We start from the raw sequence: 57,496 nt of genomic DNA, 5'->3' as shown, positions 1-57,496 counted from the left end.
CATCACCTGCAAAACCTTCTGCGTCAGCGGCCTTCAGCAACACGGCTGCGGCCTGGCTGTCGGCCAGATATTTACGGTATTGGGGGTTTGCCAGAAAGCTCAACTGAGCTGGGCCAGCCTCCTGCAAGGTGGCTAGCCCAGTGATTTCTTTCTCCGCGGAGCCACGAAGAGTGGCGCCGAGGAACTCGGCCAATTGGCCGAGCTTTATAGTCGCTGTCATGGATTACTTCAGCTGATTCATGCGCTCGATAACCTGGCGAGTGATGTCGTACTGAGGCTTGACATCAATCACTGCGCCACGCTCGAAGACCAGGTCAAAAGCACCTTTCTTGATGACTTCTTCCACAGCGCTGTCCAGTTTCGGCTTGAGCTGCTTCAGCATTTCACGGTCAGCAACGGCTTTGGCTTCGTTCAGTTCCTTGGACTGGAACTGGAAGTCACGGGCCTTTTGCTTGAATTCAAGCTCAAGACGCTCACGCTCGCCCTGGGCCATTTTGTCACCGCCGCTTACCAGACGATCCTGAATACCTTTGGCACTGCTTTCCAGGGCCTTGAGCTTGGTCAGCTGCGGCCCGAACTTCTTCTCGGCATCCACGGCGTACTTCTTCGCCGCATCAGACTCCAGCAGAGCCATCTGATAGTTCAGTACCGCGATTTTCATTTCGGCAAATGCCGGGGTTGCTACCAGGACAGTTGCCAGGAGAACCAATTGAGTCAACTTACGCACGATGCACTCCTACAAAATCCATTGTCATTATCTTGGATCAGGCTATTAGAAAGTCTGACCGAGGGAGAATTGGAACACCTGAGTCTCCGCATTGCTGTCCGGCTTCTTGACCGGCATTGCCAAGGCAAAGCTCAACGGACCAAGGGCGGTAACCCATGTCACACCCACACCCACCGAACTGGCCATATTGCTGAAGCTGATGTCGTTGCACTGTGTATTGGAAAGGGTGCCATTGGTATTCCTGACCTGCTCGCACTTGGAGTCGAACACGTTACCGACGTCCCAGAACACAGAGGTACGCAGGGATCGCTGATCTTTGACGAAAGGCAGCGGGAACAGAATTTCTGCGCCACCTTGAATCAGGACGTTACCACCAAATGGCAGAGCTTTATCATCCGGGTCAGCGAGGGTGCCCTGGTTCCCGGTCACATCAACACCACGGCTCGGGGTACCACGAGGGCCAAGCGTACTGTCCTTGAAACCACGAACCGAGTTGAAACCACCTGCATAATAGTTCTCGTAGAACGGCAACCCGCTGGTAGAACCATAACCATCGCCATAACCCAGCTCGGTGTGCAGGCGCATGGTGTAATTTTCAGACAATGGCTGGAACAGCTGGCCACGGTAGTCGAGCTTGAAGAACGACAGATCGCTGCCCGGGGTAGTGGCTTCCAGTGTCAGGCTTTGCGAGTGACCACGGGTCGCCAGCACGCCTTTGTTCAGTGTCGACTCGGACCAACCGGCCGAAGCCTTGAAGTTCAGGTACTGGTCGCCTTGCGTGTTAACGAAGTTGAAAATTTCGTCAACGGTGTACTGACCAGTCTTGATCTTGTCTTGTTGTGCGGTCAGACCAAAGGTCAGACGCGAAGTTTCACTGATCGGATAACCGACGTTGATGCCCGCGCCCAAGCTGTCTACCGCGTAGCTGGCTACGTTGACATCAAGGTTTTTGTAGTCGGTGGTGCGATAGAAAGCGTTGTAACCCAGGCTCACGCCATCGGCTGTCCAGTACGGGTCGACATAACCGAAGTTATAACGGCTCTGGTATTGGCTACGGGTCAAGCCAATGCTGACCTTGTTACCGGTACCCAGGAAGTTGTTCTGGGTAATCGAACCACCCAGGATCAAACCGGCGCTCTGAGCAAAACCAACGCTGGCGGTGATCGAGCCGGAAGCTTGCTCTTCAACGGCGTAGTTCACGTCAACCTGGTCATCGACACCCGGTACAGCCGGAGTCTCGACGTTGACTTCCTTGAAGAAGCCCAGGCGTTCCAGACGGGTCTTGGACTGGTCGATCAGGTAGGTCGAAGCCCAGCCACCTTCCATCTGGCGCATTTCACGACGAAGCACTTCGTCTTCCGTCTTGGTGTTGCCGCGGAAGTTGATACGGTTTACGTAAGCACGCTTGCCCGGATCGACCACAAAGGTGATATCAACGGTGTGATCGTCGTCATGCGGAGTCGGTACGCCGTTGACGTTGGCGAAGGTGTAACCCTCGTTACCCAGGCGACGGGTGATCAACTCAGAAGTCGTAGTCATCAGCTTGCGCGAGAACACCTGACCTTTTTGCACCAGCAGCAGCGCCTTGATCTGGTCTTCAGGGACCTTCAGGTCACCGCTGAGCTTCACGTCACGAACGTTGTACTTCTGACCTTCGTTGATGTTGACGGTGATATAGACGTGTTTTTTGTCCGGGGTGATCGACACCTGGGTCGAAGCGATATCCATGTTGATATAGCCGCGGTCCAGGTAGTAGGAACGCAGGCGTTCCAGGTCACCGGAAAGTTTTTCACGAGCGTACTTGTCATCGTTCTTGAAGAACGACAGCCAGTTGGTGGTCTTGAGTTCGAACAGGTCGATCAGGTCTTCATCAGGGAAAACCGTGTTACCCACCACGTTGATGTGCTGGATAGCCGCGACAGTGCCTTCGTTGATATTGACCTTCAAGCCAACGCGGTTGCGCGGCTGAGGAACAACTTCAGTGTCAACGGTGGCCGAGTAGCGACCTTGAGCGACGTACTGGCGCTGCAGCTCGTTACGCACGCCTTCAAGCGTCGCACGCTGGAAGATCTCGCCTTCAGCCAGACCGGATTGTTTAAGGCCTTTCATCAGGTCGTCAGTGGAGATCGCCTTGTTGCCTTCGATCTCGATACTGGCGACCGACGGGCGTTCGACTACCGTGATGACCAGGACATTGCCATCGCGGCCCAGCTGGATATCTTGAAAGAAACCGGTTTTGAACAGCGCACGAGTGGATTCCACCAGGCGACGGTCATCCGCCTGTTCACCGACGTTCAACGGCAAGGCACCAAAGACGCTACCCGCGGATACCCGCTGGAGGCCATTGATGCGAATATCGGAGATAGTGAAGGACTCGGCGTGAACTTCGGCGATCATCAATACGGTGAAAACCGCAGTTAGCAGCAGACGTTTCATGAAGTCCTTTCTTATTCCAACTGGCAATAAACAAACTGCCGCAAAATGCGGCAGATTCGCAATTCAGCGAAGCGTTACAGTCGACCCAGATCGTTGACCAGAGCAAGCAACATCACCCCGATCACCAAACTGATACCGATCTGTATCCCCCAACTCTGCACCCGATCCGACAAGGGACGACCACGCGCCCACTCGATCAGATAAAACAACAAATGCCCCCCATCCAGTACAGGAATGGGCAACAAATTCAGAACGCCCAGGCTAATACTCAGATAAGCCAGGAAATTCAGGAAATCAGCGACACCCGACTGGGCAGAAGCGCCCGCCACTTTAGCAATGGTTATCGGTCCACTCAAGTTTTTTACCGAGAGCTCGCCGAACAACATTTTCTTTAGTGAATCAAGGGTCAGCACACTCATGGTCCAAGTGCGTCGAGCACCTTCACCAATCGCCGCCACAGGACCGAAGCTGACCTCGCGAATCATGGCTGGCGGCCAATCGACAGCCTTCACCCCGGCACCCAGATAACCACTGGCCACTTTCGCCTTGTCGCGAGTTGCCAAGGTAACCGGGACGTCGATTTGAGCACCGTCACGCTCGATATGCAGCACAATTTTGGTATCAGGATGCACACGCACCCAATCGACCACTTGCTGCCAATCAGTCAGCGCCAGGCCATCGAGCGCCAGCAGACGGTCACCGGTCTTCAGGCCAGCGGCCTGCGCCGGGCCTTTAGGGTCCAGCTCAGCCAACACCGGTGGCAACGCCGGACGCCAAGGGCGAATACCCAGCGAACGAATCGGGTCCGGCTCATCAGCCCCCTTGAGCCAATGATCCAGGACCAGCTCGCGCGGCGAATCGACGGTAGAGCCCTGTTCGCGCACCAGCAATTGCATCGAACCGCTTTCACCAAGACGCCGGACCAGCTGCAGATTCACCGCCGCCCAACCCGAAGTCGGTTCGCCATCGATGGCGACGATTTCCTGCCCCGGATTCAAACCGGCCTTGGCGGCCATGCTGCCGATTTCAACGGCACCGATGACGGGGCGCACCTGTTCAGTGCCGAGCATCGCCAGCACCCAGAAAAACACCAACGCCAACAAGAAGTTGGCGACAGGCCCGGCAGCAACGATGGCAATGCGCTGACGAACGGATTTGCGATTAAAGGCCTGATCAAGCTGATCGGACGGCACTTCGCCTTCACGCTCGTCAAGCATCTTCACGTAACCACCCAGAGGGATGGCGGCGATCACGAACTCGGTGCCGCGCCGGTCATGCCAGCGCAGCAATGGCAGGCCGAAGCCCACGGAGAAACGCAGAACCTTGACGCCACAGCGACGCGCGACCCAGAAATGGCCAAATTCATGGAAGGTGACCAGCACGCCCAAAGCCACCAGGGTGCCGACAATCATATAGAGCGCGCTCATCTACTTTCTCCGCAATCCTATTCAGTGCTGCCGCGGGCAAACCCGCCGCAACACCTATCGCCCGTGACGACTCAACCAACGCTCGGCCAGGACACGCGCTTTCGCGTCCGCAGTGAAAACCGCATCGAGATCATCGACCGAAACCACAGGTTCGAGATTTAACACCTCTTCGATGATACTCGCGATCTCCAGGTAACGGACACGTCCATCGAGAAAGGCTGCAACAGCCACCTCATTCGCGGCGTTCAGCATGGCCGGAGCACTGTTCCCGGCCTCGGCCGCCTGGCGCGCCAGACGCAAGCACGGGAAACGCTCTTCGTCGGGCGCCTGGAAGTCCAGACGCGCGATTGCAAACAGATCCAGCGGCGCAACCCCGGAGTCGATTCGCTCAGGCCATGCCAGCGCATTGGCGATCGGCGTCCGCATATCCGGATTGCCCAACTGCGCCAATACCGAACCATCGACGTAGTCGACCAGCGAATGAATCACGCTTTGCGGATGAATCACCACCTCAACCTGAGACGGCTTTGCATCAAACAGCCAACAGGCCTCGATCAGTTCCAGACCTTTGTTCATCATGCTGGCCGAATCGACCGAAATCTTGCGCCCCATCGACCAGTTGGGATGGGCACACGCCTGCTCTGGCGTAACATGCGCCAACTCAGCCATCGATGTCTGCCGGAACGGACCGCCAGAGGCTGTCAGCAGAATCCGACGAACGCCTACAGCGCCAAGCCCACGGGAAAAGTCTGCGGGCATGCACTGAAAGATCGCATTGTGCTCGCTGTCGATCGGCAGCAGCACCGACCCGCTCTTGTGCACGGCCTGCATGAACAGCGCGCCGGACATCACCAGCGCTTCCTTGTTGGCCAGCAGAATCTTCTTGCCCGCCTCGACCGCCGCCAGCGTCGGACGCAAACCCGCCGCACCGACAATCGCCGCCATCACCGCATCGACTTCAGCGTCGGAAGCGACCTGACACAGGCCCTCCTCCCCCACCAGCACCCGCGTTGAAAGGCCCGCAGCGCGCAGATCGTCTTGCAAACGCCGGGCAGCCAAGGGCTCCGGCACAACAGCAAAACGCGGCACATGGCGGATGCACAAGGCCAGTAGTTCACTCAGGCGAGAGAAACCGCTCAAGGCAAAGACTTGATAGCGCTCGGGATGACGCGCAATGACATCAAGGGTGCTCAAGCCAATGGAACCGGTCGCCCCCAGGACTGTGATCTGTTGTGGGCGGCTCACGATGCAGCCATCCACAGCAATACCGCAAACACCGGGATCGCCGCGGTGAGACTGTCGATACGATCCAGAATGCCGCCATGGCCCGGCAGCAGATTACTACTGTCCTTGATGCCCGACTGGCGCTTGAACATACTTTCGGTCAAATCGCCGACCACCGAGATAAACACGATAATCGCCGCGCCGATCAATCCTTTCAGCATCTCGCCAATCGTCCAGTCACGCACCAGACCAACGATGGCGGTGATCACCAGACTCAGCAGCAAGCCGCCGTACACGCCTTCCCAGCTCTTGCCAGGACTGACCTGCGGAGCAAGCTTGCGCTTGCCGAATGCCCGACCGGAAAAGTAAGCGCCAATGTCTGCACCCCAGACCAGCACCATCACTGCCATGATCAGCCAGTTACCCAGCGGCTCTTGCTTGATCAGGATCAAACCTTGCCAGGCCGGCAACAGGATCAGCAGGCCGATGACCAGCTTGCAGGCCGCACTGGCCCAATGCTCACTGGTCTTGGGATAGGTCAGCACCAGGAAGGTCGCCACCGCCCACCAGAGCACGGCAGCACCCAACACCCAAGGCGAAAGCCCCGGCAGCACGTGCATGACAAACAGCATCGCCGCGACTACCGCCGCATAAGCGACACGGATCGGTTGTGCAGTGAAACCTGCCAGACGCGCCCATTCCCAGGCACCAAGAGTCACGACCAGGCCGATAAACAGCGCAAAACCGGAGCCCTCGAGCAGAAAAAATCCGCACAGGGCGATCGGCAGCAGGATCAGCGCAGTGATGATTCGTTGTTTAAGCATTAAATCCGGGCTCCAGCCTCGACCTGCTCACTCGTTTTACCGAATCGACGCTGGCGAGAAGCGAAATCGGCCAATGCATTACGCATGGCTTCGTGTTTGAAGTCCGGCCAGAACAGGTCGGAGAAATACAGCTCGGAGTACGCCAATTGCCACAGCAGGAAATTGCTGATGCGATGCTCGCCACCGGTACGAATGCACAAGTCCGGCAACGGCAGATCACCGGTAGCCAGACAGGTCTGCAGCAACTCGGGAGTGATGTCGTCCGGACGCAAATGCCCGGCCTGAACCTCTCGCGCCAGACGCTGTGCAGCCTGGGCAATATCCCATTGGCCGCCATAGTTGGCCGCGATCTGCAGGACAAAACGATTGGCGCCGACTGTCATTGCCTCCGCCTCACGCATGGCTGCCTGAAGCTCGGGATGAAAACGCGAACGATCGCCGATAATACGCAACGTGATGTTGTTGTCGTTGAGACGCTTGGCCTCGCGACGCAACGCCTTGAAAAACAAATCCATCAAGGCGCTGACTTCATCGGCCGGACGCTGCCAGTTTTCACTGGAGAAGGCGAACAGGGTCAGTACTTCAACCCCGGCCTCAGCGCACACCTCGATGACCGCGCGCACAGCATCGACGCCAGCCTTGTGCCCGGCAACACCGGGCAAGAAACGTTTTTTTGCCCAGCGATTATTACCGTCCATGATGATCGCGACGTGGCGCGGCACCGAGGACAGCACTGGCTGCTTGGTCTTTTCCATGAAGGCGTCCTGACCCCTTATACGGCCATCAGGTCCTTTTCTTTGTCTTCAGTGAGCTTATTGATCTGAGCCTCGAAGTCCTTGATCAACTTGTCGATATCGGCACTTGCGCGACGCTCTTCGTCTTCGCTGATTTCCTTGTCCTTGACCAGCTTCTTCAGATCGCCCAGCGCATCACGGCGAATATTACGCACCGCGACACGAGCGTCTTCGGCTGCGCTGCGCGCTTGCTTGGTGAAGCCCTTGCGGGTCTCCTCGGTCAAGGCCGGCATGGATATCAGCAGCAACTCACCCAGGTTAGTCGGGTTGAGGTTCAGGCCAGCACTCTGGATCGCCTTGTCGACCGCTGCGAGCATGTTGCGCTCGAAAGCCACGACTTGCAGGGTCCGAGAGTCCTTCACGGTGACGTTGGCCACGCTGCTCAAAGGAGTATCCGAACCGTAGTAAGGCACCATCACACTGCCCAGGATACTTGGGTGCGCCTTGCCTGTACGAATCTGACCAAAAGCGTGCACCAGCGAGTCCAGGGACTTGGTCATGCGCTCTTGAGCGTCTTTCTTGATTTCGTTGATCATTGTTCGCCTTCCTCGATCAGGGTTCCTTCAGCGCCGCCATGCACGATGTTCAGCAGGGCGCCGGGCTTGTTCATGTTAAATACGCGCAGCGGCATTTTGTGGTCGCGGCACAGGCAAATTGCCGTCAGATCCATCACGCCCAGCTTGCGATCCAGTACTTCATCGTAGGTCAGATGATCGAACTTCTCGGCATGCGGGTCTTTGAATGGGTCAGCGGTGTACACGCCATCAACCTTGGTCGCTTTCAACACGACGTCGGCATCGATCTCGATCGCGCGCAAGCAGGCTGCCGAGTCCGTAGTGAAGAACGGATTGCCGGTACCGGCAGCAAAGATGACCACTTCCTTGGAGTTCAGGTGACGCATGGCTTTGCGGCGATCGTAGTGATCGGTCACACCTACCATGGAAATAGCCGACATCACGATAGCCGAGATATTCGCACGTTCCAGCGCGTCACGCATGGCCAGGGCGTTCATCACAGTGGCCAGCATGCCCATGTGGTCACCCGTTACCCGATCCATGCCGGCCGCACTCAGTGCCGCACCACGGAACAGATTACCACCACCAATCACCAGACCAACCTGAACGCCGATACCGACCAGTTGGCCGACTTCCAGCGCCATGCGATCCAGAACCTTGGGGTCGATTCCGAACTCTTCGGAGCCCATCAAGGCCTCGCCGCTAAGCTTGAGTAGAATGCGTTTATAGCGAGCCTGATAACCACTGCCCTGCTGAGCCATTGCGAATCTCTCCTGCGGCGTATTTTAAAAAATTCTTTGCGGGCTGTTTGCAGCCTGCGTTCACTCTAACGTGACGCTGTCACAGCGCCATCGGAACACGGCTTTGTAAGCCAGTTCCGACGGAAAACCAAATAAATTGGCTTCCCCATCTGAAAAGAGGCTGCGCGCGTGAGCGGGCAGCCTCTTCAGGGCGACAGTTAAAAAACCGTCTTACTGCTTGGCAGCAGCCAGTTGAGCAGCAACTTCTTCAGCGAAGTTGTCGACTGGCTTCTCGATGCCTTCGCCTACTTTGAAGTAAGTGAAAGAAACGATTTCAGCACCGGCTTTCTTAGCCAGTTCGCCAACCTTGATTTCAGGGTTCTTGACGAACGCCTGCTCAACCAGACTTGCTTCAGCCAAGAACTTGCTGATACGGCCTTTAACCATGTTTTCAACGATGTTTTCTGGCTTGCCGGCGATCTTGTCAGCGTTGAGGGTCAGGAACACGCCTTTCTCGCGCTCGATCGCTTCAGCGGAAACTTCCGACGGCAGCAGGAATTCAGGGTTGGTAGCCGCTACGTGCATAGCGATGTCTTTGGCCAGCTCAACGTTGCCGCCCTTCAGAACAACAGCTACACCGATCTTGTTGCCGTGCAGGTAACCACCGACAACATCACCTTCAACACGAGTCAGGCGACGGATGTTGACGTTTTCGCCAACCTTGCCGACCAATACCAGGCGAGCAGCTTCTTGAGCTTCGATCAGAGGCTCAACGGTAGTCAGCTTGTCGGCGAACGCTTTTTCAACGCTAGCAGCAACAAATACCTTGAAGTCGTCCTGCAGAGCCAGGAAGTCAGTCTGCGAGTTCACTTCCAGCAGGACTGCGGATTTACCGTCTTCCTTCAGAGCGATCGCGCCTTCAGCAGCAACGTTGCCTGCTTTTTTGGCTGCCTTGATGGCGCCCGAAGCACGCATGTCATCAATGGCTTTCTCGATGTCGCCGCCAGCCTTGGTCAAGGCTTTCTTGCAGTCCATCATGCCTTCGCCAGTACGCTCGCGCAGTTCTTTGACCAACGCTGCAGTAATCTCTGCCATTTCAAAATTCCTCTTGGATAGGTTATCAACCATTCCACCCGATCGAACGGGCGTTCAATTCTTCCCGAACCACCCTTGTTAGCTGCTGCACATTACAGATGCAGTAGCGGCATCCTGAAAACAGGCGCCAACAAATGGTTTTCGAGGTGGCAAAAAGGGGGCCAAGCCCCCTTTTTGCTTACTGAGTCAACGCCAAGGCGTCAATTACTCAGCTGCTGCTACCGGAGCTTCTTCAACGAACTGCTCGGTGCCGCCAGCAACGTGGTTGCGACCGCGGATTACAGCGTCAGCCATCGAACCCATGTACAGCTGGATAGCGCGGATTGCGTCATCGTTGCCTGGGATGATGTAGTCAACGCCTTCCGGGCTGCTGTTGGTATCGACTACGCCGATAACCGGGATGCCCAGCTTGTTGGCTTCGGTGATCGCGATGCGCTCGTGATCAACGTCGATAACGAACAGTGCGTCAGGCAGACCGCCCATGTCCTTGATACCACCCAGGGAACGATCCAGCTTTTCCAGGTCGCGAGTGCGCATCAGCGCCTCTTTCTTGGTCAGCTTGGCGAAAGTACCGTCTTCGGCTTGCACTTCAAGGTCACGCAGACGCTTGATGGAAGCACGGATGGTTTTGAAGTTGGTCAGCATGCCGCCCAACCAGCGGTGATCGACGTACGGCGAACCGCAGCGTGCTGCTTCTTCAGCAACGATCTTGCCAGCGGAACGCTTGGTGCCGACGAACAGAATCTTGTTTTTGCCCTGGGCCAGACGCTCTACGAAAGTCAGAGCTTCGTTGAACATTGGCAGGGTTTTTTCAAGGTTGATGATGTGGATCTTGTTACGCGCGCCGAAAATGTACTTACCCATTTTCGGGTTCCAGTAACGGGTCTGGTGACCGAAGTGCACACCGGCCTTCAGCATATCGCGCATGTTGACTTGGGACATGATAGTTCCTTAATAAGTCGGGTTTGGCCTCCACGTATCCCAATGACCAACCAGCAGCATCAGCTGAAGGCACCCAGGTCATCGTGTCGACACGTGTGTGGATTTAAGCTTTTCGGGGTATACCCGGAAAGCGGCGCATTTTATATCACAAGGAGGGCGAAAACGAAACCCGGAATCTTAAAACCTGATCAGTGCTTTTGTTCCGGCCCTTGGAATCCCCCCAGAATGCGCCATTCTATAGAGAGAAGCGATGCACAGAGGCACAGATTCGCCGTGATCGTCTGTTAGAATCGTGTTTTTCAGGGCTGCGAGCAGCATCACGCAGAGCCCATTCCGTATAGAAAGCGCCACTGAGCGTAGAGAGAACCTGTATGACCGTCACCCTCAAAACCCCAGAGGACATCGCAAAAATGCGGATCGCCGGCAAGCTTGCCGCCGATGTGCTGGAAATGATTGCCGAATACGTCAAGCCCGGTGTCACGACCGAAGAGCTGGACCGCATCTGCCACGACTACATCGTCAACGAGCAGAAAGCCATCCCTGCCCCGCTCAACTATAAAGGCTTTCCGAAGTCCATCTGCACCTCGATCAACCACGTGGTCTGCCACGGCATCCCGAACGAGAAGCCGCTGAAAGATGGCGACACGCTGAACATCGACGTCACCGTGATCAAAGATGGCTATCACGGCGACACCAGCCGCATGTTCCACGTCGGCAACGTGCCGGTGTGGGCCGAGCGCCTGTCACAAGTCACCCAGGAATGCATGTACAAGGCCATCGAACTGGTCAAGCCCGGCTGCCGCCTCGGAGATATCGGCGAAGTCATCCAGAAGCACGCTGAAAAGAACGGTTTCTCGGTGGTTCGCGAGTTCTGCGGCCACGGCATCGGCAAGGTGTTCCACGAAGAACCGCAAATCCTGCATTACGGCCGCGCCGGCACCGGCATGGAACTGAAAGCCGGCATGACCTTCACCATCGAGCCGATGATCAATCAGGGCCGTGCCGACACCAAGGTGCTCGGCGATGGCTGGACCGCGATCACCAAGGACCGCAAGCTGTCGGCCCAGTGGGAGCACACCCTGTTGGTGACCGAAACCGGTTACGAGATCTTCACCCTGCGCAGCGATGACACCATTCCTCGCGTTTCGGCCTGATCCGACAAGCTCCGCCCCCAGCCTATAGAAGGAATGCCAATCGATGCCGCAGGTGGATCCCGAACTCTTCGACCGCGGCCAGTTCCAGGCCGAACTGGCCCTGAAGGCAAGCCCGATCGCGGCCTTCAAGAAGGCCATCCGCCAGGCACGAGAGGTGCTCGACGCGCGATTTCGCAGCGGGCGGGATATTCGCCGGCTGATCGAGGATCGCGCCTGGTTCGTCGACAACGTCCTGCAACAGGCCTGGGAGCAGTTCAATTGGAGTGAAGACGCCGACATCGCGCTGGTCGCGGTCGGCGGCTACGGTCGCGGCGAACTGCACCCCTACTCCGATATCGATTTGCTGATTCTGCTGGATAACGCCGATCACGAAGTTTTCCGCGACTCCATCGAGCGTTTTCTGACGCTGCTATGGGACATCGGCCTGGAAGTTGGCCAGAGCGTACGCTCGGTGGACGAATGTGCCGAACAGGCCCGCGCCGACCTGACCATCATCACCAACCTGATGGAAAGCCGCACCATTGCCGGCCCCGAGCACTTGCGCCAGCGCATGCTCGATGTCACCAGCACTGAGCACATGTGGCCGGCCAAGGATTTTTTCCTGGCCAAACGTGCTGAACAGAAGGCACGTCACCACAAATACAACGACACCGAATACAACCTGGAACCCAACGTCAAAGGCTCGCCTGGCGGCCTACGGGATATTCAGACGATTCTGTGGGTGGCACGCCGCCAATACGGCACGCTCAACCTGCGTGCACTGGCAGGCGAAGGCTTCCTGGTCGAAAGCGAAAACGCCCTGCTGGCCTCGTCCCAGGAGTTTTTGTGGAAGGTTCGCTACGCCCTGCACATGCTCGCTGGCCGCGCCGAAGACCGCTTGCTGTTCGACCACCAGCGCTCGATCGCCGGGCTGCTGGGCTTTGAAGGCGATGACGCCAAGCACGCCATCGAAAACTTCATGCAGCAGTACTACCGGGTGGTGATGAGCATTGCCCAGCTCAGCGACCTGATCATCCAGCATTTCGAGGAAGTTATCCTCGCGCCGGAAGATGAAGCGCCGCCGCAACCGATCAACTCGCGCTTCCAGTTGCATGACGGCTACATCGAGGCGATCAACACCAACGTGTTCAGACGCACGCCGTTTGCCATGCTGGAAATTTTCGTGCTGATGGCCCAGCAGCCGGAAATCAAGGGCGTGCGGGCTGACACCATTCGTCTGCTGCGCGAACACCGGCACCTGATCGATGACGACTTCCGCAACGACATTCGCAATACCAGCCTGTTCATCGAACTGTTCAAGTGCAAGATCGGCATCCACCGCAACCTGCGACGGATGAACCGTTACGGCATTCTCGGGCGCTACCTGCCAGAGTTCGGTTTTATCGTCGGGCAGATGCAGCACGACCTGTTCCATATTTATACGGTCGACGCCCACACCCTGAACCTGATCAAACACCTGCGCAAATTGCAGTACACCCAGGTGTCCGAGAAATTCCCGCTGGCCAGCAAGCTCATGGGCAAGCTGCCCAAGCCAGAGCTGATCTACCTTGCCGGGCTGTACCACGACATCGGCAAGGGCCGGCATGGCGATCACTCGGATATCGGGGCGGTCGACGCCGAAGCGTTCTGCCAACGCCATCAACTGCCCGTGTGGGACAGCCGGCTGATTGTCTGGCTGGTGCAAAACCACCTGGTGATGTCGACCACCGCCCAGCGCAAAGACCTGTCCGACCCGCAAGTGATCCACGACTTCGCGCAAATCGTCGGCGACGAAACCCGACTCGATTACCTGTACGTGCTGACCGTTTCCGACATCAACGCCACCAACCCGACGCTGTGGAACTCCTGGCGCGCCAGTTTGCTGCGCCAGCTCTACACCGAAACCAAGCGGGCCTTGCGCCGCGGCCTGGAAAACCCGGTCGATCGCGAAGAGCAGATCCGCCAGACCCAAAGTGCCGCCCTGGATATTCTGGTACGCGGCGGCACCGACCCGGACGATGTCGAACAACTCTGGTCGCAACTGGGCGATGATTACTTCCTGCGTCACACCGCCGGCGACGTGGCCTGGCACACTGAGGCCATCCTCCAGCAGCCAGCCGACGGCGGGCCACTGGTACTGATCAAGGAAACCACCCAGCGCGAGTTCGAGGGTGGCACGCAGATCTTCATCTATGCACCGGACCAGCACGACTTCTTCGCCGTGACCGTGGCAGCGATGGACCAGCTCAACCTGAACATTCACGACGCCCGGGTGATCACCTCCACCAGCCAGTTCACCCTCGACACCTATATCGTGCTCGACACCGACGGCGACTCGATTGGCGACAACCCGGCGCGGGTCAAGCAGATCCGCGACGGCCTGACCGAAGCCCTGCGCAACCCGGACAACTACCCGACCATCATCCAGCGTCGGGTGCCGCGCCAGCTCAAGCATTTTGCGTTCGCACCGCAAGTGACGATCCACAACGATGCCCAGCGCCAGGTGACGGTGCTAGAACTCAGCGCCCCCGACCGTCCGGGTCTGTTGGCACGGATCGGAACAATCTTTCTCGAGTTCGACCTGTCGCTGCAGAATGCCAAGATCGCCACTCTCGGCGAGCGGGTCGAAGACGTGTTCTTCATCACCGACGCGAACAACCACCCGTTGTCCGACCCCCAGCTGTGCAGCCGTTTGCAGGATGCGATCGTCGAACAACTGAGCGTCAGCCCCGAACCGGATATCAAACTTTCACGCATCAGCTTCTGAATTAACAAATTTTCCCCTGTGGGAGCGAGCTTGCTCGCGATGGCGTCAGTCCATTCAGCATCGCCAGTGACTGACCTATCGCTATCGCGAGCAAGCTCGCTCCCACATTGAACGAGACCCTGCACCGATGAACAACGCTCTGAACCAGCTCCAGCCTTACCCGTTCGAGAAACTGCGCGCCCTGCTCGGTGCGGTGACGCCAAACCCCGACAAGCGCCCGATTGCGCTGTCCATCGGTGAGCCGAAACACCGTTCGCCAAGCTTTGTCGCTGAAGCGCTGGCAAGCAATCTGGATCAGATGGCCGTCTACCCGACAACCCTCGGCATTCCCGCACTGCGCGAAGCGATTGCCGGCTGGTGCGAACGTCGCTTCAACGTGCCAAGCGGCTGGATCGATCCGGCGCGCAACGTGCTGCCGGTCAACGGCACGCGCGAAGCGCTGTTCGCTTTCACCCAGACCGTGGTCAATCGCGGCGACGATGCACTGATCGTCAGCCCGAACCCGTTCTACCAGATCTATGAAGGCGCAGCGTTCCTCGCAGGCGCCAAGCCGCATTACCTGCCGTGCCTGGATGAAAACGGCTTCAACCCGGACTTCGATGCAGTATCGGACGATATCTGGAAGCGCTGCCAGATCCTGTTCCTGTGCTCGCCAGGCAACCCGACGGGCGCGCTGATCCCGGTCGAAACCCTGAAAAAACTGATCGCCCTGGCCGACGAACACGACTTCGTGATCGCTGCCGACGAGTGCTACAGCGAGCTCTACTTCAACGAACAGACCCCACCGCCAGGCCTGCTCAGCGCCTGCGTGGAACTGGGCCGCAAGGATTTCAAACGCTGCGTGGTGTTCCACAGCCTGTCCAAACGTTCCAACCTGCCGGGCCTGCGCTCGGGTTTTGTCGCCGGCGATGCCGACATTCTCAAGGGCTTCCTGCTGTATCGCACCTACCACGGCTGCGCGATGCCGGTTCAGACCCAACTCGCCAGCGTTGCCGCGTGGAATGACGAAGTGCATGTACGGGCCAACCGTGCGCTGTACCGCGAGAAATACGATGCGGTACTGGAAATCCTCAGCCCGGTGATGGACGTACAGCGCCCGGACGGCGGTTTCTACCTGTGGCCAAACGTTGAAGGCGATGATGCCGCGTTCTGCCGTGACCTGTTTGTCGAAGAACACGTGACGGTGGTGCCGGGCTCGTACCTGTCCCGTGAGGTTGACGGTTTCAATCCGGGTGCTGGCCGGGTGCGCCTGGCATTGGTCGCGCCTTTGGCGGAGTGCGTTGAAGCGGCAGAACGGATTCGCGACTTCATTCTGCGTCGTCGATAACAGCTCCTACGGCCGGCGGCATTACTTCACCTGCCCCAGGTTTGCCTCGCTCAAATCCAGCTCACCTAACACTTCCCTCAAAACGTCATCACCGATCTGGTGATGACGGCTTAAGCTGTACAGCTCCAGACGTTGCGCCCGCAGGGCTTTAAGCCGTAAACGACGCTCCAGCAAATCCATCTGAAACGCCAGCGCCTGGGCTTCGGCGGAATCGTTGAACACCTCCTTTTCTGCCAACTACCCGCCCGCAAAGGCCAGCTTGAACGGCATGAATCCAAGCAACAGGTCGACTACGCCGTCTGATCCCCTGTTAAAAATGTCCAATTGCCAGTACTCAGGCGGCGGGGTAGATTTGCTGACCACCCAACTGCGAGGGATGTGCGAAAATGGCCAGGAATGTATTTTTCAGCTTTCACTTCGGCAACGATTTCTGGCGTACCCACCAGATTCGTCAGATGGGGGCCTTGCAAGGTCAGACCGTATGCCGCCCGAACGAGTGGGAGGAGGTCAAGCGCAAAGGTGCAGCTTCGATCGAGGCCTGGATCGACGAGAATATGAAAGGCAAAAGCTGCGTCGTCGTACTCGTCGGTTACGAGACCGCTTTGCGTCCGTGGGTGCTCAAGGAGATCGTCAAAGGCTGGGATGCCGGCAAGGGTGTTTTCGGTATTCGCATCGACAAGCTTCTCGACACAGAAGGCAAGTCGTCAAAGCCGGGCCTGAACCCCTTCGACAAGATCGGCCACCGTGGCGGCAAGCTGTCGAGCTACGTCGACCTAATCACTCCACAGGGCCAGGACAGTAAGACTGTTTACGGCAACATCCATGCGAACATGGAAAGCTGGATCGAGACGGCGATTCGCAAACGCAACGCCTAGGCTCAGAACGCGCCCCCTATTCCTGACTTAGTGAGCTGCAGGTGTCGAGGTCAGCAAGTCGCTGCGGACGCACTGGCTCAGAAAGGGTACCAATGCCGTCAACCCTCATTCCAGCCCAAGCCGTTATCCGAGGGCACCGAGCATCAGCGAAATCGAGAACAAGGGTTTCAGCAATCAGGTAGTACTGATCCTGGAGCCTTTTCACGATGGTTTGGCTTCACGGTGCTGCCCAGCTTTGCCAGGCGGGCCTCTACAGCCATGAGGCCGCTCGGGTACCCGAGCGGCTGAATTCGATTCACCAAGATCGACTGAATACAGTGACCTAAGCGGTCAGGGGGATGGGCGCGTAGCAGCGCCCTGCTCGCCGATTGTCGTTGAACTACTGAGAACCCAGTAACTCAGATTTCTCCAACACCTGGCGCAGCCGGAAGAAATTCTCATGAATATCTGAGGCGCTATACAAACTGTCGAGCGCCCGATGCCCCTGCTCGTACGTATTACTGAACCATGTGCTCAATTCGCCGCCGTTGACCTTGGGCAAGTGCTTGTTGAAAGCCTTGAAGGATAACAACGCCTCAGTGCTTGCAATCGCTTTGAACTGACGGTGCTCTTCGATAGACAGCGAGTCCATGGCTATGCTTTTTCGCATGGGAGTTCGGCTACGAGCAGTCGCGCTAAACTGGAGCTCGGAATAAATCCATGGCGAAAATGTTCGATCCACCCCTGCAAAATTATTGAGGGGTATGGAGTTGCTGGTGTTGAGGAAAACGAAAAGCTCCGATCGGTCGATCATCGCCTGGAGAGCCCCCGCAAGCATCATGTGCACTCCCGCGGTCAGGTCGGTCGCTTTTCTGTAGTCATAGACGACCCCACCTTCGGGCTTTCTCTTAGGCTCTGCATAAACCTCGTTCAAAGCGTCGAGCAGATCATGGAAGTAGCCCCATACGCATGAGTCAACAAAGACGTCTAGCCCTTTATCCCTCAGGGCCACAGCCAGCTCGATTGCCTGATCAGCATCCCGATGCGAATGGGACAGGAACACATGAGCCTTCTTGGTAGGGAACAAATGGTCAGCAAGCTGTTCGGCGTCGATGACGTCCTTGCCTTTGAATTTGCCCACCATGTAATCAGATAGTCTGTCGAAGGTGCCCTTCGCCTGTTCTTTGAAATGGTAGGTTTCCAATGAAGAAACCTTGCGAAGGGGTTGGTACTCGTTCAGCTCGAAACCTACGTACATCGATCTTCCTTACTCGAATGTCTAGGGGGCTCTAACACGGGCGCCACTGGTTCTCTGCCGTTTAGCTAACCGTGCCGCCGGGGACGCTATAGATCGAATTTCCTGGGCGCATGATTCTATCACCGCCTAGTGACATTTTGCCTTCTGCCCTCAAGCCCCCAAGCACGCGGTTAAAGAAAAAACGGTCAAAAGGTCTGAGCTCCTCAAACGGACTCAAGGAAGCCACCCTGCTACAGCTCTCCCCTAAATAGCCTTTTGTTTTGGGGAGCTAACACTTGCAGCAATAGCGGATGTTCGATGATAGCATTTAGCCTTTTATTGCCAGGGATTGCAGTATGAAAGCGCTGATCAATGTAAAACCGAGCCCAGAGCAACTGGCGCTTTTCTCACGCAGCAGCGCGGGTGTCGAGGTAATTCGAGGGGCTGCTGGCAGCGGAAAGACGACCACGGCGCTGCTCAAGCTTCGCTCAGCGGCGGGCTTCTATCTGAACCGTGAGAAGAAACGTCCCACTCCAGGCTCGGTTAACATCTTGGTGCTGACATTTAACCGGACATTACGCGGATATATTGCTGAGCTTACTGAGCGGCAATTTGCAAACGAGCCCCTGGTTAACCTCGATTTCTATACCTTCAACAAGTGGGCCCAACACCTGACCGGCGCCCAAGGCATCATCAATATTACGGGGACGGAGGGCCACCTTAGAGCCTTGGCCAACCGCATAAAAATGGATGCCGATTTCGTTGTCGACGAGGCAGTCTACGTCCTTGGTCGCTTTGAACCCGACAGACTGGACGACTACCTTACGGCTCGGCGGGATGGTCGCGGGATCACCCCTCGTATGGAGCGTCCGGCTCGCCAACGGCTATTGGATCATGTCATTCGCCCCTACATCGAGATGAAACGGGCGAAACGGCTAGTGGATTGGAATGATCTTGCTGCGAAGCTTTCGACCCAAGAGCTCCGCAAATACGACGTCATCGTTGTTGACGAAACTCAAGATTTTTCGGCCAATGAAATCCGCGCAGTTCTGAATCAGAAATCCGAGGATGCAACCGTCACCTTCGTTCTGGACAGTGCGCAGCGCATCTACAGCCGCAACTTTACCTGGAGCGAGGTAGGTGTGACCCTGCGGCCAGAGAAGAGCAGCCGACTACAGACCAACTATCGAAATACTCGTGAAATTGCCCAGTTTGCCAGCGCTATGCTCACCGGCCTGACGCTGGACGACAACGGCACCATGCCCGATTTTGGCAGCGCCCGATCTAATGGCATCAAACCCTTTGTGGTAACAGGCGATTACCCTGCCCAACTGCGATGGGCCGTGAACTACCTGGCAAAAATCGATCTGGAGAAAGAATCAGTCGCCTTTCTCCACCCGAGAGTCTGGTTTCGGGATCTCAAGCCATTGCTTCAGTCCCGCAAGCTAGGCTTTGTCGAGATCACCGGTGAGCCCAACTGGCCCCAGGGCCCGGAGAATATCGCGTTGTGCAGCGTTCATTCGAGCAAAGGCCTGGAGTTCGATCACGTCATCATGATCGGATTAGATGGCAGCATCCTTGATGTTTCAGCTCCTCAGGACGACGCCGACGATCAGAGCAGCGATGAATACGAGCTGTCTGCACGCCTGCGCAGGCTGATTGCCATGGGAATAGGCAGGGCCAGGGAAAGCGTCGTTCTTGGATTCAAAACCTCCGATACTCCCGATATCATGCGCTTCATCGACAATGACCTGTACACGGAAGTGAAGGTATGAGCATCAAGCAATTCTGCGAAGATCGAGGCATTGAGTCCATTGTGCATTTCACCACCAACCGTGGTGCCCTTGGCATTTTTGCGTCAAATGCACTCAAATCTCGCCAGCGCCTCGATGTAGATGATCAGCTTAAACACATTTTCCAACCCAATGCCCAACGCAGGAACAAGGATGCTGATTGGCTGGATTATGCCAACCTTTCGATCAGCCGCATCAACACCAGCTTCTTCAACTACTCAGGCAACTGGCATCGTGAGCAAGATTTTTTCTGGTGCATTTTTGATTTTTCACCTGAGATAATGCAGCACGATGGGGTCTGGTTCACGACAACGAACAATATCTACTCGGGGGTACGCCGCGCTCAGGGTCTCAAGGGGCTGAGTGATGCGTTCAAGGACAACACCACGCTGTGGTCGGGCAACGTACTCGCTCGATCCGCTGATCAGCCATTGTGCCTTCCGACCTGCCCCCAGGCAGAGATCCTCTATCCAGGTGAGGTCTCTACTGACCACCTCCAGCGGGTGTACGCTCGGTGCGACTCAGACAGCAATGAGATCGCTGCGCAGATGTACGCGGTGGGTCACCGAATAGTACCCGTCATCGTGAACCCCGACCTGTTTGACGAGATTAAGTGAGCCATTAAATGTCAGAAAATCGACTCAAACGTACAGTCTCTTCAGCCCTATGGTCGGCTTACGGGGATGCCCTGGGCTTTCCTACGGAACTGGCGTCGGACAAGACTGTTCAACAGCGCCTCGGACATTCTAGGGTAACGCGTACAGAGAGCTGGAAACGCCTCATCGGTGGCCGCTTCGGCGCAAAAGTTCAGCTCCCAGCCGGCGCCTATTCTGATGATACGCAACTGCGCCTTTCGACGTGCAGAGCCATTACTGGACAGGGCTACTTCGACGTAGAAGCATTCGCGAAAATTGAGCTTCCAGTATGGCAAGCCTACGCACTTGGTGCGGGCCGGGGCAGTAAATCTGCTGCAGGGGCCTTGTGCAATAGAAGCAATAGCTGGTTCAGCAACTTCTTCACCGGCTATGAGAACGGTGGGGGTAATGGCGCAGCTATGCGGGTTCAGCCGCACGTCTGGGCTGCAGCTGACCTGAAGAAGAAAGATTCTTACCTACCGGACGTCATTCGCAACTCCTTATGTACCCATGGGCATATGCGAGGGGTTGCAGGAGCCGTGGTTCATGCCTTGAGTCTTGCTCACACTCTTGAAACAGGAAGAGTTCCTGGGCCCGAAGAATGGCTAAGCTATGCGAAGGATATTGAATATATTCCGCAGATCATAGCGAACGACAATGAATTGTCGACGTTCTGGCTCCCCACTTGGGAAGAGAAGTCTGGACGAACTTTGATTGCCGCAGTTTCAGAAACTGCCAACGAGTGGCGGCAATCAGCGCGCAATGCGTCCAATTTGGTTGAGACGACCTACCATTCAGATGGAACGACCATCTACGCGCAATTAATCACGTTAGAGAATGGACTAAGCAAAGAGGAGCGCGGATCTGGCCTCAAGTGCGCGCTCTTCGCCAACGTAGCTGCCTTCATCGGCAAACGGTACGGCTCCCAAGAAACTATCGAAATGGTGGCTAATCTGCTCGATAGCGATACAGACACGATTGGGACTATGGCGGGTGCGCTTATCGGCGCCGCAAATCCGGATGCTCGCTTTATCGGGCCAGTACAAGATAACGTCTACATCACCGACGAAGCTACGCGCATGTACGAGGTCAGCCAAGGGGAGTCAGCTGCGACCTTCAACTATCCAGATACGCTTTACTGGCAAGCCCCGCGCGCAGCGATTGATATGCTAGGTAGAAATGGGAATCAAGCGTTCGTCGAAGGCCTGGGCAATGCCACTGCTTCTGGAGAACCTTACACCGGCTTGCAGAAGAACACTGCTTGGCGCTGGTTCACGTTGGATTTTGGGCAATCAATTCTCGTCCGATATCGTGCTGACAGTGCCCTAGAGTCAGATACTCTCGCGCCTTCGCCCCCCGCGGTGATGGACACGCCGGATATGTTTCAGCAACCGGAAAGGGCTCAGCCTAGTTCCGAGGATCGGCCCCCACGCCACCAGCACTCAAGGCCCGCCGAATTGACGAAGCCTCTGACCAATGAAGCCCCTGTACCCGATACAAAGCGCTCATCAAGCTCTAACGGTTTCAAGGCAGAGCAGCCGACTATAGAATCAGATTGGGCTGCCCAGGAGGAGCCTATCGTGTCCTCTATTGATCTGGACATGCTGACGAACGAGGCCATTAAAGGCTTTGATCCGGAGACTATTGGGCGCCACTTATTGCTTTTAGCTGAACAGCCAAATCCCATCTCGCTGTCCATCGCTTATACCTCGATTGTCGTTAAAGCCCGCAGCGCCAGATTAAAGCATCGCAAGCCCAACTAACCTTCACAGGTGCGCCCTTCGCAGGATGAAGGGCGGCTTTCAAGTTCGCCGGTTAATGGGATCAGAATGCACCGCCTGATTCCTCCGCACCGTCCTTGATTGCAAAGCGAAGAAGTATCCGCTCAGACCATGGGCAGATCACGTCCCGCCGAGAGGAAACTCGCAGCCGCGTCGAGCCAGATCATCGGGGGTATCAACCGACTCGCTTACTGAACTACATGCCTTGTACGAGCACAACTGCTTGAAAGCACCTAGGTCACACCGCGTTGATAGCTGAGGTGGCTTGCGGGTTTGATTAGCTGTTTCGTGCTGCACCTTCACTGCACCACACGCCATCTACATTGGCTTGATCGATATCACGTCGACGTATCTGGATTTCTTCCTTGCAGACCTCACGGCCTCTTGTTCAGCCAGGAGCGTGCGCCTCATACACGAATTCCTGCGTGGCGCCCTCGAACTCGTTACCGACTTGCAGTACTACTCTCAACCGAGGTGTGAACGCGTTGACTGGCTTCTTCTTTTTCGATGGTGCAGGAGGCGGGACGAACATTGCGTCAGGAAGAATTTCAGGTTTTTCGACCGCGCCACTATGAACGGGGGTATCGCTACTCCCGAACAGCGCTTTGCGCATCTCAGCTTCAGTCAGATTCGTACTCATAGATCTCGTGCGCAAGGTTGCCCGACAACATGCTTCCATCCGATCGGTCTGATCCAACGCACCCTTCCTGCCCGGCGCTGAAGAATACGGCTCCCACCAATTTAAGAGCGCAGAGCTTCAGCACTGTCGGGATTTCAATGCACCTTCAGTGCTGTAACAGGCCCGGTTCAAAGCCTAAGTGATTAAGATGGGCTCTAAATCAGCGCCACCATGAAAAATCCAGGTGGGCTCCGAGGTTCAGCGGCCCTGCTCCTGGATGTATCCCCTGAGCTCGATGCCTAGGTCGCACACCTCATTAAAGGCGTGCAGGAGTTCACCTTGCTGCTTTTGGTTGATCAGTTCTAGCGCAAGCAACGCATAGAGGAACCCGCCAAACTGGAGTCGAATGTCGCTCTGAGACCACTCAGTAGTCAGGTTATGCAGTATGTTACCTAAGATTGTTTCTGCCTGAGGGCCTTTCAGCGTCCCCATACAGGCGACCACGGACTGAATTAACTCCAAGCGCTTTGCTTCGTAGACTCCACCGATCTCCACGACCATCTGCTGTCGAGTTGCCTCGTCGGACGGTCTCGGGGTGCCGCGCTCATAGATCGGAGCGAAGGTACCATCAGGGAAGTGTGCGATAAGCCCCCGGATTTCGATTTTGTCCGACCATTTAGACGGGAGCTCTTTGGAGCCGCGGCTGCGAGGTAAGAAGAGCGTTCCTTCCACAGCCTGGCGGCCACCCGTGCCCCGTCCATTGATTTGGCCACTATGGGGGGCAGGGCAGACTTTTCCATCGTGAAATACCAGGTCGTGCAGGAGGGGGTGGTCGATTCGATAGTACTTATCAGAGTCCATTTTTTTTGGCATGTCGATTCCTTCTGATTCTAGGCTGTCCAGTGACGCTGCTGTAGGGGCGGCTCGCGTAGCGAGTAGCGCTCTACCCTATACGCTCGCCATGGTGGAGTACATGACAATCCGTATGCGGACGTCAAGACGCCTTAACCAGGCATCAGAGGTCATTTGCCCGCACACGGAACCGTATTACTACGGTGACCGTTAGACGAAGCGGTGAAGTCCTTCAATGCTGTGCACGGCAGTTGGGAGCAGCAGGTCAAAGAGCATGACGTCGAGCTTGAGAAAGAGCTTCGCGCCCTGCCCGACATGGCCGGGAAAAGCGGACAGGAACTCGGGGCGGCATACCAACGCCTGCAGGAGGACATTGAGGGAATCAAACCTTTGAAGACGAAGCTACCTAGCCATCAGGGTCAGCTGGATGATTTGAGGCAAGAGCGCCGCAACAGGCTAGCTGAGCTTTCAGATCTGCTGGGCCGAGCATATCGCTGCTTTGATCCGGGCCGCGAAAGCCATGACTCGAAGTCTAAGGGGCAAGCTGAAAATTGACATTGTTCCTGACGCCGATAGGTCACCGACTCGAGACTTCCTGCTGGCCTGCAAACTAGAAAACGTCGGCGAAAAACGCCTCGCCTGGATCGATGAAGCCACGGGCCTCTCTCCTGCCGCGCTCGTGAAATCCATCGCCGATGGCCCTGGCCTCCTTTCCCCGAATGGGGAATAACGGGTTTGGTTGCAGAAGCGCTCACCAAACTTCAGCCGTCTCAAATCATGGAGCTGGAGGCATTGGCATTGGAGCACCGCGTCGACATTTCTCTGAACGTCGCACACGAAGGCGTCGAACCTGTGTTCAGGCCATTAAACAAACTATCGACCGGTCAGCAATGCACGGCGATCCTTCACATGCTTCTCCTGGGCAACCCTGACCCGCTGCTGATGGATCAGCCGGAGGACAATCTGGACAACGCCTTTATCGCAGAGAGGATCGTGGCTGAGCTACGTGATGCAAAAACGTCCAGGCAGTTCTTGTTCGCCACCCACAATGCCAACATCCCAGTCTTTGGTGACGCGGAATGGATTGGCGTCTTCACGGCAGAAGAAAAACGCGGTTCCCTGACTCTAGAGGCTCAGGGCTCGATCGATGTACCAGCGATTCGCGACCAAGTGGCGAAGATCCTAGAAGGCGGTCGAGCGGCGTTCATCCAACGCAAGGAAAAGTACGAGTTCTGAATGTTTTTCAATGATTAGATGATTTTATACGGGTGTGCACCGAGTATGAATATCGGTGCATTCCGGGCTTTGCTTAGGCACTCAGAGCGAGCGTGCGTAGGTACCATTCGAGTGGGTACGCGGGTACCAGGCAGCCAGCCTACCGTCGTTAGCCCGCTCAATACGCCTGTAGATATCGATGTACTCATTACCGTAGTTTTGGCCGTGCTCGGTCGTCGGTATCACTAGGATCCTTTCGTGTTGCTTAACCCCATCGGCGAAGCCAATTTCCCAAGGGCACCATCTGGACGCGAGTGAGTTCGGGGTGGCTAGGAAAAGGAACATGTCAGCTTCCCGAATCTTGTTCTTGATTAGCTTCGCCGTCTCACCGTTAGTGGTTTCAGGCATCTCGCTATCCATCCAATCGACGTAGATAAGCATTCCATCTTCTTTGAACAGCTGAATCAGACCTTCAACAAGCGTTCTGTCACGATGGCTATGACAAAGAAATGCAGTTTTATAGCCCATCACGCGTGCATTCTGGGAATTGTTGGCGGTGGAGTAACTGCGACTTTTCCTAAAAGCAGCAGATCGAAGGGTGCCGAGATCAATAGGCATTGCAAGCTATCCTTTAATGCGTGGCATTAGCCCCACGGGGCCAGTAGTTTTGGAAACTCTTGGGGTGAGATTTCATCTAGCATCGCGTGAGCTCGATCAGAAGATTTTCACTGCAGCCCAGATTGATAAGACAATCGCGCCGTGAAAAATCAACAGCGTCTTGGAAAAACAGGCTCGCATGAAGTCCATATTCCCGTTAACGACCACAAGCTCCATATCGAAATCAACTTGATCCGATGGCAGCACCCGAATCTTTTTATACATAGCCCTGTAATTCCGCTCAAGCGTCAAGAAATATCCATCCAAGCCCCACAGCGTAATTGCCGGCGCGAGAGAGAAGATAGCGAATCCTTTACTGTCTTGCGCAGCTGCCAGTGCGAACAACCCAGTGATGAGCACGACCGACCAGCCCTTCAGGAGGAAGGAGTTCGTGGACACTCGATTGACAACCGCCTAGACGAACTCCAGGTGTTTTAGCTTTCTATCCAACTATTGAACTCGATTGGGGTCAGCGTGGAAACGCTGGATTGCCAAATTAAATGCTGTAGCACCCTGGCCATTAGGACGAGCGTTGAGCCAGTTGACAAACTTAGACGACGACACACTTCTCAAATGCCAAGTAGGTGCTGTATGAAATACTGGTGCTGCTGAAGCCGACTCCATTGCCGCATCCAACATAGCCCCACCCTCCAACTCCCACATCATTTGGCTGAACATGAGCTCCATATGAATCCAGGGAGAGTGCGTCATGCTTTCACCCTGAATCGAGTGCTTGGTGGAAATAGAGCGGCCAGTATTCAGGAACAAAAGACTCGAAGACCGCATGATCATTTTTTGCAGAGCTGTTGCCAAAATCATGTAAACATGCGCAGTAGATCGATTGCGGCGTTCATAATTGTAATTCTCATTACCGTCGACTTTCGAGTACTTGTTATCAATCACTCTAAGCAACTCATAGGCTGAACCCCACACAACAGAATCTACAAAAGCTTCGACACCTTTCTTCTTCAGTTCGTAAGCCAACTGAATAGCTATATCCTGATCATCGTAGGAATGGGAGATGAAAACATCGCAATTCACCTTCGGAAACAAGTGTTCAGCGATCAGTTCTGCATTTATGCTGTTACCATCCCTCATGAGGTATCTGCGCAGATCAACCACCTTGGCATCAACACTTTTCGTGTGCGCCTCAACGATCGTCTTCGAAACTGGCAAATCTCTGCGATCTAGACTCAGATTAAATCCATAATGCATTACTTAGATTCCTGGTGATGGAGTCTCGCGACCGCGTCGTTTCGGGGCAGTGGGTTGGCGATCGAGCTTTTGATGGAGCCCAAGTCCAGACGAGAATGCACGCACATAATCAAGCAGCTCATCGTCTTCATTGGCAGGTACGCCCTGAATTTCCGCCGCAGCTCCCCCTGGGCTTTTCAGCGCAAGAATTTTGGCTTCTGGGCAGAATTTCTTGAAGAGTTGATATTCCGTCACAATGCCTTCCTTGCCACCAATGAAGACCGCCGCATCATAGTGATAAGTGGTAAACATCTGCTTTCTCATGATGGCAAGGCTGGTTCCGAGATCCTTACCAACAGGGGTTGCGATGAAATTTGCGAATTGCAGATTGTCTTCAGGGAAGCTTTCTGAGAAATGCTTGCTCTGGAATATTGTTACCGCATTCTTGTTAGTGATTCCTAGGTCTTCGCATGCGGCTAGGATCAAAGGCGAAATGGACGGGTGCCCGCCGAAAACCAGGTGCTTACGACCCAGCACTGTGAAGAGGAATGAGCGCAAGGCGGCCTGGATCAGTACCGGATCACACCTTTTGTAATATGGGCTCTCGATGTCAGGAACGCTGGCGGATAGGAAGATGCTGCTCATTATGATTCCAAATAAATTCTGATTGGCCATGAGTTATCATAGGCTTGAATATCCGAAGCTGGTCAAATCCACAGCTGTTCGTTCAAGCCACGTTATGTGTCTCAGGCCACTCGGTGAACGCCCAGCCAGCGTCATCCGTGGAAATCAGACGAACCTGATCCGTAACACAGTCGTTCAACCACTCCATATGGGCTCTCCAGTTCCGCTCTTTGATTCCTACCTGGTTGTAAACAACAGCAACAGGTAGCCGGTGCAAATCCAAGGTCGCCTCATGCAGCGCATAGCTCGTGGGCACACCCATTTCCGGATAGGCGACAATCCTTTTGCCGGCAATGGTTACGATCACGCTCCGCCGTACCGAGAACCCCTGGATCACCCCGTCATACTCTTCGATGGAGTTGCGAAGCTTGCCGATCAGACGGGAGTAACGTTGCGCAACGCTCTTGGTGCGCAGCATCTCGACCATATCGATGACTTCGGTCAGCTCGGCGTCTTGAAGCTGGCCTATGGAATTCAGGGATTGCTGGGACAGACGGACTTCACCGCAGGCAGTTTGTTTCGCCTTCGACTCCACCCCTGGCCACCCCACCCGCAACACGCAGAGGCCACGCAGGGTGGCCTTTGCGAATTCCTGCACTGTCCAACGGCTGTCGAAGTATTCCTTTGTGTCCAGGTAGACGATCACATCCGAGTCGCACAGGCGCTGCCACAGTACCTCCTGGAAGTGCTCGCCAGGGAGGATGTCGTGCGTGTCTAGAAACACGTCGTATTGGCGGGCCGACAGGGCTGCGTAGAGCTGCAGGGCGGCATTGGTCGACTCGACGCGACGGTAGCTTAGGAAAACCCGGCGCTGCTTGGGAACCAGCGATGCGCCTTCTAATAGAGCCATAGCGAGGCTGCCCAGACCACCTTTCATATCAACGCCATTGAGGCCGCCCAGCTTGCCCGGGAATTCGACGGCGAACCGGGTCTTGCAGGTCGCTACGGGGACCAGGGGGATGCGGCGTTTGATCAGTTGGGCGACGGCGGCATCGTTCTGAGTCTGGCCCGGAGCGTTGCCGCCTCCGTGTAAACCGAAACACAAGGCGGCGCTACACCGGTCAATGGCCGGGTGGAAATTAACGAGGTCGCCTTCGAACAAGCTCACGTCTTTGCCAAGCTCAAGACCCAGGTCTTTGAGGCGGACAGCGATTTCTTCTTTGAGCTCCGCTGACCGGCCTCCGGGGACGGTTCCTAGCAGCGCAAGGCAGTACAGTGGTGCTTGGTCTTCCATGGACAGTGCTCGATTTCAAATAGGTTTTGTAGTGGCAGGAGGCTACCAAAAGGATGAGCGATTTGCTTGAGAAGCTTGGTGAGTTGGCAATGGATGTCAAGATGGCTTTTGGTTGATATTGCTGGGACTAGACGGGTTGCGGATGATGGGGATCGCGGAGGTGAAAAGAGCGCTTGAAGGTTGGAGATGCGGGGTGCGACAGCACTGCCGCCAGCCCCACTGCCAGGGTCAGGGTCAGGGTCGGCCCGCGCAATTGCCAGAACTCACGTTTGGGCATACGCCAACCGTCGGAGAACAGCAGCGGTGGCAAGAAGAGAAAGAGGAACAGTTCAGGATCGAGGGCCACATGCAGGCCCAATGTTGGCCAGGCGAGCAACGCACCCGCGCCGATTTGCACCAGCGGCAACGGCAGCGGTATTACTCGTCCGATCAGGCACGAGACACTGACCAGCATCAGCAGGATGAGGACGGTATAAGCGGTTTGCATAAAGCGGAGTTCCCGGTCGAAGCGGCACACATCTGGCAACAGGTTGCCGTCGAAGTGCCATATTAGACGTTTAGGCTACAGTCTGGCCGTTGCACAAAGGTCGCACCTGGCCGGGCAACCTATCGCACAATGCGACAAAGCCCGGTCATGGCCCACGCCGAACCCGCTCGCTCATGGCATAATCCTTGATCTTTTATTTCCAGCACCTCCAAAGGGGGGCAATTCCTTGACCGCTTCAAGCAAAACGTTGCACCTTTTCGGCATCAAAGCCTGCGACACCATGAAAAAGGCGCGCACCTGGCTCGATGAAAACGCTGTGCATTTTGACTTTCATGATTACAAAACGGCCGGTATCGACCGTGAACACCTGACCCAGTGGTGCAACGAGCACGGCTGGCAAGTGGTGCTCAACCGTGCAGGCACGACCTTTCGCAAACTCGACGACGAACGCAAAGCCGATCTCGACCAGGCGAAAGCTATCGAATTGATGCTCGCACAACCTTCGATGATCAAGCGCCCGGTGCTCGATCTCGGTGACCGAACCCTGATTGGCTTCAAGCCAGACATTTACGCGGCAGCGCTCAAGTAAGCCAGCCCGTTCAATTTTGTTAGAGGTATAAACATGTCCACTACCCTGTTCAGCCTGGCCTTTGGTGTCGGCACTCAAAACCGTCAAGGTGCATGGCTGGAAGTGTTTTACGCAGCTCCGGTTCTCAAGCCATCGGCTGAGCTCGTCGCCGCTGTCGCGCCGATTCTGGGCTACACCGAAGGCAATCAGGCTATCGCTTTCACTACCGCCCAGGCCGCGCAACTGGCTGAAGCGCTCAAAGGCGTCGACACCGTTCAAGCGGCGTTGCTGACCCGCCTGGCCGAAAGCCACAAGCCGCTGGTCGCCACCCTGCTGGCCGAAGATGCACAACTGAGCTCCACACCTGAGGCCTACCTCAAGCTGCACCTGCTGTCCCATCGTCTGGTCAAGCCACACGGCCTGAACCTGGCCGGGATTTTCCCGTTGCTGCCGAACGTGGCCTGGACCAGCCAGGGCGCAATCGACCTGAACGAGCTGGCCGAGCATCAACTGGAAGCGCGTCTGCGTGGCGAGCTGCTGGAAGTATTCTCGGTCGACAAGTTCCCGAAAATGACCGACTACGTCGTGCCGGCTGGCGTGCGTATCGCTGACGCCGCGCGGATCCGTCTGGGCGCCTACGTGGGCGAAGGCACCACCGTGATGCACGAAGGTTTTGTCAACTTCAACGCCGGCACCGAAGGCCCGGGCATGATCGAAGGCCGCGTCTCTGCGGGCGTATTCGTCGGCAAGGGTTCGGACCTGGGCGGCGGCTGCTCGACCATGGGCACCCTGTCGGGTGGCGGCAACATTGTGATCAAGGTTGGCGAAGGCTGCCTGATCGGCGCCAACGCCGGTATCGGCATTCCATTGGGTGATCGCAACACCGTCGAGTCGGGCCTGTACGTGACCGCTGGCACCAAAGTGGCGCTGCTGGACGAGAACAACAAACTGGTCAAAGTGCTCAAGGCCCGCGAACTGGCCGGCCAGCCTGACCTGCTGTTCCGCCGCAATTCGGAGACCGGTGCCGTGGAATGCAAAACCCACAAATCGGCCATCGAACTGAACGAAGCGCTGCACGCTCACAACTAAGTGCCGCAGGCACCCGTGGGAGCGAGCTTGCTCGCGAAGCTTTTGGCGACCTTAAGGACGCCTTCGCGAGCAAGCTCACTCCCACAGGGTCTGGCCTACACCCGCCCCATGTTCACAGGGCCGAACATATGATGATTCCTTCGCCCTGGCGCGCCGATTTTCCGGCCATCGCCGCTCTGCAACGGCAAGACCAGACCTATCTGGACAACGCCGCCACCACCCAGAAACCCCAAGCCCTGCTCGACGCACTGGCGCATTACTACGCCAACGGTGCGGCCAACGTCCATCGTGCGCAACACTTGCCCGGCGCCCACGCCACGCAGGCGTTCGAAGGCAGCCGCAGCAAAGTCGCGCACTGGCTCAATGCTGGCAACAGCGGGCAAATCATCTTCACCCACGGCGCAACCTCTGCGCTGAACCTCCTGGCCTATGGCCTGGAACACCTATTCAATCCGGGCGATGAAGTTGTCATCAGCGCCCTGGAGCACCACGCCAACCTGCTGCCGTGGCAGCAATTGGCCCACCGTCGCGAGCTGAAACTGGTGGTGTTGCCGCTGGACTCGGAGGGTCTGATCGATCTTGACGCCGCCGCCCAGTTGATCGGCCCACGCACGCGGTTGCTGGCGGTCAGCCAGTTGTCCAACGTGCTCGGCGCCTGGCAACCGTTAGCGCCGTTGCTGACGCTGGCCAAGGCGCAGAACGCCTTGACCGTGGTCGATGGCGCCCAAGGCGTGGTCCATGGCCGCCATGACGTGCAGGCACTGGGTTGCGACTTTTATGTTTTTTCCAGCCACAAACTCTATGGCCCGGACGGTCTCGGCGTGCTGTATGGCCGCAACGAAGCCTTGCAACAGCTGCGCCCATGGCAGTTCGGCGGCGAGATGGTGCTGGACGCCAACTACCACGACGCACGTTTCCGCCCCGCCCCGCTGGGCTTTGAAGCCGGCACACCGCCGATTGCCAGCGTGATTGGCCTGGGGGCGACCCTCGACTATCTGGCAGGACTGGATCAGGACGCCGTGTGCGCCCACGAAGCCGCGCTGCATGATTACCTGTTGAAGGGCTTGCAGGCGCGCAATGGCATTCGCCTGTTGGGCAAACCCCAACTGGCACTGGCCAGTTTTGTCGTCGAAGGCGTGCACAACGCCGATTTGGCGCATCTGCTCACTGAACAGGGCATTGCCGTACGTGCCGGACACCACTGCGCGATGCCGTTGCTGAAAAGCTTCGAACTGGCGGGAGCGATTCGGGTTTCGTTGGCGCTGTACAACGACTCGGAAGACCTTGAGCGCTTTTTCGAAGCCCTTGATCAGGCGCTGGAGTTGCTGCGATGAGCCTGCCGGCTGATGCCATTACGGCACTGGAAACCTTTCAGGCCGCCGCCGGCTGGGAACAACGCGCTCGCTTGCTGATGCAATGGGGCGAACGGCTTCCGCCGTTGAGCGATGCAGACAAGACCGACGCCAACCGCGTACACGGCTGCGAAAGTCAGGTGTGGTTGGTGGGCGCGTTGCACGATGGACATTGGCAGTTTGCTGCCAGCAGCGATGCACGGTTGATTCGTGGGTTGGTGGCGCTGCTGTTGGCGCGGGTCAACGGATTGACCGCCGCCGAGTTGCAACAGGTGGATTTGCCGGATTGGTTTAATCAGCTGGGCCTGAGCAGACAGCTATCTCCGTCGCGCAGCAATGGCCTCAACGCCGTGTTACAGCGAATGAATGAGTTGGCGGGTTAATCGCCATCGCGAGCAAGCTCGCTCCCACAGTGAACGCATTCCAATGTGGGAGCGAGCTTGCTCGCGATGAGGCCATCAGCAGCAACACTAAGCCTGGGATTTGACCCGATCCGCCGGGCGCCGCACACCCGCCACGATCTTATCCACAGCCTTGGTCGCGGCGACCATGCCAAAAGTCGCGGTCACCATCATCACCGCGCCGAAACCACCGGCGCAGTCGAGTTTCACCCCATCGCCGACAAAGCTCTTCTGCAAGCAAATGCTGCCATCGGGTTTCGGATAGCGCAGTTGCTCGGTGGAGAACACACACGGCACGCTGTAGTGACGGGTCACGGTGCGCGAAAAACCATAATCGCGACGCAACGTGGAGCGCACTTTCGAGGCCAGCGGGTCATTGAAGGTCCGGTTCAGGTCACAGACCTGGATCAGCGTCGGATCGATCTGCCCGCCCGCACCGCCCGTGGTGATGATCTGGATCTTGCGACGTTTGCACCAGGCAATCAGCGCAGCCTTGGCGTTAACGCTGTCGATGCAGTCGATCACGCAGTCGATATTTGGCGTGATGTACTCGGACATGGTCTCGCGCGTAACGAAATCCGCCACCGCGTGCACGGTGCACTCCGGGTTGATCCCGCGCAGGCGCTCGGCCATCACCTCGACCTTGGGTTTGCCGACTGTGCTGTCCAGTGCATGCAACTGGCGATTGGCGTTGCTGACGCACACGTCATCGAGGTCGAACAGCGAGATTTCGCCGACACCGCAACGGGCCATGGCTTCCGCCGCCCAGGAACCGACGCCACCGACGCCAACAATCGCCACATGGGCTGCGCGCAAACGCGCCAGGCCTTCGATGCCATACAAGCGGGCAATGCCAGCAAACCGCGGATCTTCTGTACTCATGACCACTACCCTAAAAACCGGCGCGCATTATAGTGCCGATGCGTGCCAAGAACATCTTTGCGCTATAAACGGCAGCGGGTCGTGCTTTATTTGTGCCGGCATATGTACATTTTTTGTCACACAAAAGAACTTAAGCGAAGATGACTTGCCCAATGTCCGGCTTTTTTCTGTCTGCTGTACGCTCAGTTGAAGGCCAGTGTAGGATGCGCGCCGATTGGCGCGTGCCAACCGTCCCCTCGTTCCACACCTTTTGGAACCCGATATAGCTATGTCATCGCGTAAATTTGGACTCAATCTGGTGGTAGTGCTGGCGATTGCCGCGCTGTTCACCGGTTTCTGGGCGCTGATCAACCGCCCCGTCACGACCCCCAACTGGCCTGAGCAGATCTCCGGTTTTTCTTACTCGCCGTTCCAACAAGGCCAGTTCCCACAGAAAAACCAGTTCCCGTCCGACGATGAAATGCGTCGCGACCTGGAGATCATGAGCAAGCTGACCGACAACATCCGGACCTACTCCGTCGACGGTACGCTGGAGGACATCCCGAAACTGGCGGAAGAATTCGGCCTGCGCGTGACGCTGGGGATCTGGATCAGCCCGGATCTTGAGCGCAACGAGCGCGAGATCCAGCGCGCCATCGAGCTGGCCAACAGCTCGCGCAGCGTCGTGCGCGTGGTGGTCGGTAACGAAGCGATCTTCCGTAAGGAAATCACCGCCGAGCAATTGAGCGTGATCCTCGATCGCGTACGCGCAGCGGTAAAGGTCCCGGTGACCACGTCCGAGCAGTGGCACGTCTGGGAAGAAAACCCGATGCTGGCCAAGCACGTCGACCTGATCGCGGCTCACATCCTGCCGTATTGGGAATTCATCCCGGTGGACCAGGCCGGCCAGTTTGTTCTGGACCGTGCTCGCGACCTGAAAAAACTCTTCCCGAAAAAGCCGTTGCTGCTGTCCGAAGTGGGCTGGCCGAGCAATGGCCGCATGCGCGGTGGTGCTGATGCAACCCCGGCTGACCAGGCAATTTACCTGCGCACACTGGTGAACAAGCTCAACCGCCAGGGCTTCAACTACTTCGTGATCGAAGCGTTTGACCAGCCATGGAAAGCCAGCGACGAAGGTTCGGTAGGCGCCTATTGGGGCGTGTTCAACGCCGCGCGTCAGCAGAAATTCAACTTCGAAGGCCCGGTCGTCGCGATTCCGCAATGGCGAGTGCTGGCCATCGGCTCGGTGGTCCTGGCGTTGTTGTCCCTGACCTTGCTGATGATCGACGGCTCGGCACTGCGCCAGCGCGGTCGGACCTTCCTGACCTTCACCGCTTTCCTCGGCGGCTCGGCACTGGTGTGGATCGCTTACGACTACAGCCAGCAATACAGCACCTGGTTCAGCCTGACGGTGGGCTTCCTGCTCGCCCTCGGTGCGCTCGGGGTATTTATCGTATTGCTGACCGAAGCCCACGAACTGGCCGAGACCGTCTGGACTCACAAACGCCGGCGTGAATTCCTGCCGGTGGTGGGCGATTCGGACTACCGCCCGAAAGTCTCGATCCACGTGCCGTGCTACAACGAGCCGCCGGAGATGGTCAAACAGACCCTCAACGCTTTGGCCAACCTCGACTATCCGGACTTCGAAGTCCTGATCATCGACAACAACACCAAGGACCCGGCCGTCTGGGAACCGGTGCAGGCCTATTGCGAAACCCTCGGCCCGCGCTTCAAGTTCTTCCACGTCTCGCCATTGGCCGGTTTCAAGGGCGGCGCGCTGAACTACCTGATCCCGCACACCGCCAAGGATGCCGAAGTGATCGCGGTGATCGACTCGGACTACTGCGTCGATCCGAACTGGCTCAAGCACATGGTGCCGCACTTCGCCGATCCGAAAATCGCCGTGGTGCAGTCGCCACAGGATTATCGCGACCAGAACGAAAGTACCTTCAAGAAGCTCTGCTACGCGGAATACAAAGGCTTCTTCCACATCGGCATGGTGACCCGCAACGACCGTGACGCGATCATCCAGCACGGCACCATGACCATGACCCGTCGCTCGGTTCTCGAAGAACTCGGCTGGGCTGACTGGTGCATCTGCGAAGACGCCGAGTTGGGTCTGCGGGTGTTCGAAAAAGGCCTGTCGGCGGCGTATTACCACAACAGTTATGGCAAGGGCCTGATGCCCGATACCTTTATCGACTTCAAGAAACAGCGTTTCCGCTGGGCCTACGGAGCGATTCAGATCATCAAGCGGCACACTGCCAGCCTGTTGCGCGGCAAGGACACCCAACTGACCCGTGGCCAGCGTTACCACTTCCTCGCGGGCTGGTTGCCGTGGGTGGCGGATGGCATGAACATCTTCTTCACCGTCGGTGCCCTGCTCTGGTCGGCGGCGATGATCATCGTGCCGCAACGGGTCGATCCACCGCTGCTGATCTTCGCAATCCCGCCTTTGGCGCTGTTCGTGTTCAAGGTGGGCAAGATCATTTTCCTCTACCGTCGTGCGGTCGGGGTCAACCTGAAGGACGCATTCTGCGCGGCATTGGCCGGCCTGGCGTTGTCGCACACCATCGCCAAAGCGGTGCTGTACGGTTTCTTCACCAGCAGCATTCCGTTTTTCCGTACCCCGAAAAATGCCGATAACCACGGCTTCTGGGTAGCGATTTCGGAAGCGCGCGAAGAGCTGTTCATCATGCTGCTGTTGTGGGGCGCGGCGCTGGGGATTTACCTGGTGCAGGGCATCCCGAGCAACGACATGCGCTTCTGGGTGACCATGTTGCTGGTGCAGTCGCTGCCGTATCTGGCCGCACTGATCATGGCCTTCCTGTCTTCGCTGCCAAAACCAGCACCGGAGACCGAGCCGGCACCTGCCGCTTAAATCTGCGCAAACCACTAAACGGCGGCCTCTGGCCGCCGTTTTGCTTTAAGATATCCGCCATTTTGCAGGGCTTGGCCCCAAAGGCCTGACCCAATACCTGTGGGAGTGAGCTTGCTCGCGATGAGTCCGTCACATTCAACCTTTATGTTGATTGTCGTGCCCCCATCGCGAGCAAGCTCGCTCCCACATTGACAGTCTCCGGAGCTTCCAATGACGGCCCACGCCGACCTTTCGCCGACCCTCCAACTCGCTATCGACCTGATCCGTCGTCCGTCCGTGACGCCGGTCGACGCCGATTGCCAGAAGCAGATGATGCAGCGCCTGGGCGATGCCGGTTTTGCGCTTGAGCCGATGCGCATCGAAGATGTGGATAACTTCTGGGCCACCCACGGCAAACACGAAGGCCCGGTGCTGTGCTTCGCCGGTCACACCGACGTGGTGCCGACCGGCCCGGTGCAGGCCTGGCAGATCGACCCGTTCGACGCTGTGATCGACGAACACGGCATGCTCTGCGGCCGTGGCGCGGCAGACATGAAAGGCAGCCTGGCCTCCATGACCGTGGCGGCCGAACGTTTTGTCGCCGACTACCCGGACCACAAGGGCAAGGTCGCCTTCCTGATCACCAGCGATGAAGAAGGCCCGGCGCATCACGGCACTAAAGCAGTGGTCGAACGCCTCGCAGCGCGCAAAGAGCGTCTGGACTGGTGCATCGTCGGCGAACCGTCGAGCACCACCCTGGTCGGTGACGTGGTCAAGAACGGCCGTCGCGGCTCCCTTGGCGCCAAGCTCACCGTGCGCGGTGTGCAAGGTCACGTGGCCTACCCGCACCTGGCGAAGAACCCGATCCACCTCGCCGCTCCGGCCCTGGCCGAACTGGCCGCCGAGCACTGGGACCACGGCAATGACTTCTTCCCGCCGACCAGTTTCCAGATTTCCAACGTCAACTCCGGCACTGGCGCGACCAACGTGATCCCAGGTGATCTGGTGGCAGTGTTCAACTTCCGCTTCTCCACCGAGTCGACCGTCGAAGGCCTGCAACAGCGTGTGGCCGATATCCTCGACAAACATGGCCTGGACTGGCACATCGACTGGGCGCTGTCCGGCCTGCCATTCCTCACCGAGCCGGGCGCCCTGCTCGATGCGGTGTCGGCAAGCATCAAGACCATCACCGGTCGCGAAACCAAAGCGTCCACCAGCGGTGGCACTTCGGACGGGCGCTTCATCGCCACCATGGGGACGCAAGTGGTCGAGCTTGGCCCGGTCAACGCGACGATTCACCAGGTCAACGAGCGCGTGCTGGCCAGCGACCTCGATCTGCTGACCGAAATCTACTACCAGACCCTGATCAAGTTGCTCGCCTGATGCTCGCCTGTCCTATCTGCAGCGCGCCGCTGAACGCGGTCGACAACGGCGTCGCGTGCCCGGCCGGACATCGCTTCGACCGTGCCCGCCAGGGTTACCTGAACCTGCTGCCGGTGCAGCACAAAAACAGCCGTGACCCAGGCGACAACCAGGCAATGGTCGAGGCCCGTCGCGACTTCTTGAACGCCGGGCACTACGCGCCGGTGGCCAAGCGTCTCGCCGAACTGGCGGCTGAACGTGCGCCACAGCGCTGGCTGGACATCGGTTGTGGTGAGGGTTACTACACCGCGCAAATCGCTGACGCCCTGCCGAATGCCGACGGCTACGCGCTGGACATCTCCCGCGAAGCGGTCAAGCGCGCCTGCAAACGTAACCCGCAGCTGACCTGGTTGATCGCCAGCATGGCCCGGGTACCGTTGGCCGATGCCAGCTGCCAGTTCCTCGCCAGCGTGTTCAGCCCGCTCGACTGGCAGGAAGCCAAACGCCTGCTCAGCCCGGGTGGCGGCTTGATGAAAGTAGGGCCGACCAGCGGCCATCTGATGGAACTGCGTGAGCGTCTGTATGACGAAGTGCGCGAATACACCGATGACAAGCACCTGGCGCTGGTGCCGGAAGGCATGACGCTGCAACACAGCGAAATCCTCGAATTCAAGCTGAACCTGGTCAGCGGCCAGGACCGCGCCAACCTGCTGGCCATGACGCCTCACGGCTGGCGCGCGAGTGCCGAACGCCGGGCGGCCGTCATCGAACAAGCCGAGCCGTTCGAGGTCAGTGTGTCGATGCGCTACGATTACTTCGTTCTGCAGTAATTATTTCAGAGCAACCTTTAAACTTTTGGTCTTGAGCAGTGGCTTGAGACCGGCTAAATCCGCGAATGGATTTTTCGAAACCCGCAGTGAGGAACATCCATGCGCCAACCCGATATCGAGATTTACCTGAAAGACGCCGACGTCGACTACAAGGCCATCGCCACTTGGCTCGGCGCGGCTCTGGGCCCTTGCACCGACTGGGTTCAGAAAGGTCAGACCTACAAGTGCAAGGCCGGCAACGTGCCCGTGACCTGGCTGCCAAAAGCCGTGGGCAAGTGGAACAGCCTGTACCTGGAAAGCGACCAGACACCGTGGGACGACGATATCGCCTGCGCCCGCGCCGCCTTTGCCGCGCTGAACGTCGAAGTGCGCTGCGCGCCGGGGACTTGGGTCGAGGAAGAAGGTGAAGAGTCGGCAGATCGCTGGATTCGCATCAGCGTCGACGGTGAAGAAGAGATCACCTGGAAAACCGCTTAAAACCTGAACCTATGGGATGCCCAAAATGGCATGCCCGACAGAAATCAAATGTGGGAGCGGGCTTGCTCGCGAAAACGGTCGCACATCCAACATTGATGTGACTGACAAACCGCTTTCGCGAGCAAGCCCGCTCCCACAGTGATCGGGTTTACAAACCTACTACGTCTTCAGCCTGCAAGCCTTTCTGCCCGTCCACCACTGCGTATTCAACCTGCTGGCCTTCGGCCAACGAGCGGTGGCCTTCGCCACGGATCGCGCGGTAGTGCACGAACACGTCTGCCCCGCCCTCACGCTGAATGAAGCCGTAACCCTTGGCGTCGTTGAACCACTTCACGTTGCCGGTCTCGCGCGTTGCCATCAATCAATCCCCCCTCTTTTTATTATTGGTCGGCCTGTTCAGGGACAAGCCTTGAGAACGTTTGCCAGCGCTTGGTTTTCTGTAAGAAACAGCGCCGATAGTGGCAAACGGCTGGCCGAGTATATGACAGCTGCAAAAACTCTCAACTCAAGATTACTTCGGCGCTTTTTTGCCGATTTTCGACGAATCCGGCACACTACCGGCCCCGAGCGCTTGCTCGGTTTTTTTCAACTAAAGCAGAAGCCGTATGACCCGTTCCCCGTTCCGCCGTCTGGTATTTGGCACCTTGCGCCGACTGTTGTACCTCTGGGTTCGCTCGGAGACGATCAACCAGTCGTCCCTCACCCTCAACCTCGACCGCAGTCGCCCGGTGTTCTACGTCCTGCAAAATCCTTCGCTGACCGACCTCGCCGTGGTCGATACCGAATGCAGCAAGGCCGGGCTGCCACGCCCGGTGTTGCCGACATCGGTGGGCAACCTGCTGGAGCCTGCGGCGTTTTTCTACCTGACGCCTGAGCCCGACTGGCTCGGCCGCCAGGACAAGCGCGGCGCGCCGCCCACCCTGACCCGACTGGTCAGCGCCCTGAGCCAGAATGGCGCCGAAGACGCGCAAATCATCCCGGTCAGCGTGTTCTGGGGCCAGTCGCCGGACAGCGAATCGAGCCCGTGGAAATTGCTCTTTGCCGATAGCTGGGCCGTGACCGGGCGCCTGCGCCGACTGCTGAGCATCATGATTCTGGGGCGCAAGACCCGCGTGCAATTCTCCGCGCCGATCCACCTGCGCGAGCTGATCGAGCACAACAAGGGCCATGAACGCACCGTGCGCATGGCCCAACGCATTTTGCGGGTGCACTTTCGCAACCTCAAAGCCGCGGTCATCGGCCCGGACATTTCCCACCGGCGCAACCTGGTCAAAGGCCTGCTGAATCAGCCACTGGTCAAACAGGCGATCCTCGACGAAGCCGAGCGCGAAAACATTTCGCCCGAGAAAGCCAAGGCGCAGGCCCTGCGTTACGGCAACGAAATTGCCTCGGACTACACCTACACCGCAATCCGCTTTCTGGAAGTGGTGCTGAGCTGGTTCTGGAACAAGATCTACGACGGGATCAAGGTCAACCACATCGAAGGCGTGCAGAAAGTCGCCCAAGGTCACGAAGTGATCTACGTGCCGTGCCATCGCAGCCACATCGATTACCTGCTGCTCTCCTACCTGCTGTTTCGCAACGGCCTGACGCCGCCGCACGTCGCCGCCGGGATCAACCTCAACATGCCGGTGATCGGCAGCCTGCTGCGGCGCGGCGGGGCGTTCTTCATGCGCCGCACCTTCAAGGGCAATCCGCTCTACACCTCGGTGTTCAACGAATACCTGCACACGCTGTTCACCAAAGGCTTCCCGGTGGAGTACTTCGTCGAGGGCGGCCGTTCGCGCACCGGGCGCATGCTGCAACCGAAAACCGGGATGCTGGCGATCACCCTGCGCAGCTTCCTGCGCTCCTCGCGCATGCCGATCGTCTTCATCCCGGTGTACATCGGTTACGAGCGAGTGCTCGAAGGCCGGACCTACCTCGGCGAACTGCGTGGCGCAAGCAAGAAGAAAGAGTCGATCTTCGACATTTTCAAAGTCATCGGCGCGCTCAAGCAGCGCTTCGGCCAGGTGGCGGTGAACTTCGGCGAGCCGATCAAACTGGCGGAGTTCCTCGACAGCGAGCAACCGGATTGGCGCACCCAAGAGCTTGGCCCACAGTTCAGGCCCGCCTGGCTCAACGAAACCACCAACCGCCTCGGCGAGCGCGTGGCGCGGCACTTGAACGAAGCGGCCGCGATCAACCCGGTAAACCTGGTGGCGCTGGCCCTGCTCTCCACCAGCCGTCTGGCGCTGGACGACCGCGCCATGGCGCGAGTGCTCGATTTGTATCTGGCCTTGCTGCGCAAAGTGCCTTACTCGCCACACACCACGCTGCCGGAAGGTGACGGCCGGGCGTTGATCGAACACGTCAAGGACATGGACCTGCTCTCTGAGCAAAGCGATGCACTGGGCAAAATTCTTTACCTGGACGAGCAAAACGCCGTCCTGATGACCTACTACCGCAACAACGTGCTGCACATTTTCGCCCTGCCGGCGTTGCTCGCGAGCTTCTTCCAGAGTGCGTCGCGCATGAGCCGCGAACAGATCCTGCGCTACGCGCGCGCGCTGTATCCGTACCTGCAATCGGAGCTGTTCATTCGCTGGTCGCTGGACGAACTGGATGCGGTGATCGATCAATGGCTCGAAGCCTTCGTCGAGCAAGGCCTGCTGCGTTTCGAGAACAACGTGTACCTGCGCCCGGCGCCAAGCTCCCGGCATTTCGTGCTGCTGACCTTGCTGTCCAAGAGCATCGCGCAGACCTTGCAGCGCTTCTACATGACGGTTTCCCTGCTGCTCAACAGCGGCCAGAACACCCTCACCGCCGAAGAACTGGAAGACCTGTGCACGGTCATGGCCCAGCGCCTGTCGATCCTGCATGGCCTGAACGCCCCGGAGTTCTTCGACAAGAGCCTGTTCCGCCACTTCATCCAGACCCTGCTGAACCTCGACGTGCTCAAGCGCGACGAAGCCGGCAAGCTGAGCCACCACGAACTGCTCGGCGAACTGGCTGAGGGCGCGGCCAAACGCGTGCTGCCGGCAGAGATTCGCTTGTCGATCCGTCAGGTGGCGCTGCATCGCAGTGAAGATGCGGCGGATCAACCGGCGCCTGCGCTGCAAGCCGACTAAATGATTTAAAGCCGTCCGCGGTCCGTTAATTGCTTTTATCGAACAAGGAAACTGCCATGCTTCGCTCTACCCTTCGCTTCGCCGGCCTGTGCGCAGGCCTGCTGATCTCCGCCAACGCGCTGGCCCTGTCGCTGGGCAGTCTTTCCCAGGGCGAAGCCTCGGGCGGTCTCAAGGACGCCTTGGCCCAAGGGGCCGTAGCGGCCGTCACCACGCTCGGCAAACCGGGCGGTTTCAGCAACAACCCTGACGTGAAGATCGAACTGCCGGGCAAACTGGGCAAGGTCGCCAGCAAGATGAAACAGTTCGGCATGGGGGACCAGGTCGATCAACTGGAAACCAGCATGAACAAGGCGGCGGAAGCGGCCATGCCGCAGGCCCAGGCGCTGCTGGTAGATGCGGTGAAAAAGATGACCGTGACCGATGCCAAGGGCATCCTCACCGGCGGCAAGGATTCGGCCACCCAGTACCTGGACAAGACCAGCCGCGAACAAATCCGCGCCAAGTTCCTGCCGATCGTCAAACAGGCCACCGACCAGGTAGGCCTGGCCAAGCAGTACAACTCGTTCGCCAGCCAGGCGGCAACCTTCGGTGTGCTCGATGCCAAGAGCGCCAACGTTGAAGGCTACGTGACGGAAAAGGCCCTGGACGGCCTGTTCAAGATGATCGCCCAGAAAGAAGAAGGCATCCGCGCCAACCCGGCAGAAGCCGCGACCAGCCTGGCGAAGAAAGTCTTCGGCTTGCTGTAAACCTCCCCCCGCTGATCGTTCCCACGCGCGGGAACGATCAATACAAGCGGGCTTGCCTTAATGCCTGTAAGTCAAGGAATGTCAGCCTCGGCACATTCCCTGTAGCAGCTGGCGAAGCCTGCGTTCGGCCGCGAAGCGGTCGCAAATAGGCGATATGCGGTGTTCCTGAAAGGACGAAGTTTGCCATTTTGCGAGCGCTTCGCACTCGAACGCAGGCTTCGCCAGCTGCTACAGGGTCGCGTAACGGCTTGACTACGGGGATTAGGGCTTGCCCGCCCCCACATCAGTTTGGTGGTGTTTAATTGCATGGCGACTGCGTTCGTCACAAGCCACAGCGTCTTGCGTTGCGCCCTACACCTACGCCAGAATCCGCCGGCTTGTGCGCTTGGGCACTGGACTCTATCGTCTCCGGGTCGCTGAAAATCAGCGATCGGGTTTGGTAGCCCGGTGGTACTAGGCGCAAAGCGTCACTTCTGCGGAGCCATACTTTGGCCTCTGCTAAATGGTGGCCGTGCGCAGGGCGCCTTCGGGTGCGCCGGGTTCCTAGTACACCGGTCTACCAACCTGCGTATGGCCGCCACCCTAATCGTTTGGTAGCGATGGTGTCGGCTCCTTACTTACGTACTAGGAGTTTCACCATGTTCAAGCCCACACCCAATCCCCCCGAAGCCGACGCCGAAAGCGTGTCCCCCTACGCGTCCCTCGACTCCAAAGAACTCCACGCCGCCGCCCACCGGGCGCTCGATCATTACCTGCTGTTACCTGAAACCAAGAAGTTGCTGACCGACCGCCGCCCCAGCTGCATCTTCGTCATCGCCCCAGAGGTCGACAGCGAAACCCTACTGGCCCACGCCAGCGAAACCCTGGCCTCGGCCAATGTCATGGCCAGCGACCTGGCGTTTGAACTCGACGGCCCCAAACGCAACAGCGCGCTGGCGATTCAGCAGATGGTTGCCCTGGCAGAACTGGCGGTGAACCGCGCGCTGGATAACATCGACACCCCGCCGTAACCCAACCCACACCGAACAGTGTTGGAGCAGCCGAAAATCGATCGTTCCCACGCTCCGCGTGGGAATGCATCCCGTGACGCTCCGCGTCACATCCACAGCGGACGCAGAGCGTCCATGGCGGCATTCCCACGCGGAGCGTGGGAACGATCATTCGCAGCCTGCGGCAGCTTCTACGACCAGTCTGTTTTGATGTGTGATGACTCGCGCAAAAAGAACACCCACTCACGCCCCATCTTTTTCTTCTCGAACAGCTTCAACTCAACCAAACCATTCAAGGCCGTGGCCGCCGTGTTGTAGGAGCAGTTCAGGTTTTCCTTCACATTGACCGCGGTGAATTCCTTGGCCATGCCGCTCTTGGCAATTTGAAACAGCGTGCGCTGCTTCTCGGTCAACTGCTCGAAAAGCCCGGACTCCTCCAGCCAGCGATCAAAACCTTCGGCGTAAACCAGGCTTTTTTGATAAGCCGCCGTGAACCCGGTTACCGCCCGCAAAATCACTGAACACTGGTAATCGATGAAGTACGTCAGGTCCAGTCCGTCACTCTCGGTATGCACATAAGACCGACCGTACTTCACCGGCGCATTGCGCAGCAGAATGCTGATCGCGATGTAGCGAAACGCCGAGAAGTCATTCTTGAACATGAACCAGTAAAACAACGCCCGTGCCACCCGGCCATTACCATCGCGGAACGGATGCTCGTAACCCAGGGCAAAATGCAGGGCGATGGCCTTGATCATCGGGTGCACATAATCAACGCTCAGAGGGTCGTCGTGGGGCTGGTTGATCCAGCTCGCCAATCCATCGAGCCGAGCACTGATGCCCGCGGCTGGCGGCGGTGTATGAACGGTATTGCCTTCACCATCCTGGACCACGACCTGATCATTGCTGCGAAAAAGTCCCGGCGAATACAGCGCGTCATCAATGCCTTCGACGCCGACACGATGCAGTTGCCGGATCAGTTCGACACTCAATGGCTCGTGACGCTTCTCCCAGGCGAAGATCATCATTTTGTAGTTGCCGATGACCATTCGCTCGTCCGGGGTACGCGGCAGGCGATTACGCTTGAGCATGTCCTTGGCCACCAGCGTGGTGGTTGCGGCACCCTCGAGCTGGCTACTGCTGATGGCTTCGTCTTCGATCAGGTCATTGAGCAGGTAACTGAAATGCGCCGTCTCACCAATATGATGGGTCATGTATTCCAGCGCGGCAGTCGTTGCCTGACGATCAACCGTCGAGAGGGTTTTCTGCGCCAGCGGTGTCAGAACGAACTGGCCCCATTGGCTCGGCTCGCCCAGCGGCAACAAGCGCACGTATTGCGCCACACGGGCCTTTTTCACCAAGGCCCAGCATAAGGTCGGATCAAGACCGGGCGGCCAGCGAAAACGCAGGTCATCGAACGGCAAGTAACGCCCCTGATCATCCAGCGGCTTGAGCAGTGCCAGATAGTCGACCAGCTTTTCCTTGTGAGGCGATTGGCTGAGCGCTTCGAACAGGCTCGGGTCTATGACTGGAGGGCTTTTTATCATCGCTGTCTCAAAAACTCGCGAAACTGAGTTATGAGTACAACACATAAGCAGCCTTGTCTCAATTATTCAAAAAATTGAGACAAGGCCGCTGGATCAATACGGTTTGGGATCAGACCGCTTCTTTCTTGACCCTGAACCACGCCGCATACAGTGCCGGCAGGAACAGCAAGGTCAGCGCCGTCGCGACGATCAGCCCGCCCATGATCGCCACCGCCATCGGGCCGAAGAACACGCTGCGCGACAACGGAATCATCGCCAGCACGGCGGCCAGTGCGGTCAGCACGATAGGCCGGAAGCGGCGCACCGTGGCTTCGATGATCGCTTGCCAGGGTTTGAGCCCGGCGCGGATGTCCTGTTCGATCTGGTCGACCAGGATCACCGAGTTACGCATGATCATCCCCGACAGCGCGATGGTCCCGAGCATGGCCACGAAACCGAACGGCTGACGGAACACCATCAGGAACAAGGTGACGCCGATCAATCCCAACGGCGCCGTCAGAAATACCATCGCGGTGCGTGAGAAGCTGCGCAGTTGCAGCATCAGCAAGGTCAGCACAACCACGATGAACAACGGCACGCCGGCGTTCACCGAGTTCTGGCCACGGGTCGAGTCTTCCACCGTGCCGCCAACGTCCAGCAAATAACCGTCAGGCAGTTCGGCGCGAATCGGCTCCAGTGTCGGCAGGATCTGCTTGACCAGGGTTGCCGGTTGCTCCTTGTCATAGATGTCGGCGCGAATCGTCACGTTCGGCAAGCGGTTGCGGTGCCAGATGATGCCTTCTTCGAAGCCGTACTCCAGGGTCGCCACCTGCGACAGCGCGACACTTTTGCCGTTGTCGGTCGGCACCGCCAGGCTCGACAGCCGCGACAGCTCGGTGCGTTCGTGCAAGGTGCCGCGCAAGAGGATCTCGATCAGCTCGTTGTCTTCACGGTACTGGCTGACGCTGGAGCCGGTCAGCGAGCTCTGCAAAAACTTCGACAGGTTTGCCGTGCTCACGCCCAAGGCTCGCGCGCGGTCCTGATCGACGTTCAGGTACACCACTTTGCTCGGTTCTTCCCAGTCCAGGTGCACGTTGACCACATGCGGGTTCTCACGCACCTTGGCCGCGACTTTACGTGCCAGGGCGCGGACTTCTTCAATGTGTTCGCCAGTGACCCGGAACTGCACCGGATACCCCACTGGCGGACCGTTTTCCAGGCGCGTGACCCGCGAGCGCAAGGCCGGGAATTGTTCGTTGAGGGTTTCGATCAGCCAGGTGCGCAGGCTTTCGCGCTCCTCGATGGTTTTTGCCAGGACCACAAATTGCGCGAAGCTCGCTGCCGGCAATTGCTGGTCCAGCGGCAGGTAAAAACGCGGCGAACCGGTGCCGACATAAGCGACGTAGTTGTCGATGCCCGCGCGTTCCTTGAGCATTGCTTCCAGGCGCTTGACCTCCTCGTTGGTATTGCTCAACGAGGCGCCTTCGGCCAGTTTCAGATCAACCATCAGTTCCAGGCGCCCAGAAGCCGGGAAGAACTGTTGCGGCACAAAACGGAACAACAGCACCGAGGCCACGAACAGCAGGATGGTCAACGCGATCACGGTTTTTCGGCGGCGCACGCACCACTCCACCAGACGCCGAACGCGTTGATAGAACGGTGTGCCGTAAGGGTCCGGCTGACCGGCACCGTGTTTGGCGGCGTGAATTTTCGCCAGGTCCGGCAGGAGTTTTTCACCCAGATAGGGCACAAACATCACCGCGGCGACCCACGAGGCCAGCAACGCGATGGTCACCACCTGGAAGATCGAGCGGGTGTATTCGCCGGTGCCGGATTGCGCGGTGGCAATCGGCAGGAAACCGGCTGCGGTGATCAACGTCCCGGTGAGCATCGGGAATGCGGTGCTGGTCCAGGCAAAGCTGGCAGCCTTGAGCCGGTCGTAGCCCTGCTCCATTTTGATCGCCATCATTTCCACGGCGATGATCGCGTCGTCCACCAGCAATCCCAAGGCCAGCACCAACGCGCCGAGAGAGATCTTGTGCAGGCCGATTCCGAGGTAATACATGCAGGCAAACGTCATTGCCAGCACCAGCGGAATGGCCAAGGCGACCACCATGCCGGTGCGCACACCGAGGGAGAAGAAGCTCACCAGCAAGACAATCGCTAGCGCTTCGACCAGCACCCGGACGAACTCGCCAACGCTGCTTTTCACCGCGGCGGGCTGATCGGAGACCTTGCGCAGTTGCATGCCGGCCGGCAGGTTGTTCTGGATACGCTCGAATTCCAGCTCCAGCGCCTTGCCGAGCACCAGAATGTCGCCGCCATCCTTCATCGCCACGGCCAGGCCGATCGCGTCCTCACCCATGAAACGCATGCGCGGCGCCGGTGGATCGTTGAAGCCACGGCGCACGTCCGCTACATCACCGATACGGAAGGTCCGGTCGCCGACACGGATCGGAAAATTCCTGATCTGATCGACCGTCTGGAAATTGCCCGTCACCCGCAGTTGCAAACGCTCACTGGAGGTTTCAAAGAACCCGGCGTTGGACATCGCGTTCTGTTCTTCCAGCGCTTGCTGCACCGCGGCCAACGGCAACCCCAGGGTGGCGAGTTTGACGTTGGACAGTTCGATCCAGATCTTCTCGTCCTGCAGCCCGAGCAAGTCGACTTTGCCCACATCCTTGACCCGTTGCAGCTGGATCTGGATACGGTCGGCGTAATCCTTGAGCACCGCGTAATCGAAGCCCTCACCGGTCAGCGCATAGATATTGCCGAAGGTGGTGCCGAATTCATCGTTGAAGAACGGTCCCTGGATCCCCGGCGGCAAGGTCTGGCGGATGTCGCTGATCTTCTTGCGTACCTGATACCAGAGCTCGGGGATCTGCGCCGAATGCATCGAGTCCCGGGCCATGAAAGTCACCTGGGATTCACCGGGGCGGGAGAACGAGACAATCCGCTCGTACTCACCGGTTTCCATCAGCTTCTTTTCAATGCGCTCGGTGACTTGCCGCGAGACTTCCTGGGCCGTCGCGCCCGGCCAATTGGTCTTGATCACCATAGCCTTGAAGGTGAACGGCGGGTCTTCGCTCTGGCCTAGCTTGGTGTAGGACAGCGTGCCGACGACTGCCAGCAAAATCATCAGGAACAGTACGATCTGGCGGTTATGCAGCGCCCATTCGGAAAGGTTGAAACGCATCGGGGATTACTCCTTGACCGCCAGATTGACCACGCGGTTGGAGCGATCCACCGGCCGCACTTGCTGGCCCTCGTGGAGCACATGAACGCCAGCGGCTACCACCCAGTCGCTGGGGCTGAGGCCGTCAAGCACCGGCACGGTTTTCTCACCGAAGGCGCCGACACGGACCGGGGCCTTTTTCAGGGTGTTGTTGGCACCCACGACCCATACATACGTCGCGCCGTTTTCCGCGGTGACCGCAGAGAGCGGCACCGACAGTGGCACCACGTCGGCGATTTGAATGTATACCCGGGCGCTTTGGCCAAGCTCGGCCGGAACCTTGCCAGCGGTAAAGGTGATGCGCGCGGCAAAGGTCCGCGACTTTGGATCGGCGGCCGGCGACAGCTCACGAATGCTCCCGGCGAACCGCTGACCTTGCTGGGTCCACAGTTCAACGGTGACCGGCTGGCCAACCTTGAAACGGCCGAAGCTTTGCTCCGGCAGGCTGATCAGCACTTCACGCTCGCCATCGGTGGCCAGGGTGAAGACGGTTTGCCCGGCGGCCACCACTTGCCCGACTTCCACGGCACGCTTGGCCACGACACCGTCATGCGGGGCGCGCAGCACGGCGTAGCTGGCCTGGTTGCTGGCCACGTCAAATTCGGCCTTGATCTGCTTGAGTCGCGCTTCGCCGGAGCGGTAGAGATTTTCAGAATTGTCGTACTGCGAACGGCTGACCATCTGACGGTCCATCAGGGTCTTGTAGCGATCACGCTCGGCACGCACCAGGTTCAGGTTGGCCTCAGCGGCAGCAACCTGCGCTCGGGTCGCTTCCAGTTGCAGGCGCACGTCCTGGGGATCGAGTTCTGCCAGCGGCTGGTTGGCCTTGACCCGCTCGCCCTCCTCGACCAGTCGTCGGCTTACTTTGCCGCCGATACGGAAGGCCAGGTCTGGCTCGTAACGCGCGCGAACTTCGCCGGGATAGCTGTCCATCGCCTGCGCGGAAGGCTCTGGCTGAACCACCATGGCCGGACGCACGGTGACTTGCACCGGCTCTTCGTGGCCGCACGCGGACAACAGGAATGCCAGGCTGACTGGCAACGCAAAGCGCGACATGGTGAACGATCCTTCGCTAATGGGGTTTTGAATAATTATACTGACCAGTATGTTATTAATAGCAAACTCACCAGTCCAGTATTAAAGCGAAAAATGTCCAACAATCTTCCTGCACCCAACGGCCCCGGCCGCCCGAAGGATCTCGCCAAGCGCGAGGCGATCCTTGAGGCGGCAAAGCGTCTTTTTCTGAGCAATGGTTACGCAAGCACCAGCATGGACGCGGTGGCGGCAGAAGCCGGTGTATCGAAGCTGACCGTTTACAGTCACTTCAACGACAAGGAGACGCTGTTCTCCTCTGCCGTGATGGCCAAATGCGAAGAGCAATTGCCCACGCTGTTCTTCGAACTGCCCGACGGCATGCCGTTCGAGAATGTGCTGTTGAACATCGCCCGAGGCTTTCATCTGCTGATCAACAGCGATGAATCAGTGAACCTGCATCGCCTGATCATCGCGCTGGGAAGCCAGGACCCGAAACTTTCGCAGATCTTCTTCGAAGCAGGTCCGCAGCGGATGTTGCAGGGCATGGAACGCTTGCTGACGAAGATCGACCAGATCGGCGCCTTGAGCATCGACAAACCGCTGAATGCCGCCGAGCACTTTTTCTGCCTGCTCAAAGGCGCAGCGAATTTTCGTTTGCTCTACGGCTGCGGCGAGCCCTTGACCGGGGACGCGGCCGAGGCTCACATACAGGAAGTGGTGGGGTTGTTTATGCGGGCGTATCGGCCGGATTCGGCCTGATAGTTTTTAGCGCCTGGGCTGACGCTATCGCGAGCAAGCTCGCTCCCACAGTTGACCGCGTTCTTATTGAAAGACTCGGTCCAATGTGGGAGCGAGCTTGCTCGCGATGCGGACGACGCGGTCCTATGGTTTGAGCGCTTTCTTGGGGTAGATGTCGTAGCGGCTGGACTTGCCGTCCAGCGCATGGCTCGGCTTCGGTCCTTCGATGCACGGTGCCTTGCGCGGGCGCTTGACCACTACTCGGTGGCTGGCCAGCGCGAGTGCGGCTTGAAGCAGGGCCGGTGCGTCCGGGTCATCGCCTACCAACGGGCGAAACAGGCGCATTTCCTTCTTCACCAACGCGGTTTTCTCACGGTGCGGGAACATCGGGTCGAGGTAGATCACCTGCGGCGGCTCACCTTCCCAGTTGCGCATCAACTCGATCGAGTTGCCTTTGAGCAACGTCATCCGCGCCACAATCGGCGCCACCTCAAAATCTTCCGCCGCGCGGGCCAGACCGTCTTCGAGCAACGCGCCAATCAACGGCTGACGCTCGATCAGGCTCATTTCGCAGCCAAGGCTAGCCAATACAAAACCATCCTTGCCCAGCCCCGCCGTGGCATCCAGCACCTTCGGCCGCACGCCCTGAGCGACACCGACAGCCTTGGCGATCATCTGGCCGCTGCCGCCACCGTACAACCGGCGATGGGCCGCGCCGCCCTCGACGAAGTCCACCCGCACCGGTCCCGGTGCGTCCGGGCCGAGCTGTTGCAGCTGCAAGCCGTGCTCACCCACTTGCAACGCAAACTCGGCATCGTCCAGCAGCAACGGCAAGTTCAATCGCTCGGCCCAGTGCTCGGCGCGTGCCTGAAACGCTTCGGCCAAGGCCTGGACTTTGATGCGGCTGGCCGCGGGTTGCTCACTCATCAGAAAACACACTCAAAAAATTAATGATCGGCAAAAACGGCCGATAACAAAACTATCGAGCATTTTGCCAGAGCTGAGCGTCGACCGAGAGAAATGTCAGACATTCAACGCACATCAGTAGGCTACATCTCGCCCCACGGCGATTATGGCCTGCGCAATTCCCAAGCACTGAGCGGCGTCAGTCACCTGTGGCAGGATTTTTTTGCCCAGGCTCTGGCCGATCAGTTGGGCGATGCTGCACCGGCGCCTGGCAATTACCCCCCCGTCGCCATCGACGGCCCGGTCGAACCGACCGTTGGCGCAGAATTGCTCGAACACATCGTCACGCAACGCGCGTGCAACGTGAAGGACAATGAGGTCCGCCCGCCTGAGCCGCTGTTCCTGCCGATTGCCGAATTCGAAATGGACCTGGCGGACAAACCGTTCCCGCCGTTCCCGCCGCAAGAAATTCTCGCGCAGCAGAAGCAACAAGACTTCGAAAGCGCTTGGGTGCGCCCGATCGTCCTGGCCGCCGGCCAGCCATTGCCTGCACCAGGCCCGGCACCGCAACCACGTCCGTTGCACCTGCCGATTGCCGAGTTCGAACTCGACCTGCTGGATAAACCGGCAACCCCTTACCCGCATGAAGAGTTGGTCGAACAACAGAAGCAATTCGACTTCGATAACGGCTGGGCTCGCCCGATCGTCCTGCAAAACCTGCGCATCGCCGCTTAAGCCTCAACCTCAGCGACACACCCACCACGGCCCGACATCCAGATGAAAATGGTTGCGATGGGCGGCGTTGTAGTCCGGGCTCAACACCACGCTGAACATGTCACACGCGCTATCGCGAACCTTGCGTAGAAAGCGTGCATCGTCATTGTCCTTCGGCCAGTCCCGCAGCACGCTGATACTGCGCCCGTCCGCCAGGCGAAAGCCGGCGATATCCAGTGCATCGGCCGTCGCGTGCTGGCTGCGCGAGCCGTTTTCGCGGTTGTACATGTTGCGGCAGGCAAAACTGCCGAGGTGATCAACCCGCGCCACCGCCTGCCCATACGTGGCCTGCGCTGCCGGTTGCAGGGCGTGCCGCTCGAACAGCACAAATGCCACCGCCAGCGGGCAACTGGCGAGGAAGCTGCTGCTCAGCGCCACCTCGCCGCCTTGCACGCGCAAGGTGTTGTTCAACGGGCAATCAATGTCCGGGTTGCTGTCGGCCTGGCGGCTGAACTTCAACCCCGCACCGCTGAGCACCTGGTCGCAGAGTGCCGGGTTATCGCGCAGTCTCATCAATTTGAAGCGTGTCAGCAGGTTCGGCGTGGCCCGGACATCCAGCGGCGCCCAAGGGTTCCAGGCCGCCGGCAACGGCAGCCAGCCACGCCAGACACCCACCAGCAAGCCGCCCATCACCAGCAGCACCGCCAACAGCACTTTCAGAAACCGCACGACAACTCCCTGTGGGTCAGCCTTTGAACAACTGATTGATCTGCCCGAACGGTAGCGCACGGTCGGCGAAATCGAAGGTGCCTTTCCCCTGAATTTCCTGCGCGGCCTGATAAAACGCACCGTAGGCGGCACGGGCCATGGCCGAGCCGACGCTGATCCGTTTGACGCCCATTTCACTGAGCTGCGCGACGCTCAACTTGAGACCGCCGGACATCAGCACATTGACCGGTTTCGGCGCCACGGCACGGACCACCGCCAATATCTCTTCAGCGTTGCGCAGGCCCGGCGCATACAGCACATCGGCGCCTGCCTCGGCAAAGGCCTGCAAGCGGCGAATGGTGTCGGCCAAGTCCGGGTTACCGTGCAGGTAATTCTCGGCACGCGCGGTCAGGGTGAACGGGAATGGCAAACTGCGCGCGGCCGCGACCGCCGCTTCGATTCGTGCGACGGCGTGTTCAAAGCAGTAAATCGGGCCGTCTTCACGGCCGGTAGCGTCTTCGATCGAGCCACCGACCGCGCCAGCAGCGGCGGCACGCAGCAGGCTCCCGGCGGACTCTTGCGGGCTGTCGGCGAAACCGTTTTCCAGATCGACCGCCACCGGCAGATCGCTCGCGCCGACAATCGCCCGGACGTTGATCAGTGTCTCTTCGAGTTTCACCGCGCCATCCGGGCGGCCCAGCGAAAAAGCATAACCGGCACTGGTGGTCGCCAGCGCCTGGTAACCCAGGCCGGCAAGCATTTTTGCCGAACCGGCGTCCCATGGATTGGGGATCACAAAAGCTCCGGCACCTTCGTGTAAGGCCTTGAAGGCCTGAGCTTTAAGGGTTTGCGCATCCATTGGCTCACTCCTGCAGAAGGGATAGACCCGTCGTCAGAGCAACCCAAGCTGCTCGGCGGCGGGCTCTCTGTATAGCTCAGGCAGCGCCGGCAAGCCAGGCAAACGCGTCATCAACCGAGTATGAAAGCGTTGCGCCAAAGCGGCGGCCAGCAGGTTGTCGGCGGTGTGCAGGAAGATGTACGGCGTGCGGCCCTCTTCGATCCATTGAGCGATTTTCTCGACCCATGGCGTCAGGAACGTATCGTTGGCTTCAAGCACCGGATGACCGATGAAACGCACCTGCGGGAACTGAGTAAAAGCCGCCGGACGCGGTGGCACTTTGGGCTTTTTCGATTGCGCATGAAGTACCGAGGGTTCAGTCGACGTGCAACTGAACAGCGCCCGTGGATCGAGGCAAATGCGCTCCACGCCACGATCCAGCAACAGCCGATTGAGTCTGCGCTCGGCATCGCCTTTGGCGAAGAAATCCCGATGCCGCACTTCAACGGCCAAGGGCCGCTGCAGCCCATCGATGAACCCGGCCAGTTCGCCCAGCCGTTGCGGGGTAAAGGCTGCCGACAGTTGCAGCCAGAGCGGTGAAACCCGCTCACCGAGCGGGCTGAGCAATTGCACGAAGGTTTCGGCGGCGCTCAGTTGCTCGCGCAGGTCGCCGCCGTGGCTGATGTCGCCGGGGAATTTGGCGGTAAAACGAAAATGTTCCGGCATCGTCTGCGCCCAGCGCTCCACCGTCGCTGGCGCAGGGCGCGCGTAGAACGTGGTATTGCCTTCAACGGCGTTGAACACCTGTGAGTACAGGCCGAGAAATTCATTGGGGCGAGCGTTTTGCGGATACAGGTACTCGCGCCAGGCGTTTTCGCTCCAGGACGGGCAACCGAGGTAATAAGGCAACCGCATCAGATGTGCAGGTCGAGACCCAGCACTTCCATATCCCAATCGACGAAAGCCGCGGTGCTCAGGTAGCTGGCCAGGGCCATCGCCACGCTTTTGCTCATGGCGCGGTGGTAGATCATGTCCTGCTGACGGGCGGGGAGATTGCTCAGGCGTTGCGCAGAAGCCTTGGCGGCACGGGCGGCCAGTTGCTCCTCAGAAGGAAACTCCTGCTCGCCATCGATATCCTCGAGGGACTCGTCCACCGACACATCGCCTTTGCGGGGCTTGCGCTTGATGGGGTAGGACTGAGAGGCAAAGCCGTCTATTCGCATAGGTACAAACTCGCTATCGATGATGGCAATTTAGCGGCACTTACCGGTGTGCGCAAACTCCCAAGTGATAACTAGAGCACAGAAACCGGAAAAGGTTTAAAGGCGCGCGGCAGAAACTGACCATTGGCTGTGTTACGCAGATCGCATTCGCGAGCAAGCTCGCTCCCACAAGGGCACCATCGTACCTGTGGGAGCGAGCTTGCTCGCGAATGGGACAACTCGGTATCGCAGATTACCGGGCCTTGGGGGTCGCCACTTTGTCGCGCAGGTAAACCGGTTGTGCGTCGTCCGCCGGGATGCCTTCGCCGCGTTCCCAGGCGAAACGGGCCAGGGTCAGCAAGTCTTCGGCGTGAGGCAACATGCCGGCATCCTGACCGATCAGGTTGACCGCGATGCGCTCGCCATAGCCCCAACCGGTGCCCGCGCCGAACCAGTCGCCCGTGGCATCGGCCGGCAATGCGGCGACTTCTGGCGGCAACACCGCTTCAGCCCCCACCAGACGCATTTCGCCGGCGGTTTCGCGGTAGCAGCCCCAATAGACTTCATCCATCCGTGCATCGATGGCCGCCGCGACCTGCCGTGCACCGTGCTCACGCAATGCACGCTGCGCCAGTACCGCCAGGTTGGACACCGGCAACACCGGACGATCCAGCGCAAATGCCAGGCCCTGAACCACGCCAATGGCAATTCGCACGCCAGTGAACGCACCCGGGCCGCGACCAAAGGCAATCGCATCGACGGCTTGCAAGGTGGTGCCTGCATCAGCCAGCAACTGCTGGATCATCGGCAACAACTTCTGCGCATGCAGGCGCGGGATCACCTCGTAATGACTCGTGACCTTGCCGTCATGCAGCAAGGCAACGGAGCAAGCTTCAGTCGCGGTGTCCAGGGCCAGCAAGGTGCTCATCGATGTTTCCGTAAAGAGAAGTGGAAAAAGTGCGCCAGTATAAACAACAACGGCCCGCAAGCGGGCCGTTGAACGTAAAGCAAATCAGCTTTCTCAGCTCAGCGCTTCAAGCACTTTACCGGTGATCGCTTCAACCGAACCGACGCCTGCAATGTGGCTGTACTTCGGCTTGCCTTGAGCAGCCGACAGCTGCTGGTAGAAATCCACCAGTGGCTTGGTCTGGGAATGGTAGACCGACAGACGATGACGCACGGTTTCTTCAGTGTCGTCTTTACGCTGCACCAGCGCTTCGCCGGTGACATCGTCCTGGCCCGCGACTTTCGGCGGGTTGTAGACGGTGTGGTAAACGCGGCCGCTGGCTTCGTGTACACGACGACCGGCGATACGCTGAACGATTTCTTCGTCATCAACGGCGATTTCAACCACGTGATCCAGTTCTACACCGGCATCGACCAGGGCTTCAGCCTGAGGAATGGTGCGCGGGAAACCGTCGAACAGGAAGCCATTGGCGCAATCGGACTGAGCGATACGATCCTTGACCAATGCAATGATCAGGTCATCGGAGACCAGGCCGCCCGCGTCCATGATGCTCTTGGCTTTAATGCCCAGCTCGGTGCCGGCCTTGACGGCAGCACGCAGCATGTCGCCGGTGGAGATCTGTGGAATAGCGAATTTTTCAGTGATGAACTTAGCCTGAGTACCTTTACCGGCCCCGGGAGCTCCCAGCAGAATGACGCGCATCGATGTGCTCCTCAATTTCTTATTTAGATAACGATCGGATTTGCCGCGTGGGGCCAATCTCAAAAATAGGGTCGTGGGCCGCCCAAACGGCCAAAGGCTGATCAAGATACACAGCAGGCCCTGCCCACACAAGCCGCCGAAAGTCGGAGCAACCCGTGTCTGTTACGCCCTGTCGAGGAGGCGATCCAAGTCGCAACCCCATAACAAAGTGTCGCCTGACAAGCGCGACCGGCCCCCGCGGACCGGTCGCTTGTCGCAGTGAAACCGCCTGCAACATCCCGCAAAAGACCTTAGCCGGTATTGCGTAAACCGGCTGCAATCCCTGCCACAGACACCAGCAAAGCCTGTTCCACCGGGCTGCCCTGCACCACTTCCGGCTGCCGCGAGCGCGCCAACAGTTCGGCCTGCAATAGATGTAGCGGGTCGAGGTAGGTGTTGCGCAAACGGATGAACTCCAGGGTGTCAGGGCTATGTGCCAGCAGCTGCGACTGACCGGTCAGGCCAAGGACCACGGAGCACGCCTGCGACAATAGGTCGCGTAAATGCACACCCAAAGGTAACAAATCAGGCGCAACCAATCGCTCGTCGTAGGACTGGGCAATGTCCGCGTCAGCCTTGGCCAGCACCATCTCCAGCATGTCGATGCGCGTGCGGAAGAACGGCCACTGCTCACGCATCTGCGCCAGCAACTCGCCCTCACCGCGCGCCAAGGCGTTGCTCAATGCCGCTTCCCAGCCGAGCCAGGCCGGCAGCATCAGGCGGGTCTGGGTCCAGCCGAAGATCCACGGAATCGCCCGCAGGCTTTCGATCCCGCCGGCACGACGCTTGGCCGGACGACTGCCGAGCGGCAGACGTCCCAGCTCCTGCTCGGGCGTGGATTGACGGAAATACTCGACGAACTGCGGATTCTTCCGCACCACGGCGCGATAAGCGCTGACGCCATCAGCCGCCAATTCGTCCATCAGGCCACGCCACGCGGGTTCCGGCGGTGGAGGCGGCAACAGCGTTGCTTCCAGCACTGCGGCCAGGTACAGGTTGAGGTTTTGCTCGGCGATGTCCGGCAGGCCGAACTTGAATCGAATCATTT

General features: G+C 58.2%; 52 protein-coding genes and 3 pseudogenes (2 of these 55 only partly in view). 21 read left to right on the top strand and 34 right to left on the bottom strand.

Annotated features, from left to right (window positions below; translation table 11 throughout):
- From lpxD to rpsB, 11 genes are all read right to left on the bottom strand, one after another.
- On the bottom strand, positions 1–220 hold the beginning of the coding sequence (gene lpxD, locus AC1DIG_RS22910; protein WP_477769144.1) for a UDP-3-O-(3-hydroxymyristoyl)glucosamine N-acyltransferase. Its footprint begins 836 nt before the window's first position; 220 of the gene's 1,056 nt are visible here — the first part of the coding sequence; its start codon is at positions 218–220; the stop codon falls past the left edge of the window.
- A gap of 3 nt (positions 221–223) precedes the next feature.
- Positions 224–727, bottom strand: coding sequence for an OmpH/Skp family outer membrane protein (locus AC1DIG_RS22905; protein WP_427534602.1), 504 nt, complete (start codon positions 725–727; stop codon positions 224–226).
- Positions 728–772: 45 nt separating this feature from the next.
- Entirely contained in the window at positions 773–3,163 is a 2,391-nt protein-coding gene (bamA, locus tag AC1DIG_RS22900) for an outer membrane protein assembly factor BamA (protein WP_477769143.1), read from the bottom strand.
- Between the two features lie 74 nt (positions 3,164–3,237).
- On the bottom strand, positions 3,238–4,590 hold the full coding sequence (gene rseP, locus AC1DIG_RS22895) for a sigma E protease regulator RseP (RefSeq protein WP_477769142.1): 1,353 nt from the start codon (positions 4,588–4,590) through the stop codon (positions 3,238–3,240).
- 54 nt (positions 4,591–4,644) lie between these two features.
- Positions 4,645–5,835: a 1-deoxy-D-xylulose-5-phosphate reductoisomerase gene (gene ispC / locus AC1DIG_RS22890; protein WP_477769141.1), complete on the bottom strand. Its 1,191-nt coding sequence runs from the start codon at positions 5,833–5,835 to the stop codon at positions 4,645–4,647.
- Positions 5,832–6,638, bottom strand: a complete 807-nt coding sequence (locus tag AC1DIG_RS22885) for a phosphatidate cytidylyltransferase (RefSeq protein WP_477769140.1) — start codon at positions 6,636–6,638, stop codon at positions 5,832–5,834. The genes ispC and AC1DIG_RS22885 overlap by 4 nt, the downstream gene beginning before the upstream one ends.
- Positions 6,638–7,393 carry a polyprenyl diphosphate synthase gene (uppS, locus tag AC1DIG_RS22880; RefSeq protein ID WP_477769139.1) on the bottom strand — a complete coding sequence of 252 codons (756 nt, stop codon included), beginning with the start codon at positions 7,391–7,393 and terminating at the stop codon, positions 6,638–6,640. The genes AC1DIG_RS22885 and uppS overlap by 1 nt, the downstream gene beginning before the upstream one ends.
- Before the next feature lie 17 nt (positions 7,394–7,410).
- Positions 7,411–7,968: a ribosome recycling factor gene (gene frr, locus AC1DIG_RS22875; RefSeq protein WP_477769138.1), complete on the bottom strand. Its 558-nt coding sequence runs from the start codon at positions 7,966–7,968 to the stop codon at positions 7,411–7,413.
- Entirely contained in the window at positions 7,965–8,708 is a 744-nt protein-coding gene (pyrH, locus tag AC1DIG_RS22870) for a UMP kinase (RefSeq protein WP_011059526.1), read from the bottom strand. The genes frr and pyrH overlap by 4 nt, the downstream gene beginning before the upstream one ends.
- 210 nt (positions 8,709–8,918) lie before the next feature.
- A complete protein-coding gene (gene tsf, locus AC1DIG_RS22865) occupies positions 8,919–9,782 on the bottom strand; it encodes a translation elongation factor Ts (RefSeq protein WP_427534619.1) in 864 nt (287 codons plus the stop codon).
- Between the two features lie 204 nt (positions 9,783–9,986).
- Entirely contained in the window at positions 9,987–10,724 is a 738-nt protein-coding gene (gene rpsB, locus AC1DIG_RS22860) for a 30S ribosomal protein S2 (protein WP_003219330.1), read from the bottom strand.
- A gap of 371 nt (positions 10,725–11,095) precedes the next feature.
- On the opposite strand from rpsB, the gene map reads away from it, so the two are divergent.
- From map to dapC, 3 genes are all read left to right on the top strand, one after another.
- Entirely contained in the window at positions 11,096–11,878 is a 783-nt protein-coding gene (gene map / locus AC1DIG_RS22855) for a type I methionyl aminopeptidase (protein WP_019692084.1), read from the top strand.
- 43 nt (positions 11,879–11,921) lie between these two features.
- The gene (locus AC1DIG_RS22850; protein WP_477769137.1) at positions 11,922–14,624 is read left to right on the top strand and encodes a [protein-PII] uridylyltransferase; all 2,703 of its coding nucleotides are present in this window, start codon (positions 11,922–11,924) and stop codon (positions 14,622–14,624) included.
- A 127-nt stretch (positions 14,625–14,751) separates the two neighbouring features.
- Positions 14,752–15,951 (top strand): succinyldiaminopimelate transaminase, encoded by a 1,200-nt coding sequence (gene dapC, locus AC1DIG_RS22845; RefSeq protein WP_477769136.1) that lies wholly within the window; start codon positions 14,752–14,754, stop codon positions 15,949–15,951.
- 21 nt (positions 15,952–15,972) lie between these two features.
- Here dapC and AC1DIG_RS22840 read toward each other — a convergent pair.
- A pseudogene (locus tag AC1DIG_RS22840) lies at positions 15,973–16,176 on the bottom strand (Na+/H+ antiporter); the annotation flags it as partial.
- Positions 16,177–16,337: 161 nt separating this feature from the next.
- Between AC1DIG_RS22840 and AC1DIG_RS22835 the strand changes: the two are divergent.
- On the top strand, positions 16,338–16,826 hold the full coding sequence (locus tag AC1DIG_RS22835; RefSeq protein ID WP_477769135.1) for a TIR domain-containing protein: 489 nt from the start codon (positions 16,338–16,340) through the stop codon (positions 16,824–16,826).
- A 379-nt stretch (positions 16,827–17,205) separates the two neighbouring features.
- Here the strand turns inward: AC1DIG_RS22835 and AC1DIG_RS22830 are convergent, their stop codons facing one another.
- Complete coding sequence (locus tag AC1DIG_RS22830) at positions 17,206–18,063, bottom strand: hypothetical protein (protein WP_477769134.1); 858 nt, start codon at positions 18,061–18,063, stop codon at positions 17,206–17,208.
- 335 nt (positions 18,064–18,398) lie between these two features.
- On the opposite strand from AC1DIG_RS22830, the gene AC1DIG_RS22825 reads away from it, so the two are divergent.
- The 3 genes from AC1DIG_RS22825 to AC1DIG_RS22815 are packed head-to-tail and all read left to right on the top strand — an operon-like array spanning position 18,399 to position 22,233.
- Positions 18,399–19,817, top strand: coding sequence for an AAA family ATPase (locus AC1DIG_RS22825; protein ID WP_477769133.1), 1,419 nt, complete (start codon positions 18,399–18,401; stop codon positions 19,815–19,817).
- Positions 19,814–20,452 (top strand): DarT ssDNA thymidine ADP-ribosyltransferase family protein, encoded by a 639-nt coding sequence (locus AC1DIG_RS22820; protein ID WP_477769132.1) that lies wholly within the window; start codon positions 19,814–19,816, stop codon positions 20,450–20,452. Before AC1DIG_RS22825 ends, AC1DIG_RS22820 begins: the two co-directional genes overlap by 4 nt.
- Before the next feature lie 8 nt (positions 20,453–20,460).
- On the top strand, positions 20,461–22,233 hold the full coding sequence (locus AC1DIG_RS22815; protein ID WP_477769131.1) for an ADP-ribosylglycohydrolase family protein: 1,773 nt from the start codon (positions 20,461–20,463) through the stop codon (positions 22,231–22,233).
- Between the two features lie 406 nt (positions 22,234–22,639).
- On the opposite strand, the gene AC1DIG_RS22810 is transcribed toward AC1DIG_RS22815, so the two are convergent.
- Both AC1DIG_RS22810 and AC1DIG_RS22805 read right to left on the bottom strand, forming a co-directional pair.
- Entirely contained in the window at positions 22,640–22,891 is a 252-nt protein-coding gene (locus AC1DIG_RS22810; RefSeq protein ID WP_477769130.1) for a hypothetical protein, read from the bottom strand.
- Between the two features lie 237 nt (positions 22,892–23,128).
- Positions 23,129–23,743, bottom strand: a complete 615-nt coding sequence (locus AC1DIG_RS22805) for a hypothetical protein (protein ID WP_477769129.1) — start codon at positions 23,741–23,743, stop codon at positions 23,129–23,131.
- 258 nt (positions 23,744–24,001) lie between these two features.
- Between AC1DIG_RS22805 and AC1DIG_RS22800 the strand changes: the two are divergent.
- Positions 24,002–24,958, top strand: a pseudogene (locus tag AC1DIG_RS22800) (P-loop NTPase family protein); the annotation flags it as partial.
- An 81-nt stretch (positions 24,959–25,039) separates the two neighbouring features.
- On the opposite strand, the gene AC1DIG_RS22795 reads toward AC1DIG_RS22800, so the two are convergent.
- From AC1DIG_RS22795 to AC1DIG_RS22770, 6 genes and pseudogenes are all read right to left on the bottom strand, one after another.
- Positions 25,040–25,555 carry a toll/interleukin-1 receptor domain-containing protein gene (locus AC1DIG_RS22795; protein ID WP_477769128.1) on the bottom strand — a complete coding sequence of 172 codons (516 nt, stop codon included), beginning with the start codon at positions 25,553–25,555 and terminating at the stop codon, positions 25,040–25,042.
- A gap of 96 nt (positions 25,556–25,651) precedes the next feature.
- On the bottom strand, positions 25,652–25,993 hold the full coding sequence (locus AC1DIG_RS22790; protein WP_477769127.1) for a hypothetical protein: 342 nt from the start codon (positions 25,991–25,993) through the stop codon (positions 25,652–25,654).
- A 51-nt stretch (positions 25,994–26,044) separates the two neighbouring features.
- A complete protein-coding gene (locus tag AC1DIG_RS22785) occupies positions 26,045–26,809 on the bottom strand; it encodes a hypothetical protein (RefSeq protein ID WP_477769126.1) in 765 nt (254 codons plus the stop codon).
- Between the two features lie 3 nt (positions 26,810–26,812).
- Entirely contained in the window at positions 26,813–27,433 is a 621-nt protein-coding gene (locus AC1DIG_RS22780) for an SLOG domain-containing protein (RefSeq protein ID WP_477769125.1), read from the bottom strand.
- Positions 27,434–27,515: 82 nt separating this feature from the next.
- A complete protein-coding gene (locus AC1DIG_RS22775; RefSeq protein WP_477769124.1) occupies positions 27,516–28,706 on the bottom strand; it encodes a toll/interleukin-1 receptor domain-containing protein in 1,191 nt (396 codons plus the stop codon).
- 199 nt (positions 28,707–28,905) lie between these two features.
- Positions 28,906–29,193 (bottom strand): annotated as a pseudogene (locus AC1DIG_RS22770) (cation:proton antiporter domain-containing protein); the annotation flags it as partial.
- Between the two features lie 280 nt (positions 29,194–29,473).
- Here AC1DIG_RS22770 and AC1DIG_RS22765 point away from each other — a divergent pair.
- The 4 genes from AC1DIG_RS22765 (at position 29,474) to AC1DIG_RS22750 (ending at position 32,585) form a co-directional block, all read left to right on the top strand.
- On the top strand, positions 29,474–29,782 hold the full coding sequence (locus tag AC1DIG_RS22765) for an arsenate reductase (RefSeq protein WP_237142995.1): 309 nt from the start codon (positions 29,474–29,476) through the stop codon (positions 29,780–29,782).
- A 33-nt stretch (positions 29,783–29,815) separates the two neighbouring features.
- Positions 29,816–30,850 carry a 2,3,4,5-tetrahydropyridine-2,6-dicarboxylate N-succinyltransferase gene (dapD, locus tag AC1DIG_RS22760; RefSeq protein ID WP_477769123.1) on the top strand — a complete coding sequence of 345 codons (1,035 nt, stop codon included), beginning with the start codon at positions 29,816–29,818 and terminating at the stop codon, positions 30,848–30,850.
- Between the two features lie 128 nt (positions 30,851–30,978).
- Positions 30,979–32,184: an aminotransferase class V-fold PLP-dependent enzyme gene (locus tag AC1DIG_RS22755; RefSeq protein WP_477769122.1), complete on the top strand. Its 1,206-nt coding sequence runs from the start codon at positions 30,979–30,981 to the stop codon at positions 32,182–32,184.
- Positions 32,181–32,585 (top strand): SufE family protein, encoded by a 405-nt coding sequence (locus AC1DIG_RS22750; RefSeq protein WP_477769121.1) that lies wholly within the window; start codon positions 32,181–32,183, stop codon positions 32,583–32,585. The genes AC1DIG_RS22755 and AC1DIG_RS22750 overlap by 4 nt, the downstream gene beginning before the upstream one ends.
- Positions 32,586–32,672: 87 nt before the next feature.
- On the opposite strand, the gene tcdA is transcribed toward AC1DIG_RS22750, so the two are convergent.
- On the bottom strand, positions 32,673–33,485 hold the full coding sequence (tcdA, locus tag AC1DIG_RS22745; protein ID WP_477769120.1) for a tRNA cyclic N6-threonylcarbamoyladenosine(37) synthase TcdA: 813 nt from the start codon (positions 33,483–33,485) through the stop codon (positions 32,673–32,675).
- A gap of 268 nt (positions 33,486–33,753) precedes the next feature.
- On the opposite strand from tcdA, the gene AC1DIG_RS22740 reads away from it, so the two are divergent.
- The 4 genes from AC1DIG_RS22740 to AC1DIG_RS22725 all read left to right on the top strand — a co-directional run bounded on the left by AC1DIG_RS22740 (position 33,754) and on the right by AC1DIG_RS22725 (position 38,993).
- Positions 33,754–36,345 carry a glycosyltransferase gene (locus tag AC1DIG_RS22740; RefSeq protein ID WP_477769119.1) on the top strand — a complete coding sequence of 864 codons (2,592 nt, stop codon included), beginning with the start codon at positions 33,754–33,756 and terminating at the stop codon, positions 36,343–36,345.
- A gap of 210 nt (positions 36,346–36,555) precedes the next feature.
- Complete coding sequence (gene dapE, locus AC1DIG_RS22735; protein WP_477769118.1) at positions 36,556–37,707, top strand: succinyl-diaminopimelate desuccinylase; 1,152 nt, start codon at positions 36,556–36,558, stop codon at positions 37,705–37,707.
- A complete protein-coding gene (locus AC1DIG_RS22730) occupies positions 37,707–38,516 on the top strand; it encodes a putative RNA methyltransferase (protein ID WP_347929076.1) in 810 nt (269 codons plus the stop codon). The genes dapE and AC1DIG_RS22730 overlap by 1 nt, the downstream gene beginning before the upstream one ends.
- A 99-nt stretch (positions 38,517–38,615) precedes the next feature.
- Positions 38,616–38,993 carry a hypothetical protein gene (locus AC1DIG_RS22725; protein ID WP_019692072.1) on the top strand — a complete coding sequence of 126 codons (378 nt, stop codon included), beginning with the start codon at positions 38,616–38,618 and terminating at the stop codon, positions 38,991–38,993.
- 148 nt (positions 38,994–39,141) lie between these two features.
- On the opposite strand, the gene AC1DIG_RS22720 is transcribed toward AC1DIG_RS22725, so the two are convergent.
- Entirely contained in the window at positions 39,142–39,351 is a 210-nt protein-coding gene (locus AC1DIG_RS22720; RefSeq protein ID WP_019692071.1) for a cold-shock protein, read from the bottom strand.
- A 247-nt stretch (positions 39,352–39,598) separates the two neighbouring features.
- On the opposite strand from AC1DIG_RS22720, the gene plsB reads away from it, so the two are divergent.
- The 3 genes from plsB to AC1DIG_RS22705 all read left to right on the top strand — a co-directional run bounded on the left by plsB (position 39,599) and on the right by AC1DIG_RS22705 (position 43,859).
- Complete coding sequence (gene plsB / locus AC1DIG_RS22715; protein ID WP_477769117.1) at positions 39,599–42,103, top strand: glycerol-3-phosphate 1-O-acyltransferase PlsB; 2,505 nt, start codon at positions 39,599–39,601, stop codon at positions 42,101–42,103.
- Positions 42,104–42,159: 56 nt separating this feature from the next.
- The gene (locus AC1DIG_RS22710; protein WP_477769116.1) at positions 42,160–42,849 is read left to right on the top strand and encodes a DUF4197 domain-containing protein; all 690 of its coding nucleotides are present in this window, start codon (positions 42,160–42,162) and stop codon (positions 42,847–42,849) included.
- 638 nt (positions 42,850–43,487) lie between these two features.
- Positions 43,488–43,859, top strand: coding sequence for a DUF6124 family protein (locus tag AC1DIG_RS22705; protein ID WP_477769115.1), 372 nt, complete (start codon positions 43,488–43,490; stop codon positions 43,857–43,859).
- A 170-nt stretch (positions 43,860–44,029) separates the two neighbouring features.
- On the opposite strand, the gene AC1DIG_RS22700 is transcribed toward AC1DIG_RS22705, so the two are convergent.
- The 3 genes from AC1DIG_RS22700 to AC1DIG_RS22690 form a co-directional block, all read right to left on the bottom strand.
- Positions 44,030–45,385, bottom strand: coding sequence for a Fic family protein (locus tag AC1DIG_RS22700; RefSeq protein ID WP_477769114.1), 1,356 nt, complete (start codon positions 45,383–45,385; stop codon positions 44,030–44,032).
- A gap of 109 nt (positions 45,386–45,494) precedes the next feature.
- Positions 45,495–48,560, bottom strand: coding sequence for an efflux RND transporter permease subunit (locus AC1DIG_RS22695; protein ID WP_477769113.1), 3,066 nt, complete (start codon positions 48,558–48,560; stop codon positions 45,495–45,497).
- 6 nt (positions 48,561–48,566) lie between these two features.
- Positions 48,567–49,655, bottom strand: coding sequence for an efflux RND transporter periplasmic adaptor subunit (locus AC1DIG_RS22690; protein ID WP_477769112.1), 1,089 nt, complete (start codon positions 49,653–49,655; stop codon positions 48,567–48,569).
- 93 nt (positions 49,656–49,748) lie between these two features.
- Here AC1DIG_RS22690 and AC1DIG_RS22685 point away from each other — a divergent pair, with 93 nt between their 5' ends.
- Positions 49,749–50,393 (top strand): TetR/AcrR family transcriptional regulator, encoded by a 645-nt coding sequence (locus AC1DIG_RS22685; RefSeq protein WP_477769111.1) that lies wholly within the window; start codon positions 49,749–49,751, stop codon positions 50,391–50,393.
- Positions 50,394–50,516: 123 nt separating this feature from the next.
- Here the strand turns inward: AC1DIG_RS22685 and AC1DIG_RS22680 are convergent, their stop codons facing one another.
- The gene (locus tag AC1DIG_RS22680; RefSeq protein WP_054595890.1) at positions 50,517–51,299 is read right to left on the bottom strand and encodes a class I SAM-dependent methyltransferase; all 783 of its coding nucleotides are present in this window, start codon (positions 51,297–51,299) and stop codon (positions 50,517–50,519) included.
- Between the two features lie 93 nt (positions 51,300–51,392).
- Between AC1DIG_RS22680 and AC1DIG_RS22675 the strand changes: the two genes are divergently transcribed.
- On the top strand, positions 51,393–52,013 hold the full coding sequence (locus AC1DIG_RS22675) for an energy transducer TonB (RefSeq protein WP_477769110.1): 621 nt from the start codon (positions 51,393–51,395) through the stop codon (positions 52,011–52,013).
- Positions 52,014–52,022: 9 nt separating this feature from the next.
- Here AC1DIG_RS22675 and AC1DIG_RS22670 read toward each other — a convergent pair whose 3' ends face one another.
- From AC1DIG_RS22670 to ppc, 7 genes are all read right to left on the bottom strand, one after another.
- Entirely contained in the window at positions 52,023–52,721 is a 699-nt protein-coding gene (locus AC1DIG_RS22670; protein ID WP_477769109.1) for an extensin-like domain-containing protein, read from the bottom strand.
- A gap of 16 nt (positions 52,722–52,737) precedes the next feature.
- Positions 52,738–53,559, bottom strand: a complete 822-nt coding sequence (locus tag AC1DIG_RS22665; protein WP_477769108.1) for an isocitrate lyase/PEP mutase family protein — start codon at positions 53,557–53,559, stop codon at positions 52,738–52,740.
- A 33-nt stretch (positions 53,560–53,592) separates the two neighbouring features.
- Entirely contained in the window at positions 53,593–54,453 is an 861-nt protein-coding gene (locus AC1DIG_RS22660; protein WP_477769107.1) for a DUF72 domain-containing protein, read from the bottom strand.
- Positions 54,453–54,761: a hypothetical protein gene (locus tag AC1DIG_RS22655; protein WP_427541063.1), complete on the bottom strand. Its 309-nt coding sequence runs from the start codon at positions 54,759–54,761 to the stop codon at positions 54,453–54,455. The genes AC1DIG_RS22660 and AC1DIG_RS22655 overlap by 1 nt, the downstream gene beginning before the upstream one ends.
- Positions 54,762–54,993: 232 nt before the next feature.
- Positions 54,994–55,668 carry a tRNA (adenosine(37)-N6)-threonylcarbamoyltransferase complex dimerization subunit type 1 TsaB gene (gene tsaB / locus AC1DIG_RS22650; RefSeq protein ID WP_477769106.1) on the bottom strand — a complete coding sequence of 225 codons (675 nt, stop codon included), beginning with the start codon at positions 55,666–55,668 and terminating at the stop codon, positions 54,994–54,996.
- Between the two features lie 93 nt (positions 55,669–55,761).
- Positions 55,762–56,409, bottom strand: a complete 648-nt coding sequence (adk, locus tag AC1DIG_RS22645) for an adenylate kinase (RefSeq protein WP_477769105.1) — start codon at positions 56,407–56,409, stop codon at positions 55,762–55,764.
- Positions 56,410–56,699: 290 nt separating this feature from the next.
- Positions 56,700–57,496, bottom strand: the 3' portion of a protein-coding gene (gene ppc, locus AC1DIG_RS22640; protein ID WP_477769104.1) for a phosphoenolpyruvate carboxylase. 1,834 nt of this gene lie beyond the right edge of the window; the window shows 797 of its 2,631 coding nt (coding positions 1,835–2,631); its start codon lies beyond the right edge, outside the window; its stop codon occupies positions 56,700–56,702.

The sequence above is a fragment of the Pseudomonas sp. 05N431 genome, assembly GCF_056397005.1.
Note: the sequence above shows the minus strand (reverse complement) of the source record. Positions and strands in the feature narration are given on the sequence as shown.

Coding starts and splice junctions, on each gene's coding strand:
- bamA (WP_477769143.1), bottom strand. CDS start 3,163: ATGAAACGTCTGCTGCTAACTGCGGTTTTCACCGTATTGATGATCGCC.
- rseP (WP_477769142.1), bottom strand. CDS start 4,590: ATGAGCGCGCTCTATATGATTGTCGGCACCCTGGTGGCTTTGGGCGTG.
- AC1DIG_RS22885 (WP_477769140.1), bottom strand. CDS start 6,638: ATGCTTAAACAACGAATCATCACTGCGCTGATCCTGCTGCCGATCGCC.
- uppS (WP_477769139.1), bottom strand. CDS start 7,393: ATGGAAAAGACCAAGCAGCCAGTGCTGTCCTCGGTGCCGCGCCACGTC.
- frr (WP_477769138.1), bottom strand. CDS start 7,968: ATGATCAACGAAATCAAGAAAGACGCTCAAGAGCGCATGACCAAGTCC.
- pyrH (WP_011059526.1), bottom strand. CDS start 8,708: ATGGCTCAGCAGGGCAGTGGTTATCAGGCTCGCTATAAACGCATTCTA.
- tsf (WP_427534619.1), bottom strand. CDS start 9,782: ATGGCAGAGATTACTGCAGCGTTGGTCAAAGAACTGCGCGAGCGTACT.
- rpsB (WP_003219330.1), bottom strand. CDS start 10,724: ATGTCCCAAGTCAACATGCGCGATATGCTGAAGGCCGGTGTGCACTTC.
- map (WP_019692084.1), top strand. CDS start 11,096: ATGACCGTCACCCTCAAAACCCCAGAGGACATCGCAAAAATGCGGATC.
- AC1DIG_RS22850 (WP_477769137.1), top strand. CDS start 11,922: ATGCCGCAGGTGGATCCCGAACTCTTCGACCGCGGCCAGTTCCAGGCC.
- dapC (WP_477769136.1), top strand. CDS start 14,752: ATGAACAACGCTCTGAACCAGCTCCAGCCTTACCCGTTCGAGAAACTG.
- AC1DIG_RS22835 (WP_477769135.1), top strand. CDS start 16,338: ATGGCCAGGAATGTATTTTTCAGCTTTCACTTCGGCAACGATTTCTGG.
- AC1DIG_RS22830 (WP_477769134.1), bottom strand. CDS start 18,063: ATGTACGTAGGTTTCGAGCTGAACGAGTACCAACCCCTTCGCAAGGTT.
- AC1DIG_RS22825 (WP_477769133.1), top strand. CDS start 18,399: ATGAAAGCGCTGATCAATGTAAAACCGAGCCCAGAGCAACTGGCGCTT.
- AC1DIG_RS22820 (WP_477769132.1), top strand. CDS start 19,814: ATGAGCATCAAGCAATTCTGCGAAGATCGAGGCATTGAGTCCATTGTG.
- AC1DIG_RS22815 (WP_477769131.1), top strand. CDS start 20,461: ATGTCAGAAAATCGACTCAAACGTACAGTCTCTTCAGCCCTATGGTCG.
- AC1DIG_RS22810 (WP_477769130.1), bottom strand. CDS start 22,891: ATGAGTACGAATCTGACTGAAGCTGAGATGCGCAAAGCGCTGTTCGGG.
- AC1DIG_RS22805 (WP_477769129.1), bottom strand. CDS start 23,743: ATGCCAAAAAAAATGGACTCTGATAAGTACTATCGAATCGACCACCCC.
- AC1DIG_RS22795 (WP_477769128.1), bottom strand. CDS start 25,555: ATGCCTATTGATCTCGGCACCCTTCGATCTGCTGCTTTTAGGAAAAGT.
- AC1DIG_RS22785 (WP_477769126.1), bottom strand. CDS start 26,809: ATGCATTATGGATTTAATCTGAGTCTAGATCGCAGAGATTTGCCAGTT.
- AC1DIG_RS22780 (WP_477769125.1), bottom strand. CDS start 27,433: ATGAGCAGCATCTTCCTATCCGCCAGCGTTCCTGACATCGAGAGCCCA.
- AC1DIG_RS22775 (WP_477769124.1), bottom strand. CDS start 28,706: ATGGAAGACCAAGCACCACTGTACTGCCTTGCGCTGCTAGGAACCGTC.
- AC1DIG_RS22765 (WP_237142995.1), top strand. CDS start 29,474: ATGAAAAAGGCGCGCACCTGGCTCGATGAAAACGCTGTGCATTTTGAC.
- dapD (WP_477769123.1), top strand. CDS start 29,816: ATGTCCACTACCCTGTTCAGCCTGGCCTTTGGTGTCGGCACTCAAAAC.
- AC1DIG_RS22755 (WP_477769122.1), top strand. CDS start 30,979: ATGATGATTCCTTCGCCCTGGCGCGCCGATTTTCCGGCCATCGCCGCT.
- AC1DIG_RS22750 (WP_477769121.1), top strand. CDS start 32,181: ATGAGCCTGCCGGCTGATGCCATTACGGCACTGGAAACCTTTCAGGCC.
- tcdA (WP_477769120.1), bottom strand. CDS start 33,485: ATGAGTACAGAAGATCCGCGGTTTGCTGGCATTGCCCGCTTGTATGGC.
- AC1DIG_RS22740 (WP_477769119.1), top strand. CDS start 33,754: ATGTCATCGCGTAAATTTGGACTCAATCTGGTGGTAGTGCTGGCGATT.
- dapE (WP_477769118.1), top strand. CDS start 36,556: ATGACGGCCCACGCCGACCTTTCGCCGACCCTCCAACTCGCTATCGAC.
- AC1DIG_RS22730 (WP_347929076.1), top strand. CDS start 37,707: ATGCTCGCCTGTCCTATCTGCAGCGCGCCGCTGAACGCGGTCGACAAC.
- AC1DIG_RS22725 (WP_019692072.1), top strand. CDS start 38,616: ATGCGCCAACCCGATATCGAGATTTACCTGAAAGACGCCGACGTCGAC.
- AC1DIG_RS22720 (WP_019692071.1), bottom strand. CDS start 39,351: ATGGCAACGCGCGAGACCGGCAACGTGAAGTGGTTCAACGACGCCAAG.
- plsB (WP_477769117.1), top strand. CDS start 39,599: ATGACCCGTTCCCCGTTCCGCCGTCTGGTATTTGGCACCTTGCGCCGA.
- AC1DIG_RS22710 (WP_477769116.1), top strand. CDS start 42,160: ATGCTTCGCTCTACCCTTCGCTTCGCCGGCCTGTGCGCAGGCCTGCTG.
- AC1DIG_RS22705 (WP_477769115.1), top strand. CDS start 43,488: ATGTTCAAGCCCACACCCAATCCCCCCGAAGCCGACGCCGAAAGCGTG.
- AC1DIG_RS22700 (WP_477769114.1), bottom strand. CDS start 45,385: ATGATAAAAAGCCCTCCAGTCATAGACCCGAGCCTGTTCGAAGCGCTC.
- AC1DIG_RS22695 (WP_477769113.1), bottom strand. CDS start 48,560: ATGCGTTTCAACCTTTCCGAATGGGCGCTGCATAACCGCCAGATCGTA.
- AC1DIG_RS22690 (WP_477769112.1), bottom strand. CDS start 49,655: ATGTCGCGCTTTGCGTTGCCAGTCAGCCTGGCATTCCTGTTGTCCGCG.
- AC1DIG_RS22685 (WP_477769111.1), top strand. CDS start 49,749: ATGTCCAACAATCTTCCTGCACCCAACGGCCCCGGCCGCCCGAAGGAT.
- AC1DIG_RS22680 (WP_054595890.1), bottom strand. CDS start 51,299: ATGAGTGAGCAACCCGCGGCCAGCCGCATCAAAGTCCAGGCCTTGGCC.
- AC1DIG_RS22675 (WP_477769110.1), top strand. CDS start 51,393: ATGTCAGACATTCAACGCACATCAGTAGGCTACATCTCGCCCCACGGC.
- AC1DIG_RS22665 (WP_477769108.1), bottom strand. CDS start 53,559: ATGGATGCGCAAACCCTTAAAGCTCAGGCCTTCAAGGCCTTACACGAA.
- AC1DIG_RS22660 (WP_477769107.1), bottom strand. CDS start 54,453: ATGCGGTTGCCTTATTACCTCGGTTGCCCGTCCTGGAGCGAAAACGCC.
- AC1DIG_RS22655 (WP_427541063.1), bottom strand. CDS start 54,761: ATGCGAATAGACGGCTTTGCCTCTCAGTCCTACCCCATCAAGCGCAAG.
- tsaB (WP_477769106.1), bottom strand. CDS start 55,668: ATGAGCACCTTGCTGGCCCTGGACACCGCGACTGAAGCTTGCTCCGTT.
- adk (WP_477769105.1), bottom strand. CDS start 56,409: ATGCGCGTCATTCTGCTGGGAGCTCCCGGGGCCGGTAAAGGTACTCAG.